The sequence below is a fragment of the Yoonia sp. SS1-5 genome (genome assembly GCF_038443705.2).
In the GTDB taxonomy this organism is placed as follows: Bacteria; Pseudomonadota; Alphaproteobacteria; order Rhodobacterales; family Rhodobacteraceae; genus Yoonia; species Yoonia rhodophyticola.
On record NZ_CP151767.2, the window covers coordinates 1,086,083 to 1,143,753 of the forward strand.

General features: G+C 58.1%; 50 protein-coding genes and 1 tRNA gene (2 of these 51 running past the window's edge). 20 read left to right on the forward strand and 31 right to left on the reverse strand.

From position 1 onward, the window contains the following. Positions 1-137 carry the 3' end of an AEC family transporter gene (locus AABB31_RS06995; protein ID WP_342075198.1) on the forward strand. 793 nt of this gene lie to the left of the window's left edge, so only the last 137 of its 930 coding nucleotides appear in the window; its start codon lies beyond the left edge, outside the window; it ends in the stop codon at positions 135-137. Here the strand turns inward: AABB31_RS06995 and AABB31_RS07000 are convergent, their stop codons facing one another. The 8 genes from AABB31_RS07000 to AABB31_RS07035 form a co-directional block, all read right to left on the reverse strand. Beyond that, positions 138-1,262, reverse strand: a complete 1,125-nt coding sequence (locus AABB31_RS07000) for a M56 family metallopeptidase (protein ID WP_342075197.1) — start codon at positions 1,260-1,262, stop codon at positions 138-140. It lies immediately after the preceding gene. Beyond that, positions 1,252-1,650: a BlaI/MecI/CopY family transcriptional regulator gene (locus AABB31_RS07005; protein WP_342075196.1), complete on the reverse strand. Its 399-nt coding sequence runs from the start codon at positions 1,648-1,650 to the stop codon at positions 1,252-1,254. Before AABB31_RS07005 ends, AABB31_RS07000 begins: the two co-directional genes overlap by 11 nt. Positions 1,651-1,778: 128 nt before the next feature. Then, positions 1,779-2,057 carry a DUF2160 domain-containing protein gene (locus tag AABB31_RS07010; RefSeq protein ID WP_342075195.1) on the reverse strand — a complete coding sequence of 93 codons (279 nt, stop codon included), beginning with the start codon at positions 2,055-2,057 and terminating at the stop codon, positions 1,779-1,781. Position 2,058: 1 nt separating this feature from the next. After that, on the reverse strand, positions 2,059-2,856 hold the full coding sequence (locus AABB31_RS07015) for a carbohydrate ABC transporter permease (RefSeq protein WP_342075194.1): 798 nt from the start codon (positions 2,854-2,856) through the stop codon (positions 2,059-2,061). Continuing rightward, complete coding sequence (locus tag AABB31_RS07020; RefSeq protein ID WP_373635566.1) at positions 2,853-3,716, reverse strand: carbohydrate ABC transporter permease; 864 nt, start codon at positions 3,714-3,716, stop codon at positions 2,853-2,855. Before AABB31_RS07020 ends, AABB31_RS07015 begins: the two co-directional genes overlap by 4 nt. Before the next feature lie 82 nt (positions 3,717-3,798). Further along, on the reverse strand, positions 3,799-4,872 hold the full coding sequence (locus AABB31_RS07025; RefSeq protein WP_342075193.1) for an ABC transporter ATP-binding protein: 1,074 nt from the start codon (positions 4,870-4,872) through the stop codon (positions 3,799-3,801). Beyond that, positions 4,872-5,945, reverse strand: coding sequence for an ABC transporter ATP-binding protein (locus tag AABB31_RS07030; protein ID WP_342075192.1), 1,074 nt, complete (start codon positions 5,943-5,945; stop codon positions 4,872-4,874). The genes AABB31_RS07025 and AABB31_RS07030 overlap by 1 nt, the downstream gene beginning before the upstream one ends. 98 nt (positions 5,946-6,043) lie before the next feature. Then, positions 6,044-7,780: an ABC transporter substrate-binding protein gene (locus tag AABB31_RS07035; protein ID WP_373635567.1), complete on the reverse strand. Its 1,737-nt coding sequence runs from the start codon at positions 7,778-7,780 to the stop codon at positions 6,044-6,046. A gap of 411 nt (positions 7,781-8,191) precedes the next feature. Here AABB31_RS07035 and AABB31_RS07040 point away from each other — a divergent pair, with 411 nt between their 5' ends. Next, on the forward strand, positions 8,192-9,427 hold the full coding sequence (locus AABB31_RS07040; RefSeq protein WP_373635568.1) for a urate hydroxylase PuuD: 1,236 nt from the start codon (positions 8,192-8,194) through the stop codon (positions 9,425-9,427). A gap of 12 nt (positions 9,428-9,439) precedes the next feature. Here the strand turns inward: AABB31_RS07040 and AABB31_RS07045 are convergent, their stop codons facing one another. Continuing rightward, positions 9,440-9,889 (reverse strand): Lrp/AsnC family transcriptional regulator, encoded by a 450-nt coding sequence (locus AABB31_RS07045; protein ID WP_373635569.1) that lies wholly within the window; start codon positions 9,887-9,889, stop codon positions 9,440-9,442. A gap of 75 nt (positions 9,890-9,964) precedes the next feature. Between AABB31_RS07045 and AABB31_RS07050 the strand changes: the two genes are divergently transcribed. Further along, positions 9,965-10,570: a LysE family translocator gene (locus AABB31_RS07050; RefSeq protein ID WP_342078809.1), complete on the forward strand. Its 606-nt coding sequence runs from the start codon at positions 9,965-9,967 to the stop codon at positions 10,568-10,570. A 100-nt stretch (positions 10,571-10,670) separates the two neighbouring features. Here AABB31_RS07050 and AABB31_RS07055 read toward each other — a convergent pair whose 3' ends face one another. Then, positions 10,671-13,061 carry a UvrD-helicase domain-containing protein gene (locus AABB31_RS07055; protein WP_342078877.1) on the reverse strand — a complete coding sequence of 797 codons (2,391 nt, stop codon included), beginning with the start codon at positions 13,059-13,061 and terminating at the stop codon, positions 10,671-10,673. A gap of 140 nt (positions 13,062-13,201) precedes the next feature. On the opposite strand from AABB31_RS07055, the gene AABB31_RS07060 reads away from it, so the two are divergent. The 4 genes from AABB31_RS07060 to AABB31_RS07075 all read left to right on the forward strand — a co-directional run bounded on the left by AABB31_RS07060 (position 13,202) and on the right by AABB31_RS07075 (position 18,964). After that, positions 13,202-14,335 (forward strand): alpha-hydroxy acid oxidase, encoded by a 1,134-nt coding sequence (locus AABB31_RS07060; protein WP_342078808.1) that lies wholly within the window; start codon positions 13,202-13,204, stop codon positions 14,333-14,335. 79 nt (positions 14,336-14,414) lie between these two features. Next, a complete protein-coding gene (locus AABB31_RS07065) occupies positions 14,415-15,041 on the forward strand; it encodes a hypothetical protein (RefSeq protein WP_373635570.1) in 627 nt (208 codons plus the stop codon). A 93-nt stretch (positions 15,042-15,134) separates the two neighbouring features. Continuing rightward, the gene (locus tag AABB31_RS07070; RefSeq protein ID WP_373635571.1) at positions 15,135-18,578 is read left to right on the forward strand and encodes a pyruvate carboxylase; all 3,444 of its coding nucleotides are present in this window, start codon (positions 15,135-15,137) and stop codon (positions 18,576-18,578) included. Then, positions 18,575-18,964 carry an MAPEG family protein gene (locus AABB31_RS07075; RefSeq protein ID WP_342078806.1) on the forward strand — a complete coding sequence of 130 codons (390 nt, stop codon included), beginning with the start codon at positions 18,575-18,577 and terminating at the stop codon, positions 18,962-18,964. Before AABB31_RS07070 ends, AABB31_RS07075 begins: the two co-directional genes overlap by 4 nt. A 6-nt stretch (positions 18,965-18,970) precedes the next feature. On the opposite strand, the gene AABB31_RS07080 is transcribed toward AABB31_RS07075, so the two are convergent. Both AABB31_RS07080 and AABB31_RS07085 read right to left on the reverse strand, forming a co-directional pair. Further along, complete coding sequence (locus AABB31_RS07080; RefSeq protein ID WP_373635572.1) at positions 18,971-19,738, reverse strand: hypothetical protein; 768 nt, start codon at positions 19,736-19,738, stop codon at positions 18,971-18,973. 27 nt (positions 19,739-19,765) lie between these two features. Then, positions 19,766-26,665, reverse strand: coding sequence for a LamG-like jellyroll fold domain-containing protein (locus AABB31_RS07085; protein WP_373635573.1), 6,900 nt, complete (start codon positions 26,663-26,665; stop codon positions 19,766-19,768). Between the two features lie 389 nt (positions 26,666-27,054). Between AABB31_RS07085 and AABB31_RS07090 the strand changes: the two genes are divergently transcribed. From AABB31_RS07090 to mdoH, 8 genes are all read left to right on the forward strand, one after another. Next, positions 27,055-27,129: transfer RNA gene (locus AABB31_RS07090), tRNA-Gly, on the forward strand. Positions 27,130-27,280: 151 nt separating this feature from the next. Continuing rightward, positions 27,281-27,748 carry a DUF302 domain-containing protein gene (locus tag AABB31_RS07095; protein WP_342078801.1) on the forward strand — a complete coding sequence of 156 codons (468 nt, stop codon included), beginning with the start codon at positions 27,281-27,283 and terminating at the stop codon, positions 27,746-27,748. A gap of 21 nt (positions 27,749-27,769) precedes the next feature. After that, positions 27,770-29,383, forward strand: a complete 1,614-nt coding sequence (locus AABB31_RS07100) for a thiamine pyrophosphate-binding protein (protein ID WP_342078800.1) — start codon at positions 27,770-27,772, stop codon at positions 29,381-29,383. After that, positions 29,370-30,560 carry a CaiB/BaiF CoA-transferase family protein gene (locus AABB31_RS07105; RefSeq protein ID WP_342078876.1) on the forward strand — a complete coding sequence of 397 codons (1,191 nt, stop codon included), beginning with the start codon at positions 29,370-29,372 and terminating at the stop codon, positions 30,558-30,560. Before AABB31_RS07100 ends, AABB31_RS07105 begins: the two co-directional genes overlap by 14 nt. A gap of 119 nt (positions 30,561-30,679) precedes the next feature. Further along, entirely contained in the window at positions 30,680-32,053 is a 1,374-nt protein-coding gene (locus AABB31_RS07110) for a tetratricopeptide repeat protein (protein ID WP_342078799.1), read from the forward strand. A 33-nt stretch (positions 32,054-32,086) separates the two neighbouring features. Then, positions 32,087-33,286, forward strand: a complete 1,200-nt coding sequence (locus tag AABB31_RS07115) for an OpgC domain-containing protein (RefSeq protein WP_342078798.1) — start codon at positions 32,087-32,089, stop codon at positions 33,284-33,286. After that, the gene (locus tag AABB31_RS07120) at positions 33,283-34,785 is read left to right on the forward strand and encodes a glucan biosynthesis protein G (protein ID WP_342078797.1); all 1,503 of its coding nucleotides are present in this window, start codon (positions 33,283-33,285) and stop codon (positions 34,783-34,785) included. The genes AABB31_RS07115 and AABB31_RS07120 overlap by 4 nt, the downstream gene beginning before the upstream one ends. Next, positions 34,782-36,650, forward strand: a complete 1,869-nt coding sequence (mdoH, locus tag AABB31_RS07125; protein ID WP_342078796.1) for a glucans biosynthesis glucosyltransferase MdoH — start codon at positions 34,782-34,784, stop codon at positions 36,648-36,650. Before AABB31_RS07120 ends, mdoH begins: the two co-directional genes overlap by 4 nt. A gap of 32 nt (positions 36,651-36,682) precedes the next feature. Here mdoH and AABB31_RS07130 read toward each other — a convergent pair whose 3' ends face one another. The 6 genes from AABB31_RS07130 to AABB31_RS07155 all read right to left on the reverse strand — a co-directional run bounded on the left by AABB31_RS07130 (position 36,683) and on the right by AABB31_RS07155 (position 40,892). Further along, a complete protein-coding gene (locus tag AABB31_RS07130) occupies positions 36,683-37,507 on the reverse strand; it encodes a PHB depolymerase family esterase (protein ID WP_373635574.1) in 825 nt (274 codons plus the stop codon). 1 nt (position 37,508) lies between these two features. Continuing rightward, positions 37,509-37,973 carry a rhodanese-like domain-containing protein gene (locus tag AABB31_RS07135; protein WP_342078794.1) on the reverse strand — a complete coding sequence of 155 codons (465 nt, stop codon included), beginning with the start codon at positions 37,971-37,973 and terminating at the stop codon, positions 37,509-37,511. After that, positions 37,973-38,530 (reverse strand): SCO family protein, encoded by a 558-nt coding sequence (locus AABB31_RS07140; protein ID WP_342078793.1) that lies wholly within the window; start codon positions 38,528-38,530, stop codon positions 37,973-37,975. The genes AABB31_RS07135 and AABB31_RS07140 overlap by 1 nt, the downstream gene beginning before the upstream one ends. After that, entirely contained in the window at positions 38,527-39,096 is a 570-nt protein-coding gene (locus AABB31_RS07145; protein WP_342078792.1) for a hypothetical protein, read from the reverse strand. The genes AABB31_RS07140 and AABB31_RS07145 overlap by 4 nt, the downstream gene beginning before the upstream one ends. After that, positions 39,093-39,548, reverse strand: coding sequence for a hypothetical protein (locus tag AABB31_RS07150; protein WP_342078791.1), 456 nt, complete (start codon positions 39,546-39,548; stop codon positions 39,093-39,095). Before AABB31_RS07150 ends, AABB31_RS07145 begins: the two co-directional genes overlap by 4 nt. Before the next feature lie 144 nt (positions 39,549-39,692). After that, positions 39,693-40,892, reverse strand: a complete 1,200-nt coding sequence (locus AABB31_RS07155) for an ROK family protein (protein WP_373635791.1) — start codon at positions 40,890-40,892, stop codon at positions 39,693-39,695. A gap of 181 nt (positions 40,893-41,073) precedes the next feature. Between AABB31_RS07155 and AABB31_RS07160 the strand changes: the two genes are divergently transcribed. From AABB31_RS07160 to AABB31_RS07180, 5 genes are all read left to right on the forward strand, one after another. Continuing rightward, a complete protein-coding gene (locus AABB31_RS07160; RefSeq protein ID WP_342078789.1) occupies positions 41,074-42,093 on the forward strand; it encodes a sugar ABC transporter substrate-binding protein in 1,020 nt (339 codons plus the stop codon). Between the two features lie 130 nt (positions 42,094-42,223). Then, complete coding sequence (locus AABB31_RS07165; protein ID WP_342078788.1) at positions 42,224-43,294, forward strand: ABC transporter permease; 1,071 nt, start codon at positions 42,224-42,226, stop codon at positions 43,292-43,294. Then, the gene (locus AABB31_RS07170; RefSeq protein WP_342078787.1) at positions 43,294-44,064 is read left to right on the forward strand and encodes an ATP-binding cassette domain-containing protein; all 771 of its coding nucleotides are present in this window, start codon (positions 43,294-43,296) and stop codon (positions 44,062-44,064) included. The genes AABB31_RS07165 and AABB31_RS07170 overlap by 1 nt, the downstream gene beginning before the upstream one ends. Positions 44,065-44,115: 51 nt before the next feature. Further along, on the forward strand, positions 44,116-44,376 hold the full coding sequence (locus tag AABB31_RS07175; RefSeq protein WP_342078786.1) for a transposase domain-containing protein: 261 nt from the start codon (positions 44,116-44,118) through the stop codon (positions 44,374-44,376). Next, a complete protein-coding gene (locus AABB31_RS07180; protein ID WP_342078785.1) occupies positions 44,373-44,897 on the forward strand; it encodes a GrpB family protein in 525 nt (174 codons plus the stop codon). Before AABB31_RS07175 ends, AABB31_RS07180 begins: the two co-directional genes overlap by 4 nt. A 108-nt stretch (positions 44,898-45,005) precedes the next feature. Here AABB31_RS07180 and AABB31_RS07185 read toward each other — a convergent pair whose 3' ends face one another. From AABB31_RS07185 to AABB31_RS07245, 13 genes are all read right to left on the reverse strand, one after another. Beyond that, positions 45,006-45,659 (reverse strand): hypothetical protein, encoded by a 654-nt coding sequence (locus AABB31_RS07185; protein ID WP_373635575.1) that lies wholly within the window; start codon positions 45,657-45,659, stop codon positions 45,006-45,008. Between the two features lie 9 nt (positions 45,660-45,668). Further along, positions 45,669-46,634 (reverse strand): hypothetical protein, encoded by a 966-nt coding sequence (locus tag AABB31_RS07190; RefSeq protein WP_342078783.1) that lies wholly within the window; start codon positions 46,632-46,634, stop codon positions 45,669-45,671. Then, positions 46,627-47,025 (reverse strand): PAAR domain-containing protein, encoded by a 399-nt coding sequence (locus AABB31_RS07195; protein WP_373635576.1) that lies wholly within the window; start codon positions 47,023-47,025, stop codon positions 46,627-46,629. Before AABB31_RS07195 ends, AABB31_RS07190 begins: the two co-directional genes overlap by 8 nt. A gap of 25 nt (positions 47,026-47,050) precedes the next feature. Further along, the gene (locus AABB31_RS07200) at positions 47,051-47,908 is read right to left on the reverse strand and encodes a hypothetical protein (RefSeq protein WP_342078781.1); all 858 of its coding nucleotides are present in this window, start codon (positions 47,906-47,908) and stop codon (positions 47,051-47,053) included. Beyond that, positions 47,905-48,513: a hypothetical protein gene (locus AABB31_RS07205; protein WP_342078780.1), complete on the reverse strand. Its 609-nt coding sequence runs from the start codon at positions 48,511-48,513 to the stop codon at positions 47,905-47,907. The genes AABB31_RS07200 and AABB31_RS07205 overlap by 4 nt, the downstream gene beginning before the upstream one ends. Positions 48,514-48,515: 2 nt before the next feature. Next, entirely contained in the window at positions 48,516-50,609 is a 2,094-nt protein-coding gene (locus tag AABB31_RS07210) for a type VI secretion system tip protein TssI/VgrG (RefSeq protein WP_342078779.1), read from the reverse strand. A 786-nt stretch (positions 50,610-51,395) separates the two neighbouring features. After that, positions 51,396-52,070: a hypothetical protein gene (locus tag AABB31_RS07215; protein ID WP_342078778.1), complete on the reverse strand. Its 675-nt coding sequence runs from the start codon at positions 52,068-52,070 to the stop codon at positions 51,396-51,398. A gap of 74 nt (positions 52,071-52,144) precedes the next feature. Beyond that, a complete protein-coding gene (locus AABB31_RS07220) occupies positions 52,145-53,110 on the reverse strand; it encodes an ATP-binding protein (RefSeq protein ID WP_342078777.1) in 966 nt (321 codons plus the stop codon). Further along, a complete protein-coding gene (locus AABB31_RS07225; RefSeq protein WP_342078776.1) occupies positions 53,107-53,922 on the reverse strand; it encodes a Mu transposase C-terminal domain-containing protein in 816 nt (271 codons plus the stop codon). The genes AABB31_RS07220 and AABB31_RS07225 overlap by 4 nt, the downstream gene beginning before the upstream one ends. Positions 53,923-53,957: 35 nt before the next feature. Further along, the gene (locus tag AABB31_RS07230) at positions 53,958-55,040 is read right to left on the reverse strand and encodes an IS481 family transposase (protein WP_342074941.1); all 1,083 of its coding nucleotides are present in this window, start codon (positions 55,038-55,040) and stop codon (positions 53,958-53,960) included. Positions 55,041-55,126: 86 nt separating this feature from the next. After that, a complete protein-coding gene (locus tag AABB31_RS07235) occupies positions 55,127-56,680 on the reverse strand; it encodes a relaxase/mobilization nuclease domain-containing protein (protein WP_342078775.1) in 1,554 nt (517 codons plus the stop codon). Continuing rightward, on the reverse strand, positions 56,674-57,147 hold the full coding sequence (gene mobC / locus AABB31_RS07240) for a plasmid mobilization relaxosome protein MobC (RefSeq protein ID WP_342078774.1): 474 nt from the start codon (positions 57,145-57,147) through the stop codon (positions 56,674-56,676). The genes AABB31_RS07235 and mobC overlap by 7 nt, the downstream gene beginning before the upstream one ends. Beyond that, positions 57,144-57,671, reverse strand: partial view of a hypothetical protein gene (locus tag AABB31_RS07245; RefSeq protein WP_342078773.1) — the 3' portion only. Its footprint extends 327 nt past the window's final position; 528 of the gene's 855 nt are visible here — the last part of the coding sequence; its start codon lies off the right edge, out of view; the stop codon is at positions 57,144-57,146. Before AABB31_RS07245 ends, mobC begins: the two co-directional genes overlap by 4 nt.

Below are 57,671 nucleotides of genomic sequence, written 5' to 3' on the forward strand. Positions count from 1 at the left end.
CGATGGCCCCGGGCATCAATGCCTATGTCTTTGCAAACCTCTATGGCAAGGCCAAGCGGGTGGCCGCCTCATCTGTCCTGATGGGGACCGGCCTGTCGATCCTGACCGTGTGGTGCTGGCTGGCGATCCTGCCCTGATCAGTTGATGATCGTGCGGCTGTTCAGACGTTCCAGATTGACAATGGTGGACAGCATCAGGCGGTCATGGCTCCAGTCATTGACGGGGCGCAGTGCAAGGGTCGTGCTGACCACCAGGGCCGCGACCAGAACGGTCAAGCCCGTGGCCAGATATCGGCTGCCCCGAATGGCCTTTCGGTCCAGGATAGACAGGATGCGCTGTTTGAGAAACGGGGCCGACTGACTGGCCTTGGCCCGGTGATCGAGATGAACAAACGGCACTGTGGGTGCGATCACCTGTGTGCAACCGGCCGTTCCCAGCCCGGTCTTGCAGACCCGCAGCAGGCATTCGCAATAGTCGCGCACGCCCAGTATCCGGCGGCCGAGGATTTGCTGATCGCAGGCCAGTTCCCGCATCCGCTCGACCTCGCGTTTGCAAAAGACAAATGCCGGGTTCCAGAAGAAAATGGGCCGCAGCAGCTCCATCCCGATTTCCCATCCAAGATCGCGCTGGCGGACATGCTGTATCTCATGCGTGACGGCAATGCGCACATCGTCAGCATGGGCCAACAGGACGGTGGGCAACACAATATAGAACCGTCGGAACCCGCGCGTTGAAAACGGAACCCGCGTTTCCTCGGTAAAGCGGACATCCACGCGCCCGACCCGGCGCAACACATAGCTGCGGTGGATCATCTGACGGATTTGCCAGATGTTGCGCAGATTGCGCAGGGCCACAAGGACACCGCCGATCGCAAGCATCGCGACAATGATCTGGGAAAACAGGCTGGACAGGGTCGCAAAGTCCCGCACGACCTCGGACCGGATAGTCAGCAGATGTTCGAATTTCGTGGGCGCCATGGCGATATTGCCGTGCAGATACTGGGCGACAAGGAAATCCGAAAAGCTTAATCCGGATGGGGCGGCCAGATATCCGTTGCGCTGAAAGCTTTCAAAGCCAAACACGATCAATGGCGCCAGCATGACCATCGCGATCACCGTATAAAGAAGCTGAAGCTGCGTCAGAAACGCAATCCGCCACGGTGAACGGGTGATCAGTTTTCGCAGGCAAAACCACATGGCAGCAGCCGCAAGCAGAACGATATTGACGTCGATATAGGCGTTGAGCAGTTTTTCAGCGATCATTCTCGGTTAATCTCCTGTCCAGAAGCGCCCGTATCTCTTCCAGAGCTTCCTCGGACATCCCCTGATCATCAACCAGACGCGCCACCATAGAGGCAGGCGTTCCATCAAACAGCTTGTCTGATAGATCCCGCAGCGTGCGCGCCTGATAGGCGTCTTTGGCAAGCGCGGGCTTGTAGATAAAGGTCTTGCCTTGCTTGTGGCTGGCAACAAACCCTTTCTGTTCCATGATCCGCAGGATCGTCGCAGCGGAGGTGTAGGCAAGATCCCGTTCCGGTGCCAGGCGCGCCAGTACGTCGCGCACGCTGCCGGTTCCCAAGGCCCAAAGCTCAGTCATGAACTCAAGCTCCACCTCGGTGAGAAACTCACTTTTCTTTTTCTTCTGCCGCATTGCTGGTCCTGTCATTGTCCGAGTTACTCCCTCCCCGCGGATATCAAATACGAAAACCTTCGTATTTCAAAACGGAATCTGCGGTCAGAGGGCCTTTTGGACAGGCGCACCGACCGAAGATACCGTGCTCAAACCTTTAAAAAACAGAATATTCCCCAGCAAATACTGATGCCAAGCGGCGCCCAAAGCGGCATGCCAAAGAAAAACAGCCAGGCCAGAAAGATATAGGCCGTACCCAGCAGCGACAGAAACAGCCTGTCCCCGCGTGTGGTTGTCAGCCCCAGAACGCCCCGCCGTTCCGACGTACCCGGATACCGTATTTCGATGAAGGTGATGATGCCCATCGCCGTAAACAACCCGATAAAGAACAGCCCCGTGGGCCATGTCCATGCCATCCAACCAAACATATCAGACCCTCCCCAGGGCAAAGCCCTTGGCGATATAGTTGCGTACAAAATAGATCACGATAGCACCGGGAATGATGGTCAGCGTGCCCGCAGCGGCCAGCAATCCCAACTCGTAACCCGCCGAGGACGCGGTTTTCGTCATTGTTGCCGCGATCGGTTTCGCCTCAACGGCGGTCAATGTCTTGGCAAGCAACAGCTCGACCCAGGAGAACATGAAGCAAAAGAATGCAGCCACACCCACCCCTGCCTTGATTGACGGCAGGAAGATCGTCACGAAAAATCGCGGGAAGGAATAGCCATCGACATAGGCTGTCTCATCCAGCTCTTTGGGGACCCCGCTCATGAACCCCTCAAGGATCCAGACGGCCAGCGGAATGTTGAACAGGCAATGGGCAAGGGCCACTGCAAGATGGGTGTCGAACAGCCCGACCGCTGAATACAGCTGAAAGAAGGGCAATGCGAAAACCGCCGCAGGTGCCATCCGGTTCGTGAGCAGCCAGAAGAACAAGGTCTTGTCGCCCAGAAACCTGTAGCGGCTGAACGCATAGGCCGCAGGCAGTGCGACGCAGATCGAAATCACCGTGTTCAGCGACACGTAGATGATCGAATTGATGTAGCCCCAATACCATGTCGGATCGGTGAAAATGGTCACGTAATTTTCGACCGTAAAGGTCTGGGGGAACAGCGAGAACCCGGCAAGGATTTCGTTTGTTGTCTTAAAGCTCATCGCGACCAGCCAATAGATCGGCAGCAGCAGGAAGAGGATATAGACAATGGGGATCAGGCTCCGCTTTCTCATTTCGCGTCATCCTTTGTCATCAATGTGTAGAACAGCCAGCTGACCAGCAATGTGATCGCAAAGTAGATCAGGGACATTGCCGCCGCCGGCCCAAGGTCAAACTGTCCAAGTGCGATTTTCACCAGATCAATGGACAGCAATGTTGTTGAATTGCCCGGTCCGCCGCCCGTCAGCACGAAAGGTTCCGTGTAGATGTTAAAGCTGTCCATGAACCGCAGCAGGATTGCGATGGTCATGACCTGTTTCATCTTGGGCAGCTGGATGTAGCGGAACACCTTTAGCGGGGATGCCCCATCAATCTTCGCGGCCTGATAATAGGCATCCGGGATCGACACCAACCCTGCATAGGACAGCAGCACCACAAGCGAGGTCCAGTGCCAGACATCCATCGTGATAATCGTGGCCCAGGCCGCAAAGGGGCTTTGGGTCATGTCATAGGGGATGCCCAATGTGTTGTTCATCAGATAGCCCAGCAGGCCAATATCGGGCAGCGCAAAGATATTCCACATCGCCCCCACCACATTCCACGGGATCAGCATGGGCAGCGCCATCAACACCAGACAGACTGGCACCCATGGGCCGCTGCGCGGCATCGACAGCGCGATGATGATCCCCAACGGAATCTCGATAGCCAGAATGATCGCCGTGAACAGGAACTGCCGGCCAAGGGCCGCATGGAACCTTTCGGAATTCAGCAACTCTTCGAACCAGCGCAGCCCTTCAAAGAAGAAGACGTTGTTACCAAAGGTCTCTTGCACCGAATAATTGACCACTGTCATCATCGGGATCAGGGCGTTGAATGCGACCAGCAACAAGACCGGCAGGACAAAGAACCACGCCTTTTGATTTGGGGTTTTCATGACTTGCTTTCCTTTGCCTGCCGCGGATTTGATACAAAACCCATTGCGGCGGTCTTTTGCGGGGCTGTGATCACCGGGGCAATCATCCCGCGGCCTCAGTTGCCAACCAGCCATCCCGATAGAGCCGGGTCTGGTCCTGCTGGAATTGCAGATGAATGGCAGCCCCCTGTGCGGGCGGCGGGTCCTCGGTGACGGCCTTGACGGATGTGTCGCCAATCATCGCCTCGACCACGCTGTGCCGGCCCACATCCGACACCTTGCGCACCGTCGCCTGCAGCCCGGTATTGCCGATGCGCACAAATTCGGGGCGGATCCCGATCTGGGTCAGTTGCCCCTGCCCGGTGACCGCACCTTCCAACGGCACATGTTGACCAGCCAGATACGCGCCGCCATCGCGCAATTCGGCGGGCAGGACATTCATGCCGGGCGAGCCGATGAAATGCCCCACAAAGGTGTGCGCAGGTCGGGCGAACAAGTCGACCGGGGTGCCGATTTGCACAATCTCGCCGTCCTGCATGACCACAACCTGATCGGCAAATGTCAGTGCCTCGGTCTGGTCATGGGTGACATAGATCATCGTGGCCCGGACTTTCTGGTGCAGTTCTTTCAGCTTGGAACGCAGCTTCCACTTCAAATGCGGGTCAATCACGGTCAGCGGTTCATCAAACATCACAACATTGACATCGTCGCGCACCAGCCCGCGCCCCATCGAGATTTTCTGCTTGTTGTCGGGCGACAATCCGGCGGCGCGGGTGCCCAGCATATCGGTGACTTCCAGCATCTCGGCGATGTCGGATACGCGCGCCTTGACCGTCGTTTCCGGCACGCCGCGATTGCGCAGCGGAAAGGCCAGATTGTCAAAAACGCTCATCGTGTCGTAGATCACCGGGAACTGGAACACCTGTGCGATGTTGCGCTGATCGGGCGGCAGGCCGGTCACATCCTTGTCGTCAAACAGGATCTGCCCCTCCGACGGGGTCAGCAGACCGGAGATGATGTTCAACAAGGTCGATTTTCCGCAGCCCGAGGGGCCAAGCAACGCATAGGCCCCGCCATCGGACCAATCCAGATCAATCTCTTTGAGCGCATAATCGGCCGGGCCTGCGGGGTTGGGCAAATAGCTGTGACGCAGCTTGGACAGGGTGATCTTGGCCATCAGGCAGCCCCTTTTGCAACGGTCGCGCCATCTGGCGCAAAATAGAAACAGGCATCGGGGTCCAGATAGAACGGGTGATCCTCGCCAACCTGGTAGGGATGCACACCATGGGACAAAGATACCCAGTCATCCTCTTTCAGCCGGAAATGCGCGCTGCTTTCAGAGCCGGACAATTCGGTCACCAGCACCTCACCCGACAGGGGAACGGTATTGGCGGCGGTTGCTACGGGCGTGACGTGATGCGGCCTGACCGCCACCACATATGGCCCGTCCGCCAGCCCGGCGGCGGGGCCTGATGCATTCCACGAAATCGCCCCCATGCTGATCACATCGCCCGCCTTATGCACATTGGCGGTGTTGATCGGTGGATCAGAAAAGACCGACGCCGCCATCAGCGAGGCAGGGGTACGATAAATGTCGGCCGTGCGGCCGAACTGGACCACATGTCCGTCATCCATCAGGCCGGTATAGCCGCCCAGCAGCAATGCCTCTTCCGGCTCTGATGTGGCATAGACCACGACGGCGCCACGCCCTGCAAAAAGTTCCGGCAACTGCTCGCGCAGTTCCTCGCGCAGCTTGTAGTCCAGATTGGCCAGCGGTTCGTCAAGAAACACCGCCCGGCTTTCCTTGGCAATGGCGCGGGCCAGTGCGGTACGCTGCTGCTGGCCGCCTGACAGCTCATGCGGGCGCCGGTTCAGCATCGGGCGTAGCTGCAGAATATCCGCGGCCTCTTCGACCCTGCCCTGAATTTCGGATTTTGCCATGCCTGCAACCTTCAAAGGGGAGGCAATGTTATCAAAGACCGTAAAATGCGGATAATTGACAAAAAACTGATGCACCAGGCTGATATTACGCTTTTGGGTGCTCAGGGCGCTGACATCCTGCCCATCCATGATGATCTGCCCATCGGCAATCGGATCAAGCCCGGCCATCATCTTGATCAGCGAGGTCTTTCCGGCGCCGGTTTGTCCCAACAGCACGTTGAAATGGCCGGTCTCGAGCGTCAGTGTCGTCGGTTTGATATGCACCTGGCCATCAACGACCTTGGTGATGTTGTTTACTTGGAGTGTCATTGCGGGCCTTGCCGGTCATGCGGGATTTGCGACCGGAGCCTGTTGAAGGCTCCGGTCTTGGTCGGCGCGATGGACTGCACCAACAGGGAGAGCGGCGCTTATTCCGTCGCCCAGCGGGCGACCAGCTCGTCATAGTTGACGGTCTCGCCTTGCGGTTTCTCGTTCTCCAGCGGTGGCTTGGCCCCACCATTGGCAAACCAGTATTCCGCGCTTTGCTCTTCGTTCAGACGCGGACCACAACCCCCATAGACATTTGCGGCCTCGTCAGCGGCCTGCATCCGGGACATGGTGATATCCATCTCCTCGGCCAGACGGTCCATGGCTTCTTGCGGTGTAAACGCGCCGGAATTCACGTCACCGATCTGCTGCCACCAGATCTGGGCCAGCTTCGGATAGTCAGGCACGTTGATGCCGGTCGGCGACCATGCCACGCGGTCGGGCGAGCGATAGAATTCGACCAGACCACCCAGTTTGGGTGCGCGTTCGCTGAACGATTCGTGATTGACGGTGCTGTCACGAATGAATGTCAGACCCACATGGGATTTCTTGACGTCCACGGTCTTGGACACCACGAATTGCGCATAAAGCCACGCGGCCTGGGCGCGATCCAGCGGGGTTGATTTCAGGATCGTCCAGGATCCCACATCCTGATAGCCAACCTTCTGGCCCTCGGTCCAGTATGGACCATGCGGGCTGGGCGCCATCCGCCACAGCGGATTGCCTTCGGCATCCACAGTGTTGTTCCCGGCAGATTGCGGGGCAACCATGTCAGCCGTAAAGGCAGTGTACCAGAAGATCTGCTGGGCCACGTTCCCTTGCGCCAGCGCAGGCAAAGACTGGTAGAAGTCAAAGCTTGCCGCACCAGGAGGGGCGTATTTCCGCAACCATTCATCCCATTTGCGGATCGCATAGACCGCTGCAGGGCCATTGGCCGCGCCGCCGCGTGTGACGGATGCACCAACGGGGTTGCAGGTTCCTGCTTCCATCCGGATGCCCCATTCGTCAATCGGAACACCGTTCGGCTCGCCCACGGATCCGGCACCGGCCATCGACAGCCACGCATCCGTCATGCGCCAGCCAAGATCAGGGGCCCGCTTGCCGTAATCCATGTGCCCATAAATGCGCACGCCGTCGATTTCCTGCACGTCTTCGCTGAAGAACTCGGCGATATCCTCGTAGGCCGACCAGTTGACTGGTACGCCAAGGTCATACCCGTATTTTTCCTTGAACGCGGTCTTGTTGGCCTCGTCATCGAACCAGTCCTTGCGGAACCAGTAAAGGTTCGCAAATTGCTGGTCAGGCATCTGGTAGAGATCGCCATCAGGACCGGTGGTAAACTGGATCCCCATGAAGTCAGCAAGATCGAGGCCCGGATTTGTGACCGCCGCACCATCGCCCGCCATGAAATCGGTCAGATTGACCGCAAGCTGCAGGCGCGAGTGGGTTCCGATCAGGTCGCTGTCATTGACATAAGCGTCATAGAGGTTGCGGCCCGTCTGCATCTGGGTCTGCACCGCCTGTACGACTTCGCCCTCGCCCAGAATCTGGTGGTTCACCTTGATCCCGGTGATTTCCTCGAAGGCTTTGGTCAGCACTTCGGATTCATATGAATGTGTCGGAATGCCTTCGGACAGGACATTGATTTCCATCCCGGCATAAGGCTGTGCGGCCTCGATGAACCAGTTCATTTCCGCCAGTTGTTCGTCTTTCGACAATGTTGATGGCTGGAATTCTTGATCAATCCACCGCTGTGCAGCGGCTTCGTCAGCCAAAGCGGTATTGGACCCCGCAAGCAGTGCTGTCACAGCTGCTGCGGAGAGCAGATACTTACGCATCTTGTCTCCTCCCTTGAGATTATTTGAGCCGGTTTTCGCCGACGCCTTAGCATCATCGCGAACTGGCAAACTTGTCAAACTAAAAATTTAGTAGTTAGACAGATAAGCGCTATCATATTGATATAGATGTATATTTTTTATACCTCGCCCCGCAATGAATTCGGCGTGGGCGCGCATCAGGCAGATTCGATGCGCCCCTCCAATGCCGGATTGCACAGCGAATTGCCCACTATTCAGCCGGTTTTTGCCAACGCATCATCCCGTCTAAAATTGCGCCAGCCTGCGCGGCCAAGGGACGCCACAGATTGATCCGCGCCCCCATTTGCCGATGCCGCTTGGCATCCCCGCCCAATGTCGGAACAATGCGTCGCAGCGGCGACCTGCGATGACCGCGATTCTGAGGAGACGGGCATGTATGACCTCGCGATATTATGGGACTGGATCGCGTTCAGTGTCCGGTGGCTTCATGTCATCACGGCCATGGCCTGGATCGGTGCCTCGTTCTTTTTCATCGCCTTGGATCTGGGGCTGCGCAAAGCGCCTGACATGCCTGCCGGTGTGCATGGCGAGGAATGGCAGGTCCATGGGGGCGGGTTTTATCACATCCAGAAATACCTTGTGGCGCCGGAAAACATGCCCGAACACCTGATCTGGCATAAGTGGCAAAGCTACATCACTTGGGTGTCCGGGGCTGCGTTACTGATGATCGTCTACTGGGTGGGGGGCGAGCTTTTCCTGCTTGACCCGACCAAGGTTGACCTTGCCCTTTGGCAGGGCATCCTGATTTCCGGCGGGTCACTGACAATCGGCTGGCTGGCCTATGATTTTCTGTGCAAATCGAAACTTGGCAATCAGCCAACCACGCTGATGATCTTGCTGTTCGTTATTCTTGTCGTGATGTCATGGGGTTACAACCAGATCTTCACTGGCCGGGCCGCCCTGCTGCATCTGGGGGCTTTCACGGCCACGATCATGACCGCAAATGTGTTCTTCCAGATCATGCCCAACCAGCGGATTGTGGTTGCCGATCTCAAGGCCGGGCGGGTGCCGGATGCGAAATACGGAAAGATTGCCAAACTCCGGTCCACCCACAACAATTACCTGACGCTGCCGGTTGTGTTCCTGATGCTTAGCAATCACTATCCGTTGGCCTTCGGCACCGAATACGCGTGGATCATTGCAAGCCTGATTTTCCTGACCGGCGTGACGATCCGGCACTATTTCAACGCGTTGCATGCCACCGGCAGCGGGCCCCATTGGACCTGGGGGGTGACCGTCTTGCTGATGATTATCATCGCCTGGCTGTCAACGATCCGCGATGGCGAGACATGGCAAGAGGCCGAAGCCCGCCCGCTCACCCCGACCGAGGAAAGGTTTGTTGCGGTTGCCAGCTTCGATGATGCCTATGACGCCGTGATCGGAAATTGTTCGATGTGCCATGCCCGCGAACCGGTCTGGGGCAACATGCAATGGGCGCCAAAAGGCGTCTATCTGGAAACCCCCGGTGACGTGGCCCGGAATGCCAGCCAGATCTATCTTCAGGCCGGGGTCAGCCACGCCATGCCGCCGCCAAACGCCGTCCAGATGGATCCGGCGGCACGCGCAAATATCATCGCCTGGGTCCGCGAGGCCCGCGCGGGTCACTAGGGGCAGGCCCCATCAGCCGCGCACATCCTTGGGTGATCCCATCACCATATAGCTGGTGATGGATCGCACATGCGGCACGGTCCCCAGCGTGTCGGTATGGAAAGCCTTGTAAGCTGGCAGGTCAGCAACCTCGACCCGCAACATATATTCAAACGCGCCCGCAACATTGTGGCATTCGGTTACCTCATCAGCACGCTGCATCGCCCGTTCAAACCCTGTTTGGGCGGCCTTGGTATGCTCGGCCAATCCGACGGCAACATACACCACATAGGCGCGGCCTGTCTGGGCAGGGTCCAGCCGGGCGCGGTAGCCCTTGATCACGCCGCTGCGTTCAAGTTCCTGCACCCGGCGCAGACAGGCAGAGGGGGACAGGCCGACCTGCTCTGCCAGTTGCAGGTTTGTTATCCGCCCATCAGCCGACAGAATGCGCAATATATGATCGTCTATTTTGTCATTTGTCATCATATGTTGTGAACTTTCGGCCCTTGCGCAGAACTCAGCAATTTCATTGTGCTGAACGTCGTATATCATTGCGCAATGAATGTTGAAATCCTCATCGCCCTTATGGGCTTTGCTTTTGCCAGTTCCATCACGCCGGGGCCCAACAACCTGATGCTGATGGCCTCCGGGGCGAATTACGGGCTCTGGCGGACAGTGCCGCATATGCTGGGGATCTCAATCGGTCATGCATTCATGGTGACGATGGTCGGCGTCGCCCTGCTCCGGGTTTTCGAGGCCTACCCCATCCTGAACACGGTGCTGAAAGTGCCAAGTGCGGCCTACATGCTGTGGCTCGCCTGGAAGATCGCCAACGCCCTGCCACCAGAGGCAAAGGAAGTGACAGGCAAGCCGTTTACCTTTCTGCAGGCAGCCGCCTTTCAATGGGTAAACCCCAAAGCGTGGTTCATGGCGATCACCGCGATCAGTGCTTATGCGCCACAGGATATGGGGGTCTGGGCCGGGTCCATGATCGTGGCAGGCATCTTTGCCGCCACAAACCTGCCATCCGTGTCCGTATGGGCCTGCCTGGGGGTTCAGGTGCGCAGGTTACTGGGAACGACCACGCGTTTGCGCGTCTTCAACGTGACAATGGCCATCCTGCTGGTGGTGTCGCTCTATCCGCTATTGACCCATAGCGGCTAGATAGCGCCAACCTGTCCCGGTATCATGCCACGTCGCAGTCGGGCGCGATCCGGATCAACGCATGTCTGTGATTGGCGGCATAACTCTTCGCGGCCCGGTCCTAGAACGGCACATCATCTGCGTGGCTCGCGCTCACCACAAATTTCGCAACCACATGTTTTGATCCGGCCTTGTCGAATTCAATCTGCAGCTTGTCGCCTTCAATTGCGATCACCTCGCCATAGCCGAATTTCTGATGAAAAACCCGGTCGCCTTCGGTAAAGGCGCTGACCGCATCAAGGTCAATCGTCATATTGCGGGCTTCGGACGGCATTGACATGCCGCGTTGGGCACCGCGCGCCTGCAACCGCTTCCAACCCGGCGAATTATAGACATCCGCGCGATGGGCCTTTTCGTGCAGGTCTGACGCCATCATACCTTGCGCTGCTGGTGACGCGCTGGCCGACATGCCCGCCGCCCCGTAGCCGCCACCGTAAAGGCCGGGCGGCGTCAGCACCTCAACATGGTCAGCAGGCAATTCATCAATGAACCGCGACGGCATGGCCGACTGCCACTGCCCGTAGACGCGCCGGTTGGCCGCGAAAGAGATCGTGCAGATTTCCTCGGCCCGGGTGATGCCCACATAAGCCAATCGGCGCTCTTCCTCGAGGCCCTTAAGCCCGCTTTCGTCCATCGAGCGTTGCGAAGGAAACAACCCATCCTCCCAACCGGGCAGAAACACGGCCGGAAATTCAAGCCCCTTGGCCGCGTGCAGCGTCATGATGCTGACCTTTTCGCCCGCGTCTTCTGTTTCATTATCCATGATCAGGCTGACATGTTCGAGGAACCCTTGCAGGTTCTCGAAGTTTTCCAGCGCTTTGACGAGTTCCTTGAGGTTTTCAAGCCGCCCCGGTGCCTCGGGTGTTTTGTCGTTTTGCCAGAACCCGGTATAGCCGCTCTCATCCAGGATCATTTCGGCCAGCTCCACATGCGTGTCGGCCTCGGCCCGGACTTGGCCGTGCCACCGGTCAATCGCATCCACCAGAATAGTCAGCTCTTTCAGGCCCTTCCCGCCCAGCAATTTTCCCTGACAACAAAGCCGCGCGCCTTCGACCAAAGACACACCATTGCTGCGCGCGGTGCGTTGAATGGTCTGGACCGCCTTGTCGCCCAGGCCCCGTTTGGGGGTATTGACGATCCGCTCGAACGCCAAATCATCCTCGGGGCTGACGGCAAGGCGGAAATAGGCCATGGCATCCCGGATCTCCATCCGTTCATAAAACCGCGGGCCGCCGATGACGCGATAGGGCAAGCCAATCGTCAGAAACCTATCTTCGAAAGCGCGCATCTGGTGCGAGGCGCGCACGAGGATCGCCATGTTGTCAAGGCTGACCGGATCAAGGCCGCGGGTGCCGCGTTGCATCGCCTCCACTTCCTCCCCGATCCAGCGGGCCTCTTCCTCACCATCCCAATGGCCGATCAGGCGGACCTTTTCGCCCTCCTCACGCGATGTAAACAGGGTCTTGCCCAACCGCCCCTTATTTGCCGCGATCACGCCAGAGGCGGCAGCAAGGATATGCGGGGTAGAGCGATAATTTTCCTCCAACCGCACCACATGAGCGCCCGGAAAATCCTTTTCAAAGCGCAGGATATTGCCCACCTCGGCTCCGCGCCAGCCATAGATCGACTGGTCATCATCACCCACACAGCAGATGTTTTTATGCCCGCCCGCAAGAAGGCGCAGCCACATGTATTGGGCGACATTGGTATCCTGATATTCGTCCACAAGGATATAACGGAACCAGCGCTGATATTGCTGCAACACGTCGTCGTGGGTCTGGAAGATCGTCACCATATGCAACAGGATATCGCCAAAATCGACGGCGTTCAGATCGCGTAACCGGGCCTGATAGGCGGCGTAAAGGTCCACCCCCTTGTGATCAAATGCACCGCTATCAGCGACCGGCACTTTGTCAGGCGTGTAGGCCTTGTTCTTCCAGCCATCAATGATGCCTGACAACATCCGGGCCGGCCAACGCTTGTCGTCAATGCCGGCCGCCGCAATCAGTTGCTTCATCAACCTGATCTGATCATCGGTATCCAGAATGGTAAAATTCGACTTCAGGTTCACCAGTTCCGCATGACGGCGCAAAAGCTTGGCGCAGACGGAATGGAACGTGCCAAGCCACGGCATGCCCTCAACCGCCTCACCCATATGGCCGCCGATGCGCGATTTCATCTCGCGAGCGGCTTTGTTGGTGAACGTGACAGCAAGTATCTCATGCGGGCGGGCGGTGCCCTTGGCCAGAAGATGGGCAATTCGGGTGGTCAACGCCTTTGTCTTGCCCGTCCCGGCGCCGGCCAGCATCAAGACCGGGCCTTGCAGCGTCTCAACAGCTTCGCGCTGTGCGGGGTTCAACCCGTCAAGATAGGTTGGCGCGCGCTGCGCCATTGCCTGCTGGCTCAGCGGCACAGCGGCTTCAAACGCATCATCTTCCGAAAATCCATTCATCATTCAATCATAGCGTTTCGGATCAAAAGAGGAAAGAGTTGTTCCACTTTCGTTCCTTCGTTTCTCATCTCGCATCAAATACTCCCGCCGGAGGCGTCCGGACGCTTGCCAAAAGCGACAACCAAGCCATAGTGCGCTGGATGAGCCTGCACACACGATACCCCGCCATTTCAGACCTCAAAGCACGCGCCCGGCGACGAATTCCACATTTTGTCTGGGAATATCTCGACAGCGCAACGGGGGTCGAGGCCACACAGGCGCGCAATCGCAGCGCACTGGATCAAGTGCTGTTTCACCCCTCGATCCTGCATGGGGAATTTGAACCGGATTTGCGGACCACGTTGCTGGGGCATGGGCATCCGGTGCCATTCGGGATCGCGCCGGTTGGCATGTCCGGGCTGATCTGGCCGGGCGCAGAACAGATGCTTGCGCGCATCGGCGCGCGCGAGGACATTCCCTACACCCTCTCAACCGTCGCCACGCAACTGCCCGAAGATGTCGGCCCCCTGACCGGCCAGCACGGATGGTTTCAGCTTTACCCGCCGCGCGATCCGACCATTCGGGACGATATCCTGAAACGGGCGCGTAATGCAGGGTTTCGAACAATCGTGATGACGGTGGATGTTCCCGTCGCCTCGCGCAGGGAAAGACAGACCCGCAGCGGGCTGACCAACCCACCGCGGATCACACCGCGCCTTGCCTTGCAGGTCGCGCGTTGCCCGACATGGCTGAACGGCATTCGCAAAACCGGTATGCCCCGGATGAAACTGATGGACAGCTATTCGAAAAATCGGTCGGCACTGCCCTCGAACCAGCATATTGGCTACTTGCTGCGGACCTCTCCCGATTGGGATTATTTCAAATCGCTGCGCGATGCCTGGGAGGGCAAATTGATTGTCAAAGGCGTGGGCCGGGCAGATGACGCGGCCCGCCTGTCAGACGCCGGGGCGGATGCGATCTGGGTCAGCAATCATGCAGGCCGGCAATTTGACGGCGGCCCTGCGACAATTTCGATCCTGCCAGAGATCAGGGCCGCCACAAAGCTGCCAATCATCTTTGACAGTGGCATTGAAGGGGGTCTCGACATCATCCGCGCGCTGGCGCTTGGCGCGGATTTTGTCATGCTGGGGCGCGCATTCCACTACGGGCTGGGGGCATTGGGCGCACCTGGGGCCGCGCATGTGGTTGATATTCTGCGCCAGGACATGATCAGCAACATGGGTCAGCTGGGCGTCAAATCCATCCCTGACCTTGCCAGTTTGTCTAAAATTTGAATGCCGAATTTAGGGCTTCTTTAAGAATCCATCCGCAATAATGGCAAAAAAAAGGCGGCCTGAGCAGATGGAGACTGACATGTTTGGAAATACGGATCATCAAAGCTTGTATCAAACGCTAGAGGCGTTTGCTGTCCCGATGTTTGCGGCAGAGCGGCCCTGCCCCACTGACCCGTTTCGCATGATCTGCATCAACAGCGCCTACACGGATCAGTCAGGCCTGACCAATGACATCGTGCGGGCGCAGCGAACATCAGATTTCCTGCATCCCGAAGACGCCGCCGCTGTGGAACAACGATATTGCGAATGCGTCCATAACCGCACGGCCACCAACTATGCCGCGACCTTGGTGTTCAATGATATTCGCACCCAATGGAATACCACCCTGCAACCGGTTTTTTTGCCCGACGGGACTGAACGGATTATCGGAACTGCTTTCGCGATCGACCGGCTGTGCGAGACGCTGGGGATGGACGATGCGGCCTATTTTGCTGCAAGTGCCCAAATGCAGATGGGCAAGCTGCGACACTTTATCGACATGCTCGAACAACGCGCCGACCTGCCTGCAGATATGCGCGATGCGGCCTTTGTTGTGGGCAACCTGACGCGTAGCATTGACGCGATACTGGGGGATCTGCGCGCACGCACAAAACCCCATCAGAACGCGTTTGGGCTGGAAGGGTTCGCCGAAGCCGTCAGCGCCTGAAAAAGGCGCATCCATCCAACAAATCCATAGCCCCCATGGACGCCCCGAAAGACTTCGCTTAAAGCTGTTGCTGCAACTGCGAAGGAACGGGACATGGCCGAATTTAACAAAATCCTGATTGCCAACCGGGGCGAGATTGCGATCCGCATCATGCGCGCCGCCAACGAGATGGGCAAGAAAACCGTGGCCGTCTTTGCAGAAGAGGATAAGCTGGGCCTGCACCGTTTCAAGGCTGATGAAGCCTACCGGATTGGCGAGGGCATGGGCCCGGTCGCAGCCTATCTCAGCATTGATGAGATTATCCGCGTCGCCAAAATGGCGGGCGCCGATGCGATCCACCCGGGCTACGGCCTGTTGTCGGAAAACCCCGACTTTGTAGATGCTTGTGCGGCAAACGGGATCACGTTCATTGGCCCCAAAGCCAAGACAATGCGCGAATTGGGTGACAAGGCCAGCGCGCGAAAGGTCGCTATGGCCGCCGACGTGCCAGTGATCCCGGCCACCGAGGTTCTTGGCGACGATATGGCCGCGATCAAGAAAGAAGCCGCAGAAATCGGCTATCCGCTGATGCTCAAGGCATCCTGGGGCGGTGGCGGCCGGGGCATGCGTCCGATCATGTCAGAGGACGAGCTGGAAGAGAAAGTCCGCGAAGGCCGCCGCGAGGCCGAAGCCGCCTTTGGCAATGGTGAGGGTTATCTGGAAAAGATGATCATGCGCGCCCGCCATGTCGAGGTGCAGATCTTGGGCGACAGCCAGGGCAACATCTATCACTTGTGGGAACGCGACTGTTCGGTCCAGCGGCGCAACCAGAAGGTCGTTGAACGCGCCCCTGCCCCCTATCTGTCGGGGACACAGCGCGAACAGCTCTGCAATCTTGGCAAGAAAATCTGCCAACATGTCAATTACGAATGCGCCGGCACCGTTGAATTCCTGATGGATATGGATAGCGGCGAATTCTACTTTATCGAGGTCAATCCACGGGTTCAGGTGGAACACACCGTGACCGAAGAAGTGACAGGCATTGATATCGTCCGTGCGCAAATTCTGATCGCCGAAGGTAAATCACTGATGGAGGCCACAGGCTGCGCCTCGCAATATGATGTGAAACTTGATTGTCACGCGATCCAGTGCCGCGTCACAACCGAAGATCCGCAGAACAATTTTATCCCTGATTATGGCCGCATCCAGACATATCGGTCGGCCACGGGTCCAGGCATTCGTCTTGATGGCGGCACGGCTTATTCCGGTGCTGTCATTACCCGCTACTATGACAGCTTGCTGGAAAAGGTGACCGCCCGCGCCCCGACGCCCGAAATGGCCATTGCCCGGATGGACCGGGCCTTGCGCGAATTTCGTATTCGCGGTGTCTCCACCAATATCGCTTTTGTGGAAAACCTGCTGAAGCATCCAACGTTTTTGAACAACGAATACCACACCAAGTTCATTGACGAGACGCCCGAGCTCTTTGATTTCCAGAAACGGCGCGACCGGGCCACCAAAATTTTGACCTATGTCGCGGATATTACCGTGAATGGGCATCCCGAAACAGCGGGGCGTGCGCTGCCCGCAGCAGATGCCAAGCCACCGCGCCCCCCGTTGAAGCCGACCACTGATGTCACGCCGGGTACGCGCAATATTCTTGACGAGTTCGGGCCAGAGGCTGTTGCCGACTGGATGCGGGATCAGCAACAGCTTTTGATTACTGACACCACGATGCGCGACGGGCACCAGTCCCTTCTTGCCACGCGGATGCGGTCTATCGACATGATCAACGCCGCCCCTGCATATGCCCAAAAGATGAACCAGCTTTTCAGTGTGGAATGCTGGGGCGGGGCGACGTTTGATGTGGCCTATCGGTTCCTGCAGGAATGTCCGTGGCAACGCCTGCGCGATATCCGCGCCGTCATGCCGAATATCATGACGCAGATGCTGTTGCGCGCATCTAACGGTGTTGGTTACACAAATTACCCCGACAACGTGGTGCAAAGCTTTGTGGCGCAAGCCGCCCGGTCTGGCGTCGACGTGTTCCGCGTGTTCGACAGCCTGAACTGGGTCGAAAACATGCGCGTGGCGATGGATGCCGTCATCAAGGCCGAAAAGGTCTGCGAAGGCACAATTTGCTACACCGGCGATATGCTTGACCCGAACCGGTCCAAATATGACCTGAAATACTATGTGGGCATGGCCAAGGAACTTGAGGCGGCAGGCGCACACGTGCTGGGCCTGAAGGATATGGCGGGCCTGCTCAAGCCTGCAGCCGCAACAGCATTGATCAGGGCGCTGAAGGAAGAAACGAACCTGCCAATCCACTTCCACACCCATGATACATCCGGGGCCGCCATTGCGACGGTTCTGGCGGCTGCTGATGCGGGTGTCGATTGTGTTGATGCGGCGATGGACGCGCTATCAGGGAACACGTCGCAACCAACGCTTGGCTCGATTGTTGAGGCGCTGCGCGGGAATGCCCGCGACACCGGCCTTGATATTGCGGCGATCCGCGAGATCAGCAACTATTTCGAGCAGGTCCGCGCCCATTATGCAGCCTTCGAAAGCGGCCTGCAGGCACCCGCGTCCGAGGTGTATCTGCACGAGATGCCCGGCGGCCAGTTTACCAACCTCAAGGCACAGGCCCGGTCCCTGGGCCTGGAAGAGCGGTGGCACGAGGTCGCCCAGACCTATGCGGATGTGAACGATATGTTTGGTGACATCGTCAAGGTGACCCCATCGTCGAAAGTGGTCGGTGATATGGCGCTGATGATGGTCAGCCAGAACCTGACCCGCGCCGATGTCGAAAACCCCGATACCGACGTGGTATTTCCGGACAGCGTGGTCGACATGATGAAAGGCAGCCTTGGGCAGCCACCCGGTGGTTGGCCAAAGGCGATCCAGAAAAAGATCCTGAAAGGCGAAAAGCCCAGCACGGACCGGCCCGGCAAACAGCTGCCCGCTGTTGATCTGGAAAAGACCCGCGCCGATCTGTCCACCCAGTTGGAAAATATGGAGATCGACGACGAGGATCTGAACGGATATCTGATGTATCCCAAGGTCTTCCTCGATTACATGGGCCGCCACCGGACCTATGGCCCGGTCCGTACCCTGCCCACCCGGACATTCTTTTACGGGATGGAGCCCGGCGAAGAGATCGTGGCCGAGATTGACCCCGGCAAGATACTCGAAATCCGGCTGCAGGCTGTGGCCGACATGAATGAAGACGGTGAGGTAAAGGTCTTTTTTGAACTTAACGGGCAACCGCGGACCATCCGTGTGCTGAACCGTCTGGCGGCGGCCGAGAAAATCTCGCGCCCCAAGGCCGAAGATGGCAATGCCAACCATATTGGTGCGCCCATGCCCGGTGTCGTCGCCACGGTTGCGGCAGCCGTCGGCAAAAAGGTCAAGGCGGGCGATCTGCTGTTGACCATTGAGGCGATGAAAATGGAAACCGGCCTGCATGCGGAAAGGGATGCCGTCATCAAGGCGGTCCATGTTCAGGCAGGCGGTCAGATCGACGCCAAGGACCTGCTTGTTGAACTGGAATGACGCTGACGATTTCCCCGGTCTATGCGGCCATTCTGGTCGCATGGTTTCTGGTCTTGTCGGTGCGCGTGATTACCTATCGGCGCGCCAACCGCATCGCCTATGGGGATGACGGCAATAAATGGTTCATTGCGCGGATCCGCGCGCAGGCCAATTTCGCGGAATATGCGCCGGTCGGAATCATCCTGCTGGCCCTGATCGACCTGCAAGGCGTGCCCGCAATCTGGCTGCATCTGTGTGGTGTGACCCTGACGCTTGGGCGTCTGTTGCACGGGCTTGGCCTGTCCTTTTTGCCGCGCCAGCTGAACCTGCGCGTGGCTGGCATGGCCCTGACGCTGGTGGCTCTTGCCCTGGGGGCCGCGATAAACCTCATCGCGGCCATCTTCTAACGCGTTTTAGTCGGCCATAAACAAACCGAAAAGAATGTCGCCACCCGCAGTCTCGGCGGTAAGCGCGCCACCGACCTCGTCGGCCGTGTCCAATACCGGGTCATAGCCAAACGTCGCCCCGACAAAAGTATGACTGTCGGGAACAAAGCGCGCACCACCGGCATTTTCGGTTGTGATCGTGCCACCGCTGAATGTGTTCCCGCTGACGCTGGCATCAACGATCCGGATCTCATTCACCGCGGTTGATCCGGCACCGGCAAAGGTGGCATCGACCGTTCCGCTTCCACCACCAAAATCAACGTCAATATCGGCCGTCCAGTTATTCAGCTGCACAGGCGCCGCAGCACCATTTGCAAGCAGGCGCGCCTCGAACTCGCCAGTGTAATTAGCCGTTCCCGTCTCGACCGCGGAAACACCAAAAATGCCCGATGTTTGGCTGTCGACCTGAATATCGCGGATAAAGGCGTAACTGCCCCGGCTAAAGCTGAACGCGGTCACGTCGCCAAGTGATGTCGCAGGTACCGTCGCGCCCGCGGCAATTTCTTGTGCCGCATGATCGACCGTTCCCGACACAAGCTGTGTGTCATCGCCCGCATCGGTCAGCAAGGCTCCCGAAAGGGTGCTTGTGGCCGCACTTGTATCAGCCAATGTCAGCAGCATCGGGTCCACCGGGCCGCCCGGCCCGCCTGCACCACCGCCGCTGCCCCCGCCGCCACCGCAGGCCGCAAGCAAGCATGCCGCTGATGCGACGCAGATCATTTTTTGTCGTGTCATTACCCGTTCTTCCCTGGTCCCAAGCCGTTAGGCGAAAATGAAATCTGCCTCTGACAGGCTGTTCAGATCAACGCCGTAAAGCAGCACGCTGGTGCCCTCTGCCGAGAATAGCGCACCATTTGCCGTCTGCGTGACAGCGCCGCTGCTCAACACCGCACCTTCGGTCACGGTGGTGAAACCGGACAAGGCGATGACATCCTCGCCCGCCACAAAATCAGCGCCGGTCGGCGTGACATCAAAGCCGGTCGCGGCGTCAAAATTGACCAATGCCAGCTCAAACGCGGCGATGACATCATCACCGCGATTGACCCCAAAGCGGAAGATATCAGCCCCCCCGCCCCCTTGCAGCATATCGTCGCCCGCGCCACCAATCAGCGTGTCATCACCGCTAAAGATCGCGCCGGCAATATCACCAACAATCACGTCATTGCCCGACCCGCCAACCAGCACGTCGCCCCGGATACCGCCAACCAAAAGGTCGTGACCCGCACCGCCGTCAATCTCATTCTCGCCCGACAGCGCGATGAAAAGGTCCGTGCCTGCGCTACCGGTTGTCTGTCCGCCCTCATTGCCCAGCGCGCCGGCCTGGAACATATCGTCAATCGGATCAGTGTCGGGCGCGTCCGGTTCAACCGGCGGCGGCGTTGTGTCCACCGGATCAGCAGGTTCGCCAGACGGGCGCACATCGCGATCCGCGCCGGTCAGCCCGGCGATTTCCCCAAATGTGAGCGCCCGGTCATAGACCTGAAAATCGTCGATTGTGCCGTCAAACACGCTGTTGACGTGGTCAGGGTTGGACGGGCTGCGATATCCGTTGCTGCCGCCCACAACGATATCATTGCCGTTGTTAAGCCAGGACACCGTGATGTCCTTGTTGCTTTCGACCTGTTCGCCATCAATGAAGGCGGCAAGCCCGTCTTCGCCGAAAGTCAGGGCGATGTCATAATCCACACCGGCCTGCAGCACGCCTTCATCCGCGATGCGCACATAGTGGTTCTTGTCCGTTGTCTGCATCCGCACATAAAGCGCGCCTTCGTAGAAATACATCGACGTATGGCCACCTTCGCCAAAGTCGCGCGCATCCTTGGCAAACAAGGTTGCGGATCCTTCGATTGGGATCCGGTTGGCATTGAACGAGAACGCAACTGTCGCCGCCCGCAACGCCTGTTCCTTGTCATGCCGGATATTGATGTACCCGGTGTCGCCATTCGCCGTGACTGGGCCATCGGCGGCCACAACAATGTCAGCGGCAAAATCAGCAGGCTCGCGATAGGCATGCGCGTCCGAATAAAGCGCACCCTCGTCAAGCTCGGCCTCGAGTATCCGGTTCATCCACTCGGCAATATTGTCGAGCGATTCATTCCAGCGACCATCCCGGTCACGGATCGCATCATTATAGATGACCCCATAGCCGATATTGTAGATCGCGTCGGCAACCGTGTTCACGCCGTTTTCGCCAAAGAGCGGGCTTGTCGATTGCCAAATCTCGGCCAATTCAAAGCCGGTGCGCGTTGTCTTGGTCTCAATCCCGTTCAGCGCGTCCATCTCTGCGGCACGGTTTTCAGCGATCCACGCATCCAGTGTCTTGATGTCATGGCGGTCCAGCATGCCGTCATTGGCGATACCGGTGGCCTGGATCCCCTCTAACAAGATCTTGTTCATGCCGTCCGCCGATGCCGCAGCAGTCGAAATATCGGTGGCCGTTGATCGCGACAGCAGCCCTTCATCCGTCGCCACCATTTCCACAATCGCGTCCAGCCCTGTGCCGGTTGTGCCTTTGTCGAACAGATCAGAGTTAGGGTTGTAGAAACGCCCGGCCGCAAGATCATCGCGCAGCAATTCGTCCAGCCAGAATGCGACATCCGACAGCGAGGCATTGCCATTTCCGTCTTCGTTGATCAACCGGCCATTCTTGTGCCCAAAGCCCAGGTGATACAGCCCGTCTGCAATCGTGTTGACAGCATCCTCGCCATAAAGTTGGGTTTGACCGCCGTCGCCCTGCACCAGGTGAAACCCGGTCTCGACATTGTCTTCGTCATCCCCATGCGCGCGAATCCAGACAGGCGCATGATTGGCCTTGATGAAATCGGCCAATGTGGCCACGTCGCTTGCCGTGATCCGGCCGTCATTTCCGATACCGGTCGCCTTGATCGACTGCACAATGATCTTGTTCATCACATCGGCCGCTTCGGCGCCTTCATTGATCTCGCCCAGCGAGATGCGGTTGTTCAGCCCGGGATCCGTGCCAATCAGATCAACCAGATCGTCAAGACCCGTGCCCGTGGTTCCGGCAACAATCGGGTTCACATCAGGATTTGCCAGATCGGCCATATCCGCCGCCAGAAGCTGGTTCAGCCAATGGGCTACAGATTCGGTGGACGCATTGCTGTCACCGTCTTCGTTGATCAGCCGCCCATGGCCGTTATAGCCAAAGCCTAGATGATAGAGCCCATCGGCGATGGTATTGACCGCGTTATTGCCAAAGAGCTGGGTGATCGCCCCGTCATTCTGCACCAGATGGAAACCGGTTTCGGTATTCTTCTCATCATCCCCGTGCGCGGTCAGCCACGCCTGATAATGATTGGCCCGAATATCATCGGCCATCGCCATCACATCCGCAGCCGTGAAGGCCCCGTCATTGGCGAGCCCCAGCTTTTTGATGGTCTCGATGATGATTACATTCATCGCATCGGCCGCCGCTGCCCCGTCCTGCTGTTCGCTATCGGGAATGCGGCGCCCAAGCTCCGGATCGGTTTGAATGATGTCGACCAGTGCATCCAGCCCAGTGCCGGTGCTGCCGACAACCGGTGCAACTGCGTCGGGGTTTTTCAGATCATCGCCTACTAGATCATTCGCAAGCAGATCGTTCAGCCAGTAGGCCACGGATTCAACACGCTCGTTTCGGTTGCCGTCTTCGTTGATCAGACGATCACCGTCATAGCCGAAACCAAGGTGGTAGATCGCGTCAGCCACCGTGTTGATGCCGTTGCGCCCGTATGCGTCGCGCACAGCGCCGTCATTTTGCACCAGATGGAAGGCCGTCTCGACCCCGTCTTCATCATCGCCATGATGCCGCAACCATTCCGCACGGCGGTTATCCTCAATCCAGGTGGCAAGGCTATAGACATCGCCTGCATCAATCACACCGTCATTTGCGGCACCCGTGGCCTTGATCCCCTCAAGGATAATGGCATTCATCGCGGCGGCAGCGGCACTGCCGGCCGTGATCTCATCGGCATCAATCCGGTTGCGCAGACCGGTATCCGTCTCAATCCAGTCCAGGATCGTATCCAGACCTGTCCCACTGCGGGTCGCCGCCGTGATGGGATCGGCTGTTTCTGCCAGGGGTCCGGCCACATCATCCCCGCGCGGCCCATCCGGCACGGCGGTAGGCGCCAACCCGGCAGGTTCATCGCGCGCAAATCCCTCATCAATCGACAGTGGCGTGACAGCCTCGGCCAGATCGGCCACATTTTCAACGATGCCATAAAACACCGTCATTGAGGGGATCTGGGTGATATCACTCTGTTCGACCCGGTCGCCATAGACGGTGATCGTCCCCACCCGGTCTTGATCATGCGCACCGCCATTTCCCTGAGACGATTTGTAGGAAATGATGCTTTCATCCGTCCCGTCGCCGTCAATATCGCGATATTCGATCCCATCAAATGTCAGGGTGTGGCCTGCAACCTCGATCCGGTCGCCTTCGGCCTTGCTGTAATCGGTGATGACGTCATCGCCGATCGTATCAACCCAATGATCATGCAGCAGATTGTTTTCGCCCGCCACGCCGCGCCAATTGATCGACCCGTCATCCCGCACATGTTTGAGGATGATGTTTTCCTTGGCGTTGATCACCCACTGGAACCGGAACGTGTCCGCCCCCGCCCCGCCGGTCAACACATCATTGGCCGCAATCGGCTGATCGGGATAGATCGTCAGCGTCACCGGATCAACCGATCCGTCATCGTCGCGGACCCGCCCGTTAGACCCATAGATCAACTGGCCGATGACCGGTTCGCGCCCGTCTGCCGTGCTCAGCAGAATATCGTCGCCATGCCCGCCAAACAGATTGTCCTGGCCATGACCGCCATCAATGATGTCGTCGCCGTCACCGCCATCCACGTGATCGGATCCATAGCCGCCTGCAACCACGTCGTTGCCAGCACCGGCCAACATGACATCCCGGCCAAGGCCACCATACATGGCGTCATGGCCATCCGTACCGGCCATATCGTTATTTGCTGCAGTCCCATTGGTGCTGCTGCCACCGGAAAGCCCCGCAACCTGGCCCTGTTCAAGCACGCGGTCATAGACGGTGAACCCGGTGATATCGCCCTGAAAATGCGCGTTGATATCAGTCTCGCCGCCGGCCTTCTGGTTGCCGTTATTCGCCCCGACAATCAGGTCAGAGGAATTGGCAGACCAGTCAAAGTCAAAATCTGTCCGATGCCCAACCCGAATACCATCCATCCACGCGGCAAATGTCCCATCGCCGAACGAGATCGCGACATCATGGGCCTGACCCGGCGCGATGTCTTCGGCCAGTTTGATATAGTGATCTTTGCCTGCGGTGGACGCCTTGAGGTAGAGATCGCCGTCATGCAGATAGACCCGCAGATCGCCGTCATTTGACCCTGCCCCGTCCTTGGAGAACAAGACCTGATGCCCGCTATCGGGCTGTTCGCTGACAAAGCTGAATGCAATTGTGCCGGTATCCAGATGCAGGGCCGGGCGATCTTCGATCACCTTGTAATTGTCGTCATCGGTCACGTTCACGGCACCCGGCTGCGCCACGATGTCACCCGCAAACATGTCCGGGTCGACCGCAACCTGATCGGCATTGGCAAAAGTGCCTGCAGCCAGATCATCCGCCAAGAGCGTATTCAGCCAGCCCGCTGCCGATTCAAGGGACCCCATCCAATTGTCGTTCTGATCCCGGATACCGCCATGCTTGTCACCAAAGCCAAGGCTGTAGATCGCCAGCGACAGCTGATTGATTGCATTCGCCCCGCCCAATTGCACGGTACCGCCATCCCAGACCAGCCCAAGCACGCCTTCATCGGCATCACGGTCGCCGCGCAACGCGGCCCAGCTATCCAACGCGTTCTGATTGATCCAGGCCCCGATGACCGAAACATCAACAGCCGTCAGCGACCCGTCATTTGCCACACCGGTGGATGTGATTGCATCAACCAGAATGGCGTTCATCTGGTCAACGTCTTCTGCGATCTCGGCCAGTTCTGCCGCATTGTGCCGCCCGGTCAGCCCATCATCAGATGTCAGGGCTTGGGTGATCTGATCCAGCGCGGTGCCGGTTGTCCCCTGCGGATAAAGGTCGATTGCGGCATTGGCCAGCGTGCCGGCAGCCAGATCGTCAGCCAGAATATCCTGCAGCCAGAACGCCACCTGGGTCAGGGTCGCGTTGGCGTTCCCGTCTTCATTGGTCAGCCGACCCTTGTTGTAGCCAAAACCAAGGTGGTAAAGCCCGTCGGCCACCGTATTGATCGCGTTGTCCCCATGCGCGCGGGCTGTGGCACCATCATTCTGCACCAGATGAAAACCGGTTTCGACGCCAGCCTCATCATCCCCATGCGCGATGATCCACGCCTCCAGATGGTTGGCGGCGATCCAATCGGACAGAACCTTGATATCCGCTTCGGTGAATTTGCCGTTATTGGCGATGCCCGTCGCTTTGATCCCGTCGACGATGATCACGTTCATCTGGTCGGCGGCGGCTGCGCCATCCTTGATCTCTTTCTCGGGCAGGCGCCGGTTCAGCTCTGCCTCTTGCCCGATCAGGGTCACCAACCGGTCAAGCCCTGTGCCGGTGGTGCCGACAACAGATGCCCCATTGCCGCTGACCAGCGACCCATTGGCCAGATCGGCGGCCAGCAATTCATTCAGCCAGTAGGTGACATCTTCGACACGCTCGTTGCGGTCGCCATCCTCGTTGATCAAGCGGTCGCCGCTATAGCCAAATCCAAGATGATAGATCGCATCCGCAATCGTGTTCACCCCTGCCCGGCCAAATGCCCGGGTCTCACCACCGTCATTCTGAACAAGATGAAACGCGGTTTCCTCGTTATTCTCGTCATCACCATGCGCGGCCAGCCACGGGTTCAACCGGTTGGCACTGATCCAGTCGGCAAGGTCATAGATTTCCGAAGGGTCCAGTGTGCCGTCATCAGCCAGACCAAGGGCGGTGATCCCCTCGATGATGATTGCGTTCATCTGGTCCGCGCTGGCGGCACCTTCGGCAATATCCGCCGCAGGGATACGCCGTTCCAGCCCCGGATCATCATTAATCATATCAACCAGTTGATCCAGACCGGTGCCGGTGGTTCCCGGCACCGTCGCCACAACATCCGGGTTCGCCAAACTGCCAGCGGCCAGATCGTCGGTCAGCAGGCTGTTCAGCCAGAATGCCACATCATCGACCTGGGCATTTGCGTTACCGTCTTCGTTGATCAATCGGCCATTATTGTAACCAAAGCCGAGGTGATAAATCCCGTCTGCAACCTGATCCAGGGTCCGATCCCCGAACAGATGCAGGCTTCCGCCATCATTCTGGATCTTGTGAAAGCCGGTTTCGACATCGTCTTCGTCATCCCCGTGGGCCGTGATCCACGCCGCACGCTGATTTGCAATGATCCAATCAGCGATTGCATAAACATCATCGGCGGTAATTGATCCGTCATTCGCGGCACCGGTCGCACGGATCGCATCCACGACAATCGCGTTCATCTGTGCCGCAGCGCGGGCGCCGTCAATAATCTCTGCTGCGTCTATTCGCTGGTTCAGCCCCGGATCAACCAGCGCAGTTTCGACAAGCAAATCCAGCCCGGTGCCGGTTTTTGGGATATCTGCAGTGACGGTATCAAGGCGCAGCGCACCGATGGCGGGATCAAAAAAAGGCTTGTTCACAGCTTAGACCTATCTGCTTTTCCTGCAGCGATCCCAATGCTTAAGCCAAAGCGGCCAAACGGGGACCCCGCATCAATTTTCGTTCTCTCGCGCAGCCCCCGCAACGCATGCATAAGTTGCCGTCGGGTCGGGTCTGGCGCAATTTCTTTTTCAAATGTCGGCGAAAACACACCCATCCGAGCAGCCATCCGCCGACCCTCTACCTAGACGCGAAACAATGCACACTTATGCGCCCTTAGTTTTGGTTATCCAGAAACAGTTTCGGAGTTATTGATCCAACCATGCCTGTTTTTTGTTCAACGCAAGGTGGCGCGAAAAAAGAAACAACAGGTCGATTTTGGTCTTGAAGTGCGCGCAGAACCTTTATAGATGACGCGACACTAACGGATGCGGGCGTAGCTCAGGGGTAGAGCATAACCTTGCCAAGGTTAGGGTCGTGAGTTCGAATCTCATCGCCCGCTCCAGATAGCCAACTTACCCGGTTGGTCGCGGTAAGGGTCTCCTTCGGGGGCCCTTCGTCGTTTTGGGTCCATCCATCGCCACACATGCATTTGAAAACCTGCAACATTGTTTTGCTCTATGGATATCGCGGATGCTGCGAGATGGAATTGGTATATGCGGTTTTTGTTTTTGACGATCCTGCTCGCCTTTGGCGTGGCGGTTGCGGCGCAATCGGTTGCGCCACGTGATGGCTGGGTTGTGACCCCAACCGCGAAACCGTTTGATGTTTTACTGGATGACCTGAAATCAGCCGTTCGCGCCGATGGCTTCGCCGTAGTCACCCAGGCTGGCCCAACAGGTGCTGCCCGGAACCGCGGTATTGAAATTCCTGAAAACAGGGTGGTGGGCGTGTTCAATAATATCTATGCCGTCCGTATTCTGGAGGCATCAGTGCCGGCCATGATCGAAGCCCCGATCCGGTTTTATCTGACCGAAGAAGCCGACGGCACCGCGACACTATCTTACAAGCGCCCAAGCTTTGTCTTTGCCCCCTACACACTGGACGCGACGCCCGACCTGATGATAGCAGCCGCAGAACTCGACACGGCCTTTGCGGCCATTGCCGATGCGGCGACAAACTGATCCGATCCATAAGGAACCATGATGCAAAAGACCCTTCGTGCGGCCGACATTCTGGCCCAACGCCTGTATCAGGCTGGCTGCCGCTTTGCCTTTGGCATGCCCGGCGGTGAAGTGCTGACCTTGATTGATGCGCTTGAAAAGGCCGGCATCCGCTTTGTGCTGACCAAACACGAGAATGCAGCCGGTTTCATGGCCGAAGGTGTGCATCACATCGACGGCGCGCCCGCCATTCTGGTCGCAACGGTCGGGCCGGGGGCGATGAACGGCGTCAATGTCATTGCCAATGCCGAACAGGACCGCGTGCCGCTGATCGTGCTGACCGGCTGTGTCGATGCCGCAGAGGCACAGACATACACCCATCAGGTGCTGGACCACCGCAAGGTTTTCGAACCCATCACCAAGGCCACATTTACCCTTGATGCTGCGGCAGCCGGCGTCATCGCCGATAAGGCCGTTGGCATTGCAACTGAAGGCCGGTCCGGACCGGTTCATATTGATGTGCCGATTGCCGTGGCCGAGGCACCAGCTGTCCCGCTGCAAAGGGGCCGTGTTCACGCCAGTCCCGTCGCCCCGTCCGGGCCCGACCTTGAAACCGCCCGCGACTGGTTGGGCAAGGCTGAACGGCCGGTGATTGTCGCTGGCCTTGATGTGCTCAAAGACGGGGCGAGTGCCGCCCTGTCCGAGTTTGCCCAGACATTCAACATCCCCGTCATCACGACATACAAAGCCAAGGGGATTATCCCCGAGGATCATCCGCTTGCCCTTGGTGGCGCAGGGCTGTCACCGCTTGCAGACAAGCACCTGGTGCCGTTTCTTGCGGCAGCCGACCTGATCCTGCTTATCGGATACGACCCGATCGAGATGCGAACCGGCTGGCAGAACCCATGGGATCCCGCAAAAACCAATGTCATCGACATTCATGCCGCCCCGAACCACCACTACATGCATCAAACCAGCCTGAGTTTCATTGCCGATACCGGCGCCGCGTTGCAAAGCCTGTCGGACAGCGTGGCACCACGCCCGACTTGGGTCGATGGTGAGGTGGCTGCCCTGAAATCGGCGCTGAACGCGGCGTTCCCATCGGATGAACCATGGGGACCCGGCGCAGTCATTGCGGAATGTCGGGACATCATGCCTGCTAATGCAATCGCCACGGTTGATAGCGGGGCGCATCGTATCCTTCTGTCGCAGATGTGGCAGTGTCCGGCGCCGCGCCTTTTGCTGCAATCATCGGGGCTTTGCACGATGGGTTGTGCTGTGCCGCTGGCGATGGGGGCCAAGATTGCCGCACCTGACAGGCCGGTGGTCAGCTTTTCGGGCGATGCGGGGCTGCTGATGGTTGCGGGTGAATTAGCAACGGCGGCAGAGCTGGGCCAGAACACGATCTTTGTGGTTTTCGTCGACGCCTCGCTTGCGCTGATCGAACTCAAGCAGCGCCAGCGTCAGATGCAAAACACCGCCGTGGACTTTGATCAGCACGACTATGCCGCGATTGCCACTGCGTTTGGCGGAACGGGCGTCACCGTCCGTGATCGGGTCGGGCTGCGCAAGGCCATGCAGGACGGGCTAGCATCTGACCGCTTCACGCTGATTGCGGCAGAGATTGACCGTAAATCCTATGATGGGCGGATCTGATATGGGTCCGCTTGACGGTCTGCGCATTCTTGACCTCAGCCGTATTCTGGCCGGACCAACCTGCACCCAGCTTCTTGGTGATCTGGGCGCCGAAGTCATCAAGATCGAAAATCCCAATGGGGGCGATGATACGCGCAGCTGGGGGCCGCCATTTGTGACAGATGCGGACGGGGCGCCAACCGATCTGTCATCCTATTTTCTATGTGCGAACCGCAACAAACTGTCTGTGGCCGTTGATATCGCCACCACCGCGGGGCAAGAAACGATCCGGGCCATCGCGGCCCAATCGGATGTGGTGATCGAGAATTTCAAACCCGGCGGGCTTGCAAAATACGGGCTGGACGCAAAGACCCTGCTCGGGGATGACCCGGCGCTGATTTACTGCTCGATCTCGGGCTACGGACAAACCGGGCCGAACGCGCATAAACCGGGCTATGACCTGATGGCGCAGGGCTATGGCGGGATCATGTCATTGACCGGCGCCCCTGATGGGGAACCGATGAAAACCGGCGTTGGCATCGCGGATGTGATGTGCGGCATGTACGCGACCGTGGGGATCCTGGCCGCCTTGCGGCACCGTGATCAAACCGGTGAAGGGCAACATATCGACCTGTCGCTGGTTGATAGTCAGGTTGCGTGGCTCATCAATGAAGGCACCGGATATCTGACCACCGGCAAACCACCGATCCGGCGCGGCAACGGGCATCCGAACATCGCCCCCTATCAGGTCTTTGGCACATATGATGGGCATGTCATTATCGCGGTCGGCAATGATGGGCAGTTTCGCCGTTTCTGCGATTTTCTGGACCTTGGCGATCTGCCGGATGATGACCGGTTTGCAACCAATGCCGCACGCCTGAACAACCGCACAGCACTTGTCGCGGCACTGACCCCTGCACTTGGCGCGCGTACAACCGACGCGATCATTGCCGGGCTGGAAGGGTGCGGCGTGCCGGTCGGACCGGTGCAGACGCTTGATCAGGTTTTCGCCTCTGATCAGGTTGCAGCCCGCGAAATGCAGATCAGCATGGGGGCGAACGATTCCAGTCAGCCGGATGTCAGATTGATCGGCAATCCGCTTAAATTCTCGGCAACGCCGGTCACATATCGCCATGCACCGCCGCGTCTTGGGCAGGATACTGCCGAGGTTTTGCGCCGCCTGGCTGTAAAACGTTGAAAAACAGCAATAAATAAAGCTGAAACACTTATGACAGGTTCGTCAATCACGGGTCTGTGTGGTGTATCGGTCAGTTTTGACTGATACCCCTTTGGCAGGATCTAGGAGCGTATTCACAAATGATGCAAGATTTATTCGGGCAGGACACCACACTCGCCACCCCTCAGGCGCTGGAGAGCTGGAACAATACCCAACGCGCGTTTCTTGCGCATGGGGCAAGCACACCGACACATCTTGGTGCAACGTTGGAGGCCGAGCCTGATTTTGCCCTTGGGCATATCGCCAAGGCGATGTTCTACATCCTTTTGGGGCGCAAGGAACTTCTGGCAACAGCGACCGAGGCCTACGAGGCCGCAGAAGCGACCAACCGCGCCCAACCCATCAGCAAGCGCGAGATGTATTTTCTGCAAGCCCTGCGCGACTGGATGAAAGGGCAACCCAAGGCTGCATTGCGCCATTTCGAGGCTGCGCTGGCCGACAACCCAACCGATACGCTTGCGATGAAGCTGGATCATGCTGTCCGCTTTGTTCTGGGCGATGCGGTCGGGATGCGCCGGATGATCGAGGCGGTCCTGCCCGCCTATGACAACAAGCATCCGGGCTATGGATACCTGCTGGGCTGCCACGCCTTCGCGATGGAAGAAACCGGTGAATACAAGCGTGCCCAGATCGCTGGCCGCGAGGCATTGCTGCTGGCGCCTGATGACGCTTGGGGCCTGCACGCTGTTGCCCACGTACATGACATGACCGCAGATGCGGCAGGCGGGATAAAGTGGCTGACCGGCCGCGAGGAAGCCTGGGCGCATTGCAACAATTTCCGCTACCACGTGTGGTGGCACAAGGCGTTGATGCATCTGGACATGGGTGAGCGTGAAGTTGTGCTTGATCTTTATGATCAGCAGATCCGTCAGGACAAGACGGATGATTACCGCGATATCTCGAACGCGACCTCGCTGCTCAGCCGGTTGGAGCTGGACGGCGTTGATGTGGGTGACCGCTGGGAAGAACTGGCCGACCTGTCCGCAAACCGCACCGAAGACGGATGCCTGATTTTTGCGGACCTGCACTATCTGCTGGCCCTTGTCGGCGGCCAGCGCGAGGATGCGATCGCAACGATGATGGGACGCCTGCATCGCGATGCCAAGGAAGGCAAATCGGATATGCAAAAGGCGATGGCGAACCCCGGCCTCGCTGCCGCCGCCGGTCTGGAAGCGTTTGGCGAGTCCAATTTCGAGGGGGCCTTTATCAACCTGGCCCGCGCAAATGCCGATATGCATCTGGCAGGCGGCAGCCACGCGCAACGTGATGTGTTCGAGCGGCTGACAATTGACAGCGGCATCCGCGCCGGTTTCCTCGATCAGGCAGAGGCAATTCTTGCCAAGCGGACAGCACAGCGCAGCGGACGTATTGACGGCTACGCTGCAGCGCGGCAAAAGCTGATTGCAGATGGGCGACGCGCAACAGAGCGTGCGGCCAACTGGGCGGCATCCTAAGCCGCGCCCCGATAGGTTGAAAAGACTGCCGCAATGACCGCCACAACTGCGCCCCAAACGCAAACAATCCGTGATCCGCGATTGGATTTCTATCGCGGGATGGCGATGTTCATTATTCTGATGGCCCATACGCCCGGCAACTGGTGGAACCAGTGGATACCGGCCCGTTTCGGCCTGTCGGACGCAGCCGAGATATTTGTGTTCTGTTCAGGCATGGCCTCGGCGGTGGCATTCGGGCGAACCTATCAGCGCCGGGGCTGGTTGCTGGGCACCTCGCGTATCGCGTTCCGGGTCTGGCAGATCTACTGGGCACATATCGCGACATTCCTGCTGACAGCCATGGTTCTGGCTGCAATCGACACATATGGCGGCTTTGAAAAATCCTACATTGCCGGGCTGAACCTCGGCCGGTTTTTCAATGATACCGCCACGCAGCTTGTCGGCCTTTTTACGCTGACTTATGTGCCGAATTTCTTCGACATTCTGCCGATGTACATGATGATCCTGATCATGGTTCCCATCGTCATGGCTTTGGCCAAGATCAACTTGTGGTTGGTCGCGGGATTTGTCGGCATGTCATGGTTTCTGGCGCAGGGCGCCTTGCTTGAATGGCTTGGTATCGGGTGGCTGCAAATCAGCCTTCCGGCAGAGCCGTGGTCGGAACGCGCATGGTTCTTCAATCCCTTTGCATGGCAATTGGTCTTTTTCGCCGGCTTTGCACTGATGAGCGGCTGGATCCCGGCGCCGCCGATCAACGCGGTCATGATCGCACTGGTTGGTGCGGTGCTTGTTGGCGGATTCATGGTATCCAGCGTTGCAATCCGCGAGCTGGGCTTTGACTGGGTCAATGGCTGGCGGGCCGAAAACCGCGGATGGATATCAAAAACCAATGGCGGCATTCTGCGCTACATCCACTTCCTGGCCGTCGCCTACCTTGGCTGGGCAATTGCGGGGCCGCAGGGGCGCAATATCGTCGCCACCGGCACATCACTGCTTGCTGGTCTCTGGCGCGGGATCGTGGCACTGATCACCAAAGTTGGGCAGCAATCCCTTGCGGTCTTCCTGACAACTGTGGTCCTGTCCCGCATTCTGGGATTCATTTTTGATCAAACCGGGAACGCCCCGCTGCCAACTGCGTTGGTCAACATGTTCGGGTTCGCCCTGATCATCCTGACGGCTTATGGCGCGGCCTGGTTCAAGGGCCAACCCTGGAGAGGACCTGCAAAAGCATGATCGACCGTCGTACTTTCATGGCACTTCTCGCCGCAGCCAGCGCGCCCGGCATCGCACGGGCGCAGGCCGCCCAGCCCTTTAGCCGCGATTGGCTGATCGGACTTGCGCAGGAAAAGGCGCAAAGCGAATATGTGGCGCGCCCCATGGTCCCAGAGGCATGGCGCAAACTGTCATATGACGAGTTCCAGCATATCTGGTTCAATGCCAATAACGCGATCTGGAACGATACTGACAAACCTCTCAAGGTCGATCTGTTTAATGCAGGCCTCTATGTGGAACGGGCAACGACGATCCATCTTGTCGAGGATGGGCAGGCCACGACGCTGCCCTTTGATATGTCGCTGTTCGACACCACAGACGACTTTCCCGATCTGCCGGTTGACGAGACCATGGGCTATTCTGGGCTGCGTCTGCGGGCCGAGCTGAATACCAAGGATATCTTCGAAGAATTCGCCGTCTTTCAAGGCGCCAGCTATTTCCGCGCCATCGGCAACGGCCAGACCTACGGGTTGTCAGCCCGTGGACTGGCGCTGCGCACCGGCGATCCGGCGGGCGAAGAATTCCCCGATTTCACTGATTTCTGGATCGAGGCGCCTGCCCCGGATGCCGACAGCTTTGTGGTTCACGCATTGCTGGACAGCCCATCGGTCACCGGGGCCTATCAGTTCACGATCTCGCATGGCGACACCACGAGGATGATCGTGGCTGCAACCCTGTTCCCGCGCGTGGACCTGATGCATCTGGGTCTTGGCACGCTGACATCTATGTTCCTCTTTGATGAAACAAACAGGAACCGGTTTGATGATTTCCGGCCCGCCGTGCATGACAGCGAAGGCCTGATGATCGTCAATGGCAATGGCGAACGTATCTGGCGCCCGCTGGCGAACCCCAAGACCGTGCAAATCAGCGCATTTGTCGATGACGGCCCGCAAGGGTTTGGCCTGATGCAGCGTGATCGCGACCCCGAAAACTTCGCCGATCTTGAGGCGCATTACGAGGCGCGCCCCTCGCTATGGATCACGCCCGATGGAAACTGGGGTGACGGCTGGGTCGAGCTGGTCGAAATCCCGGCGGACAAAGAAATCTACGACAATATCGTTGCGTATTGGCGACCACGCGCACCGATGGTCACTGGCGAGCGCTATGATATCGGCTACCGCATGGATTGGGGGAATACCCCTGACGGGCTATCCGACGTCGCCCATGTGACCAATACCCGCATCGGCAAGGGTTTTGATCAGATCAAGACCGTGTTTGCGATTGATTTCGCCCCGCATCCGGCCCTGGGTGAAGGCCCCTATGATGACCTGACGGTGATCCTGCGCGGCTCAAATGGCGAGGTCTCGCCCGCGGTGCTGCAATACAATCCCGGCACAGGCGGTTTACGCATGAATTTCAGCATCTTGCCGGGCGATGCGCAACTGATCGAACTGCGCGCGCAACTGTTGCGTGACCGTGTCCCCCTTACCGAAGTCTGGTTGTATAGATGGACGGCATGACCCCTCCTGCCATGATGCCGCCAGAGGTCCCGCTGGCCCGGCCCATCCAGGTGCTGAACAAGCCGCACCGGGACGAAACCGCGCCCGGCGGGATGGATCTTGCCGCGACACGCTGGTGGCGCCTGTTCGCCTTTGCACCGGCGATTGTCATTACCGGACTGGTCGTCAGCATGATCGCGGACTGGTTTGCAATGGCCGGTCTCTACCCGCTTGAGATCGCGATCATCGGACTGATCACAGTGACATTCTTCTGGATCGCCCTGTCGGTCTCGACCACGCTTGTGGGGGTCAGCAGCCTGTTTCTGGGCGTGTCACGCAGGGCTGCCATCGACGCACCCGCCGTCCAGAATGTCGCCTTGCTGGTGCCTGTCTATAACGAAGTCCCCGCAGATGTTTTCGGCAATGCTGCCGCGATGATGAAGGCCCTGTCAAAACAGGATAGTGCGCATCGTTTCTCGCTGTTTATCCTGTCTGACACCCGTGATGATGCGGTTGCCGCACAAGAAGAACAGGCGTTCTTCAACCTCAAAACCCGCCTGCCTGCCAATGCGCTGGTCCACTACCGCCGCCGCGCCGACAACACCGACCGCAAGGTCGGCAATCTGGCCGATTGGGTTGAACGCTGGGGCGGCGGCTATGATGCAATGCTGGTGCTGGACGCCGACAGCCTGATGAGCGGCGAAGCGATTGTGGCTTTGACCGACGCGCTTGCCGTGGATCCGGCCGCGGGGCTTATCCAGTCTTTCCCGACCATCTTTGGCGCCCGGACAGTCTTTGCCCGGGTGCAGCAGTTTTCCAACCGGATTTACGGCGCACCGCTGGCCGAGGGGTTGAGCCGCTGGACCGACCAGGAGGGGAACTACTGGGGGCATAACGCGATTATCCGCACCCGCGCCTTTGCATCATGTGCCGGCCTGCCGCGCATGCGCAACGGCCGCGGCGAGCTGATACTGAGCCATGATTTCGTCGAGGCCGGGTTGCTGCGCCGTGCCGGCTGGGCCGTCCGTTTTCTGCCGCGCGTGCAGGGCAGCTATGAAGAAGTCCCCGCCACCCTGATTGACTATGTGTTGCGGGACCGGCGCTGGTGTCAGGGTAACCTGCAGCATCTGAGCCTTTTGTCGTCGCGCGGGTTCCACGCCATGTCACGCTTTCATCTGATCAGCGGGGCCATGGGCTACCTGATGTCCCCGGCCTGGTTCACATTGCTGATCATCTGGGCGCTTGTGGGCAATGGCGAGCAGGACAACGTGGTCAGCTACTTCAGCGGTTACAACGCGCAGGTCAACTGGCCGACCATGTCCACCGGAAACAGCCTTTTGATCCTGACATTCATGTATGCGATGCTGCTGGCGCCCAAAGTGCTGGGCGCCGCCGTGATCCAGAAAGCCGGGCTGCGCCTGCGTGATCTGGGCGGGTTCCGGCAGTTTCTGACATCCGTCACGCTAGAGGTCGCGCTGTCCATCGCCTATGCGCCGGTTCTGATGGTGCAACAGACCAAGGCCGTTACCGCCAAGATCATCGGCGTGAAAGAGCATTGGTCACCGCAGAACCGCCAGGGCGGTCACTATTCCCTCGGTGTCATGATCAAGTTCCACGCCATCGAAACCGTGCTGGGAATTGGCGCCCTGTTGGGCATGTCCCAAGGGCTGGTCACCTTGTGGCTGTTGCCTATCGCGCTTAGCCTTGCCTTTGCAGTTCCGCTTTCTGCGTTAAGTGGCGTTGATCTGTCCAAGCGCCGCTGGGCATCGCGCCACATGGGAACGCCCGAGGTGATCAACGCGCCCCCGATCATCCGCCGCGCCATGGCAGAGCGGCGCTATGCCGCCCGGGCGCTGGAAGCTGCAGGGCGCATCCCGGCCGAATAAGACCTTCTGCAAAAAAACCTGCATCAGGTAGATCAGCGCGGTAGAGCTTCGAACCAATCCAGCGTCATCGCCGCCCAGCCGCGCGGAATGCCATGCGCACCCGGATGCAGTGCAAATTCCAATGCAGTGCCGGGGGCGCAATCCTCCCAGATGCGGCGCCAGTAATTATCGGTCATCACAAAGCTGTCCGGGCGTAGTTGGGCGCAGTCATTCTCGGCCCGCCAGACCTGCATGGCCTGCCAGACGTCACCCTGATAAATGCGCCCACCACCCAATGGCCGCCCCTCCAAAGGGACGGTCTGGTCGCGCCAGCCATGGGTGTGCAGCAGGCGCACGGGCCCCGCACAATCGGTAGGTTCCGGCTTCCAGAAACTGCCACCGACGGGCGCATAGGCGGCAAAGGCGTCAGGGTCGGCGCAGGCCAGATAGCTTGTCATGGACCCACCCACCGAAAAACCGGCAAGGATCATCCGCGCCCGATCCAGCCCGAACCGTTCGGCGGCATCATCGGCGACGGCATTCAAAAACGCGACCTCGTCGCGGTTTTGCGGGCGGTCGGGGTGAAAATACCAGCCCGTCCCAAATCGGCCCGGCCGGTCCAACCCGTCAGCCCCGATAAACGCGTATCCGCGGGACAGCAGTTGATTGGTCATGCCGGTGTTGCGCAGCGCCCCCGCCCCGCTGCCGCCAGCACCATGCAACCAGATCAGCGCAGGTGGCGAGGCTTCAGCATTGTCGGGCAAGGCGATGTGATAGGTCCCTTCGGGAATTTCGCAGGCATCTGACGCGTCAGCGCATCCCGCATGGACCGCAGTCCCGATGAACCCAAGGGTAAAACCCAGCGCCAGTCGCAACATCCTAAGGATCCCTGTTCAGCGGCAGATCCCGCGCGAGCCAGCCCGGCCCGGCGGCCGAGCCCAACATCCCCTCGGGGACATCAATGATATTTGTAAATCCGGCCTCAGCCAGCCGATTTGCCGTCCGGGCGGAACGCACGCCTCGCGCGCAGATCAATGCAATCGGTGCGGCCCGATCCCCATTTGTCAGCCCGTCCAGCACGGTCACGAAATCATCGCGACGAAGATCAACGCGGTGTGCGCCCTGCCCGCTGCCGGTCCGTGCCCATTCATCGGGCCTGCGAATGTCGATCAGGGTAATCTGGCCAGCCAGGGCCTGGGCATGCGCATCAGGTGCTGAAAGTTGCACGCCATCCACGTCTTCGGTGATCAGGGTATAGAGAAGATTGGGGTTGGCCATCGCGACAACAGCCGCAGCACCGCCAAGACCAACCCCGCCCAATATGGCGCGCCGCGACAGCCGCATCACTCGGCCAATGCCACCAGATAGGGGGTGATGATCTCAATCGCCTGATCCACATCCATCACCGGCGGCACAAGGGTCAGGACCGCGCCTTGCGGATCAAGCAGGTAGATAAAGCTGCCATGGGCGAAAATCTCCTGCCCTGCAGGATCCGTGAACACGACCTCCTTTTCAACCGAGAACGCGTCGTAAGCGACCTGAAGCGCCTCTTCGGTGCCGGTCAGCCCGATGAAGTCGTCATGATACTGGGTCAGCGGCGGGCCGATATTTTCGACCGTGTCGCGCTTGGGGTCCACAGTAATCATGACCGGGCTGACATCGGCCAGATGCGCAATGTCATCTGCGATATCGGCCATCATCGGCAGGGTGGCGGAACAAATCTGCTCGCAATTGGCGTATCCGAAAAACAGCAGCTGCGCACGGCCATTCGGGTCGGCCTGAGTGCGCAACTTGCCATATTGATCCGTCAGCGCATAGTTGCCGCCAACATTGAATGGAAAGCCCTGCGACACGGCAGGGCTGGCCAGGCACGCGGCCCCGATAAGCAATGCGCGCATCATTCGAACAACAGGTCCTTGATCTCTTCGTCCTGCTCTAGACCAAGACCGAAATACCCCTCTTCGGCGATTTCGGCCAGAACACGCGGATCGCGTCGGAACCAGGGGCCTTTGCCATCCGCCTCGGGGTGGTTTTCGGCCCAGACTTTGGTCCAGCTGTTTGCCTTGACCCATTCCTCGCTTTCAAGGGGGCGAATGCGCTGTATCAGATAGACATTCTTGGCACCGACATAGTCATCCTCCAACAGCAGGCCATCAACCTCGACCTCTTGCGCGCAATAGGGCAGCAATTCCTGCGCGGCCCCTGTAAAGGCGGCTTGCGAATTCTTGTTGGGGAAGACCAGAACGTCATCAACGCTGCGCACAAGGCCAAGCTGGCGGCTGCCATCACCGCAATTGTCCGGGCAATCGCCAGTTAGCTCGCACAGGATGTCAACGACGGTTGCCTCGAACTTTGCGGGTTGTTCTGCGTAAAGGTTCCAGCTTTTGGCCTCGGATCCTTCGGAAAAATCCTGTGCCACGACAGGAGCGGCTGCCAGACAGCCAAGCAATGCAATGATCTGTTTCATCTCTCTGCCTTTGGAATAGCGAATGGGGGAACGGTGCCATAAGCATCATGGCTTAGCGCCTGAATATCGAGATCGCTGACCACCTCTTCGACCACCAGATATTTCAGGCCGTCACGCTCATAAAGCAGCCCATCGGCCTCGATCGTGTGGCTTGCAAGGCGCAGTTGCGTGTCACCGCCGGCACTATCTGCACTGTCTTCAATCTTGAGGACCATATAAACGGTGCCATCCTCAGCCAGCAGACCAACCGGGATGCCACCAGCCGAACACCAAAGCGCGCATGTATGATGTGCGGTGCCGATGACCGCATCAGGCCCACCCATGACACCGGAAAAATAACACCACGTGTCGATGATTTCGCCCTTCACGCTGATCCGCTCGCCCGTGGCGGCCTGAACCGGTCCGGTGGCTAATCCAAGCGCTGCAACCAGCACTGCAAGATGTCGTTTCACGGCAATCTCCCCAAGTTATTGATATGTCTCGACCTGAGCATAGCGCATGCCGTCGCGCAACTCACTTTCCTTTGATTGCGCCGGTTCAGGTTTACCGCCTGGGTTGTGCTGCACAGCAGGTTCACCGGGCCCAGGGTCAGAACCCTAGGCGACGGCCAGTCCTGCATTGGTGTTCAGCAGGAATTGCGCAAAAATCGGCCCGCAGGCCGCCCCGATTGCACGGGCATTCCCGCCAACGGCGCCTGCAACGATGGCAGGCGCGATCAGGCCGCGCATATCCTGATTGCCAATATAGCGGTTCACCCTTGCGACCAGTTCGTCACGGATTTCGGCGGGAAAGGCACCGTCAATCAGCACTGCCTCGAAATCAATGACGGAACAGGTGGACAGGCTGGCCTTGGCCAATTCCTGTGCGGTCTGCCCAAGCCAGGGTTCCACGTAGCGGGCAATGCCCGTCCAATCCTGCGGACTGCGCCAGATCAGGGCGGGGTCAATGTCCACCTCGGTCAATCGGGCCTCAAGCGTGTGTAGTGAGGCCATGTCGACCAATTGCTTGGTCTCGCCATTGGGGCCGATGCTGCGCAGCGATCCCAGCGCGCCGGCATTGCCGCGCCGCCCCTCAAAAACCGAATGGTTCAAGACGATGCCGCCGCCCACAAAGGCCCCGACAAAGAAGTAGGCATAGTCGCGAAACGCCCGCCCGCGCCCGTAGATATGTTCGGCCCTGCAGGCTGCAGTGGCATCATTGACCAAAGACACAGGCAATGCAGAAAAGCGGGCGATTTCCTGCGGAATGTGGATGTCCAGCCAAGGCCGGAAAACATCATTGCCGGGCCCACCCTGCGCCGGTCCGTTCCACATCTCGAACGGGGCGGCAACGCCGATGCCGCAAATGCGTTTGGCCGCATCAGTGGGCAAGGCACCGGTAATTTCCGCGATGCCCGCCGCCAGAAAATCGAATACCGTTTCAGGGTGCGGTTGATCGTAACGCAGGCGCCTTTGGGTCCGGACAGTGCCGGTAAAGTCCATCAGCAGCAGGTCAGCCGACCGGCGCCCCAGTTTCAAACCGAAAGACAAGACACCATCCGGCGACAAACCCATGGGGACAGACGGCTTGCCGACCTTGCCGCGCACGGGATCGCCGCGCATCAACAGGCCTTCTGCCTCGAGCCGTTTCAGAATCGCAGAGACCGTCGGTGGGGATAGCGATGTCAGTTTCGCCAGGTCGCTGCCTGGCATATCGCCATGCCGCTGCAACAACGACAATAACAGGCGTTCATTGTGGTTTCGCACACCTTTTTGGCTCAGCCCGGCGCTGATCGATCTGACGACGGATTGTTCCATGCCGGTCTTCATAAACCGCTCCTCCATTGGAGGAAATACACCATTTCTATTAATAAAGAAAGTTAACTAATTAATTGACACCCTCAAGAGAATCGCGTTGTGTAAGTGTATTCATCGCGCCACTGGCGGGATGTGGGGGTGGGGTAAGCCCCCGAAATCATAGCGTTTCTGGGAGGAAATTATGAAAAAACTACTTATTGGCACAGCCTTGGTAACGATGACGACAGCAGGGTCTGCGATGGCTGACGCACATGGGACATCAGCGTGTCTGATCACCAAGACTGACACCAACCCCTTCTTCGTCAAAATGCGCGAGGGCGCCCAGGCCAAAGCCGAAGAACTGGGCATCTCACTGAATGCCTATGCCGGTCAGATCGACGGTGACAACGAATCCCAAGTTGCCGCAATCGAGACCTGCATCGCCAATGGTGCGTCCGGTATTTTGCTGACGGCATCCGACACCGCGGCCATTGTCCCCTCCGTCGAGCAGGCGCGCGAGGCTGGCCTATTGGTCATCGCACTTGATACACCATTGTCCCCCATCGACGCGGCTGACGCCACATTCGCGACAGACAACTTTCTGGCCGGCGAATTGATTGGCCAATGGGCGGCGGCAACACTGGGTGACGACGCCGCCAATGCCAAGATCGCGATGCTGGACCTTGCGATCAGCCAGCCGACGGTTGGTGTTCTGCGCGATCAGGGTTTCCTGACCGGCTTTGGCATCGACACAGTCGACGTGAACAAATGGGGCGATGAAACCGACGAGCGGATCATCTGCAACGAGGTCACAGCCGGCAACGAGGAAGGCGGCCGCACAGCGATGGAAAACTGCCTTGCCGTCGATCCCGAAATCAACGTGGTCTATACGATCAACGAACCTGCGGCAGCCGGCGCCTACGAGGCCCTGTCCGCGATCGGCCGTCAGGATGACGTGCTGATCGTGTCGGTTGATGGCGGGTGCCCAGGCGTGCAGAACGTGGCCGACGGTGTGATTGGTGCCACATCACAGCAATATCCGCTGCTGATGGCCTCGCTGGGGATCGAGGCGATTGCCCAATATGCCGAGGACGGGACACTGCCCGCCAATACCGAAGGCAAGGATTTCCTTGATACCGGTGTCGCACTTGTCACCGACAAGGCCGCTGATGGCGTGGAAAGCATTTCGGTTGCCGAAGGCACCGACCTTTGCTGGGGTTGATCCGCACCGGGTTGGTCTGCGTGACCAACTGACCTGATGCAATCCGGGGCGGGCCATGTGTCTGCCCCGGATCACGACGCACTTGGTTAAGCTAAAAGCAATTGGCAAAGTGATTTGGGGGAAAGCCAGCATGGCCGATAACGGCAGTTACGAAGAGGTCGTTCAGACACGCACACCCGAAGACGTGGCGCATTTCGATGACGAAAAACACGGGATCATGGGTCGGATACAACATGCGCTGCATGTGAACCCAGCCCTTGTGCCATTAATCATTCTGGTTTTTGCCATTTCCCTGTTTGGGCTACTTCTGGGGCAGCGGTTCTTTTCAGCCAGCACGCTGACCCTGATCCTGCAGCAGGTGCAGATCGTTGGCGTTCTTGCCGCCGCACAGACGCTGGTGATCCTGACTGCGGGCATCGACTTGTCAGTCGGCGCTATTGCGGTGCTCAGCTCGGTGATCATGGGGCAGTTCACCTTCCGCTACGGTGTACCACCAACGATCAGCATTGGCATCGGCATGGCCTTCGGGATGGGCATCGGCGCGATCAGTGGCTATCTGGTCAGCCGGGTCAAAATCCCGCCTTTCATCGTGACGCTTGGGGTCTGGCAGATCGTGCTGGCGGCCAATTACCTGTATTCCCGCAATGAAACGATCCGGTCCTCTGACATCCGCGAGAATGCAGCAGCCCTTCAATTCCTGGGCAACAAGATCCAGATCGGCGGGGCCAATTTTACCTATGGCGTGATCCTGATGATCCTTCTTGTGGTTGTGCTGGCCTATGCGCTGCGATCCACCGCCTGGGGGCGGCACGTCTATGCGGTCGGCGACGACCCGGAAGCCGCACAGCTTGCAGGTGTGAACGTCCATCGCACCTTGATGAGCGTCTACATGATGACGGGCCTGATCTGCGCGATTGCAGGCTGGGTCATGATCGGGCGGTTTTCGTCCGTTTCCCCGTCTGCCTCGACCGGGGTGGTCGGGAATATTCAATCCATCACTGCGGTGGTGATCGGGGGTATCTCGCTTTTTGGCGGCCGCGGGTCGATCTATGGCGCCTTCTTCGGGGCCATGATTGTTGGTGTCTTCGAAATGGGGCTGCGGATGGCGGGGGCCGACCCGCAATGGACTTTCCTGCTGATCGGCATGTTGATCATCGCAGCCGTTGGTGCGGATCAGTGGATCAGAAAGGTATCTGCGTAATGGAACCCATTCTATCAGGCAAAAATCTGGTCAAGCGCTACGGCCGTGTAACGGCGCTGGATCATTGCGACTTTGAGCTTTATCCCGGCGAAATTCTTGCGGTGATCGGCGACAACGGCGCGGGAAAATCTTCGCTGATCAAGGCCCTGTCCGGTGCGGTCATACCTGACGCGGGCGAGGTCTATCTTGACGGGCAGCAGGTCAATTTCCGGTCACCTATCGACGCCCGGGCTGCGGGCATCGAAACGGTGTACCAGACGCTTGCCATGTCCCCTGCCCTGTCGATTGCCGACAACATGTTCATGGGGCGCGAATTGCGCAAAGACGGGATCATGGGTCGGTATTTTGGCAAGCTGGACAAGAAGCGGATGCAGGATTTCGCCCGTGACAAGCTGTCGGAACTTGGGTTGATGACGATCCAGAACATCAATCAGGCGGTTGAGACCTTGTCCGGCGGCCAGCGTCAGGGTGTGGCCGTGGCCCGGGCTGCCGCATTTGGGTCAAAGGTCATTATCCTTGACGAACCAACGGCCGCGCTGGGGGTCAAGGAATCCCGTCGCGTGTTGGAACTGATCCTTGATGTGCGCTCTCGCGGGATCCCGATCATCCTGATCAGCCACAATATGCCCCATGTCTTCGAGGTCGCCGACCGGATCCATGTACATCGGCTTGGCAAAAGGCTTTGTGTGATTGACCCAAAGGATTTCACGATGTCAGATGCCGTGGCTTTCATGACCGGCGCCAAGGAACCGCCCGTACTGGCCCATTGATTTGCGAATTGTCGGCATTTTTTACGGTACGGCGCAGAGCAGGCTATCGAGATGATCAAGGAACAGTCACGCGGCGTGCAAATGGCTGAGGTTTGCCGCAAGCTTGCCCTTGGGCGCAAAAACTACCGCGTCGTCGGATCACCTGACGGTGGCCGCGCCGGTGCTGCGGCATACGCCCTGATTGAGACCGCCGAACTGAACGGCGTTGATCCGTATACCTGGCGCGCCGATACCATGGCCCGCATTCCTGATGACAAGATCACGGGCGTGAACGACTTCCTGCCCTGGGTAAGCGGAAAGGTCATCCAGTGACTGCTGAACGTCCCGCACTTGGCCTGCGGCAGGCGTCTTTGTCTTTGACTGAATACGACCCCAGATGGGCTGCCTTGTTTGCGAAAGAGGCCGCATTGATCGCCCAAGCTCTGCCAGATGTGCCATTTGATATCGACCATATCGGCAGCACCTCAGTACCCGGTCTGGCGGCAAAACCTATTTTGGACATTGCCATGCGCTCAACCCAGGGAGAGCAGATTGCGACCGCCCTTACGAAGATGGGTTACATCGACAGAGGCATTCGAAGCGGGCGGCTGTTTATCCGGCTGAGCGATGGCAACATCAGAACCCACAATCTGCATCTGTACCATCCCGACGATGCAGACTGCCGCGACCAAATCGCCTTCCGTGACGCGCTACGAGGCGACCCAAAACTCCGGGATCAGTACGCATACCTGAAACAGACACTCGTTGAAGAGCTCGGCGACCAAGGCCGGGGGCTGTATGCAGGGCGAAAGACCGCGTTCGTAAGAGCCGTCATCGACGCCCAGAAGAACTAAGGGCGGTCAGACCCGACGCTTACGTTGCTCCACACGCCATATTCGAAGTTCGGCGGGCAGTCTCAGGCCGGACAGCCATTTGAAAAACTGTATTGAAGCTGCCAAATTTCAATCAATCAATGTGAATATGCGACCAGCCTGGTCCAATTGATGGGTCTGTCGCGCGCGCCGCCGTTCCGTCGCGATCTTGTCCATATCCTCGGGAAGTATTGCTGCCAGAAACGCAAAATCAACGTTCGGCACGGGATAGGTATGCCCGTCATATCGTTCATCAAACGCTGTGTCGGGCACGCGGTAATTCGTACGTCCGGGCGAAAACAACGTCCCCATGTTTTCGTCGGATTCAAGAAACTGCATTGATTTGACCCCGCGGTAATAGTTGCCGCAGGCGTCAATATAGGTGTCCGACAACATGACACGATGGACACGGTCGGCCAATTGGCATGGGATTGGGCGACCGCTTTCTTCAGCCCGCGAGATGACACGATCAATAAGGGACTGTGCCCGGGGCCGGCCACCCGGCCGATCATCGCGAATTTGCGACAGAATGCATTCGTCGTCGCGACCATCAAGTTCCCTTCGGTCGAACTCTGCCCGGTCATAGACATGATAGGTTTTCAACGATTGCGACGGATGGGTCGGATACAAATTGTCATCCTGAGAGCATTGGAATGGCCTGATCGTCAACGCCTCTAACGGCAACCCAATGGGGTAGTGGTTGCGAAAGTCGCGCAGGGCGGTGGTATCAATGTCCTGTGGCACGTTGCGGTCCTATTTGTCCCAACCCGCACCGTATCTGGCGATGTTGCGCTTTCGGTTTGTCGCGTCGATCCGCGGCATTTCAATGTTGAACAGGGCACGTGCCGGGTGCTGGTCGGCATCACATCGGAAATTGGGGCTATCAGAAAGCCCCTCTTGGCCCAAAATCAAGAAACTATAAGCAAAGGAACTAAAGGGCGTGTCATCCCAATACCCACAGCGGCGCGCCATATCCAGCAGCGCAGTTTCAACGGTCGGCACTAATGGCTGGCGCAGAAATTCTGCCTCTTGCTTTGCAAGTTGTCTGACGCATAGCCTGCGCTGAAACGTCTCGAAGGCAGCTACGAATTCCGGCGTCAGCTCTGGAAAATTGGTGTAGCTTTCTGTCGCTTCTGCCACATCCGTCAAGGCGCATGAATGTACAACCCAATCAGCCGATGCGATATCGGAAGGCGGCGCCTGTTGAAGGTCAACGGGCACGACCAATTCCTGATGCAACGCATCGGGAACGCGGGGCGTGAGTATCTGCGCAGTCAGCGCCTCTGCGGTGCGATCAAACCGGAATACGGTTTCCTGATAACCGCGGGCAATGATGTGATCACCTGGCGTCATCAGATGGGCAGCCAGACCGGGGTCTGCGTGCATCAGGAAGAAGGTCATGATCATTGGAATGGCAAGTTGATATGACCCTAATTTCCCAGTTGCCGGGTGAAAATAATACTGGCGGGTTCCCAGCCGGTCGGCAAACGCGCGCGCATCCATATGCGTGTTGACAAGCAGCGCATGACCGTCAAACACCAGCTGCCTGATGCTGTCAGCATCATCTTGATCCACGGGGACTGACACCGTGGTATCAACGTCACCAACTTTTGCATGATCACCAAAGCGGGCAAGGGTCGTGATGCTTTGCTGCCCCGCATCATCCATCATGCTGAGATCTGCAACAACAAACACTTGCTGGGTGGGCCGATCAGTCATTTCGGCCCGCTTTGAGATCACATTCGCCATCGCCCAAGACAGAAAAACCGGGCACGCCCATGGCGCCAAGGGGAATAGATGGGCGTATCTTACCGATGAATACATTCGGCGACCCCGCCGACGCAGCCCCACCACAGTCGATCGGGTCACCAATGCGGCCAGCCTGCTTGCCATTGATAAGAACAGTTGCGCTGCCTGACGCCAATGCGCGGGGATGTGGGGGGGCTGGACAGGTTGCACAGGCATGGGGCGCGTACGCGTCGCCCTGGCGGACCGCAGGGATCCCATTCACAAAAACATCTTGTGACCCGGCTGTGGCTGGTGTCGGTGGGAAATGGCACCCATGCCCGGTGCCAATATCGCCTACGCGGGTTGCAGGCTTACCAGTCATTTCAAACCTTTCTCAACAGACCACATCATGGCATCGAGCTCGCGCTGCGACCAGGCGCAAAAATCGGAAGATTATCGCCCAGATAGCGTCGCCCCCAACCGCCGCGCGCATCACGTTTCGTATGCATACTGTTCCAGGCAGAGCGGTCCGTCGGATTTTCGCCGGTTTCTTGCCGAACATCTATCGGCCCGCCCGTCACCTCGGCATAGTCAAGCGACACAAAGCAGGTCAGGTCGGACCCAAGTTTGTCGGACGCAAACGCCACTTCTCCGATACCGTTGGCCATCGCAATGCGCCGGTTTCCACGTAGCTGCGCCAAGGCCGACCCGACCCGGCGATGGGTCGCCAACATCAAGGGCGCCGTCGTGCTATCAAGCAAGAACGCCTCGGCATTTGGAAATCCGTCTCCGGTCATCCGAAAGGCAAAGGACATCTCATCATCATCCCGGTCAATTGTCAGGTGCAACGAGCACGTGACATCCAGACCCGGTACCACATGCTCCCACACCGCTTCTCGGGCCGTTTCTGAATCGCCCAGCGGCATTGCAAAATTCTGACCCGTATAGGAAAGCATCAATTGCGCGGATTGATCGCCATCTTCGATATAGGGGTCCACTTGTCCACTAAGATTTGCTGTAGGCTTGGTGCCCGGCTGACTGTAATCCTGATGCAGAATACCGGTCAGTCCGCTGCTGGGATCTGAATCGATCTTTTCAAGGACCACAGCGGGATTGTTCAGCCCGATGCGGACAATTGCATAAATCCTGGCAGTATCACCAGAATCGTGACTGAAGCCGCGGTCATCACCATGATACCCAAGACCTGAGATCCCGAAATTTGCCTGCGGGTGAAAAGAGCGCACGAAAAGACGAATAAAGCTCATGGTTCAAGCCGATCTACGCGGGCGTCGCACACCTGAACGGCGGCGAATTCGATGCATCCATAGCGCTCTGCTAAAAAACCCATATTCAACTCGGCGCGGGCTGCCCGGCTTTGTGAGGTCGTCCACTCTCCGGCGTCGATATGATGGGTAAGGACCGTGTCATAGGCCTCTGTTTCGCCGGTGACCGGATGGACGCCAGTGCCCGAACCGACGCCAATGCGGTCCGTTTTGATATTATGCGGATTGACGTCTGCGTTCCGGGTCCGAAATCGGTAGGTATAGGAAGCACCGGCCGGATATTGAAACGTCACGATTGTCTTTTGTGATCTGACATCAGCACCCAGCACGATCTGGTCAGGACCTGTCGGGGTGACACGGTCTTGGGCAATGTTGGGTCGATCTTCGGGCACCACAAACGCATCTGCTGGAACTTCTTGCGGCAAAATAAGAACAACCCCGCCGTCCACAGCGATTTTTCCCCCAAGGTAAAGGGTCAGGTCCACGTTCATCTGTGCAGTTCCTTTTTCAGTGTTTGCAAAGCCCATAACTGTCACCCCGACAATCACGAGGACGGCAAACGCCGAAATGATTGTGCGCCGCAACATGTCTAATTCAACTCAATCCGACCGGATTCCATCGTGATCCTGTCTGACTGACTGACATTTAATGTCTTGCCATTAAAGGTAATTGTTCCATCTGATTTCATTGTCAGCACGGCAGCGCCACACCGTATCTTGATCTCTTCATGGGCATCAATGACTTTGCGGCGACCAACAACTTCTTTCGAATTTCCGCCAACAGACACCTTCAGGTTCGTTGAAACATTGGAGGTTTTTGATTGGCCGACACGTTCCATCGCCGCACCTTCGACATCAAGCGAGTAGGCTGAATCAGCATCAAGCCGGATCGTCCCTAGGGCAGAGATCGAAAAATTGCCCTTGCCAGCGGCAATCGACTCAGAATTCAGGGCGTATGCTGCGGGGCGCAAACCATAGGGGTCCTTGCGCTCGTCCCCATTAATGGCGCTGCCACCGGAACCGGTTCCAACATTGATGGCATAATTCGCGCCGATATTGGCCACCCAGGATTTTTCGGTTTCGGCGAGTTGGTGGCCACCGATGGAAATGATGCAGTTATCGTCAATACGGGTGGTCGCATGCTGATCGACCTTGGTGGTCATGTCGCGGCTGGCGCGCAAGAACAGCTCTTCACGCCCATTCTGATCTTCAAAACTAAGCTCATTGAAAGCCGTCAGATCACCACCCTGATGCGTATCGCTTCGGAACACGCTTTTCGTCTTATGCTCGGGCAGCGGGTAAGGTGTCTCGTTCTTTCCATTATAAACGCAGCCTGTCACCAGCGGCTTATCTGGGTCGCCCTCCAGGAATTCGACAACAACTTCCATGCCGATGCGCGGGATCACCATGCCGCCCCATCCTTTGGACGCCCAGTTTTGCGATACGCGGCAGCGCATTGAATAGGCTTTTTCAAGGTCCCAGTGGAAATGCACCAGAATGCGGCCGTATTCATCGCAGTCGATCTCGCCTGCGCCGACCACAACGGCGGTTTGCGGGCCGTGAACCACGGGGACCTGCGTTTTGCGTTCTGGCGCAAGCGGAGCAGTCACCGGCATCAGGACGTATGCGCCGGAATAGGCATGGCCGTCGCTTGTCGTATCACCCGATCCGTAGGCATCGGACAGATAAGAGTGACTGGCCGACAGACAAAGGTAGTCAGCCCCCTTTACCCCGTTCACCTGATCACCGGTCAGTGTGAGCTTCATTCCCGCCCCAAGCGACGTACAATCACCCACGGCGCGATGGCGGGCATCCTGACCCCGCTCTTGCAGGATGCGCAAACCAACTACATCCTTGCCAAGGCCTTGTTCGTGGTAATCACCCGGATAGTCATAGCTCTCGGTCTGCCCCTGCGCATAAGCGGCATCACCGGCGCGCTCGACCTCCATCGCGGCGGTCGGTTTCTTAAAGTTGTAGTCCGTCAGCCGGATCGCACCCGTCGTCATGCGCCGTTCCGGGTGCCATTCCCAAAAGTGCTCTTTATTGGCTTGGCGGGCACCTTCGACAGGTTTGTATTCGCGTGAACCACCTGGAATGATCGGATGCGCATCAACGGTATCGGTCAGAACCAGCGTGTGTGATCCAACTTTATGGGCAAAATGGTAGTTGATGCCGAACCGCTCCATCAGACGGGTCGCAAAGGCCAGGTCGCTTTCGCGGTATTGGACGGTGTATTCAAGTTCGGGACAGGATCCCGACAGGGCCACGTCTAACGCCGGATCACCCAAACCACCGTATGGCGCCAGCAGTTCTTCGAGAATCTGCACGACGGTCTTGTTGTGAAAAATGCGCTGATTGCGGCGCTGGCCGGCCACCCAAAGCCATGGTCGCAAGGTCAGCGTATATTTGTTGCCATTCTCGCCGACGCCTGCCCACTTGGCTTCGGTCACCAGCCCGTCATAAATCCGCGTCCCGTTATTCTGACTTTCGATTTCGACAGACGCGTGTGTCCCGATCAGACCGTCAAAGTCGATGTTGGGTTCGGTCGACAGCGCCTCGACACGGTATTCGAACAGATCATTCATGTGATCCACGCCGTCAAAGCGCAGCAGGACAAGCGTATCCTTGCCAAGAACCGTGGTCAGCTTTCCGAGGCGCTTATCCTGCGTAAAAATCGCGTTCATTTCTGCGGTCCTTGTGAAGTTGAAGGCTTCTATTCAACATCACGACACTAACCATTCCAAGAGCTAGATCAATCACTGGTTGAGGTTTGAAGACTGTAACCCGTCTCGGCGTTTGAGACAGGCAGCATTGTATTGCTAAAGGAGTGTCCTTTGCTCATGGCAATCTTTGAAACGATACGAGGTGAGGACGAAGATTGGGCCGAATGGATCGCTGACAGACCTATTCACGAGATCAAGCGTCAGAGGCGACGGAAGTTTTCTGCTGGTGAGAGGATCCGGATTGTTTTGCACGGGCCAGGTGGCGAGAATTCGACGTCTAAGCTTTGTGGCCGTGAGGGGATTGCGGAAAGCCCGTATGATAACTGGTCGAAGGATTTTATGGAGGCCGGGAAGAACCGTTTGGCTGGTGACACAGCGCGGACCGGATACTTACCAAGCTGGGCATCCCGCCCACCACATTCCATCGCTGGTATGATCCAGATCTACAGCGTGTTGAGGCGGGTCCACAGGATCAGTCTCCTAAGCCAAAGCATGTCTGGAACCCTGTACCAGACCAAGTTAAGCGCAAGGTCGTCGACTTCCCCTTGCAAGAGGCGGAACCGTCAGTGCGAGAACCGGCCGTGACGTTTACAGACCAAGAACGATACTTTGCGTCAGTGTTCACAGTATATCGTACGCTCAGTGCTCATGATCTGATCACCAGCTAGGCCTTCAACGTCCTCCAGGCGGCGAACGGTTTCAAAGACAAACGACTGGCATCAATCAGCCTTGGCAAACGGATTTTACCTATATCAAGGTCTCGGCGCCGGTCTGGACCGATTCCACCGTCGCCCCCGTCTCAATATCGGGTTCGGCGGTGAGTTCGAGCGCCGCGATCCGGGCAAGATCGCTTCGGTAAACAATGATGAAACCGTTCTTGCACCCGCGCGCCCCGGTTTCGAGGAGTACGCCTTCCCTCAGAAAGCCTCCGATTGTTCGCTTGATGGTGGTCTCCCTCAGCTCGATGTGCCGCTGGATCATTCCCTTAGAACACTGGATGCCAGAACCGTCATCGCTTTCCGTGGCGGCTAAGAACATGGAGATCTGCGTAGGCCTCGCGCTTCCGAACTCGCGTTCCGCGCTTATGTTCGCGACCCGCCAGCTCATCGGAAGGCCCCAAGCTGCGCAAGGACGTGCAAATTTTGTAGGCTTTGTAGCAGAACTCCGCTGTTTCAGCAGAATTCGGCCCGAAAGCTCGCGGGACTTTCTGGACGCGTCTGCACAAAGCCCTGTAAATAAGCCATATTTTTCAGTGCCAGCGAAACCAGAAGCACGCGCAAAAAGAACAAAGCCTGATTCTCGTGACCCGAAAAAATCGCGTGTTTTCAGATCGATATCTGATTCGAAAAAACGCGAAGAACCAATAGTCTGCGCAAGAAACCAATAGCGCGCGCAAAACTTTTTCAAACTTTTTTGACCCATCTGATCAGATGGGAAACGCGAAAAAGCCCGCGTCAGAAACGCGGGCTCTAATGGCACCAAAGTGTTTTCTTGGTCTACCCTGTCAGAGCTTCCACAAAAGGGTGATCTTTTCGGTATATCGTTTCGAATCTGGAATGGGTGAATGGTGTAGCCGCGGAGTTCGTTTGTGTCTTGGATACCCAGGCATCAATGAAGTGATCTACATGCAGTGTGCCTGTGTTTCGGACCCGCGCCATGCCGATGGCGCCAATGGTCAGCTTGATAATCAGTCCCCATCGAAAGGCACCAGCGGCGACGAGGCGATGATAGAAGTCTTCGGTCGAAATCTTGTCATCTAGCTCAAGTCTGGAGGTTAACGCGTAGCTGCTGACGATCTCATGGACCGTATCAAAATCGTCAGGCAGTGAGATGTCGTTGAACTTAATACGGTTAATCAACCGATACAGCTGGGGCTCCTCCCGCAGATACCCATCGAGCTCTGGAACACCTGAGAAGATAAGGATAAGCGGCCAATCGTGCGACTTCATGAGGGTTTTGAAAGAGTCGAGAATGGCGAGACGGTCAGTGTCATTCTTTTTGCGGAAGATGTGCTGGGCCTCGTCATAGTGAATACCCACCACACCGGCGAGCTTTGCCTCTGTCACAACCCGCTCCCAGATCTCCACCTGCGTGAGGCGCGCCTTACCGTCTAGTGGAAAGCCGATGGCCCACATGGAGTTTCGGCCCAAATCTTTCCAGCCCTGCGTTCCTGTGAGAATGCATTCGGCAAACCGGGCGGGCTGTCCCGTCGGTAGCGGGATATTACTGGCGTTGAACCGCTTCAAAAGCTCCTCGATCTCCTTGGTCTTCCCACTGCCGGATTGCCCAGTTACTAGGATACTTTCGGTCTCAAATCGTGACCCGCTTTCGAGGCAGCCAAGGTGATGGCTGAAAACACGGGCGAACTCGTTCTTGAGGCGCTCAGCTCTTTCAAGCGGAAAAACGCGGTCGACGGTGCCTGACGCTGTGTCGCGGATAGCGGGGATGACGAATTCATTCATAGTTTGCTCTTTTTTATAGGTTTGAATTTGTGGGGCGCTCCTTTGGACCTTTCAGCTGACGTTGCCTTCGCTTGGCTTGTGTCGATAGGGCTTGCTGAAGGCAGCTCTTTTGGCCCCAGGGCAGTGGGATCGATTTCTTGCGCGATGTGAGTTTCCACAGTCTGGGCTGATCCCTGAGGGTCACGATGCATGATGTTTCCAGGGGCCGTAGACGGACCTGTACGAGACATTGGAATATACTCGACATTCGCGATCTGATCAGCTTGCCTTCGAAGCTCATCAATCTTTGTGTATGACGAAGGCAGGTTTGAGTCAGGAAAAAAGCCAGATTCTCTGACGCGGCGTGCGCGTGCCTTTCGCAGATGTTCATCATGCAAGGCACGCTTCTCAGGATTGTCCTCAATAGCGGAGCGCATATCAGCAATTGCTTCTTCAAGCGTCAGGTCGGCGAAGGTGGTCATCCTCAGATCTGCAGTGATCACGTCGGCGTTTTCTTGGTTTTGAATGCTTACAGACCGGAGATCATCCGGGTTTAACAATACGGTGACCTCTTTCGGCGCACCTGCTGCAAATTTTTGCAGCGCCGTCGAGTTGTAGGGAATATTGAAGATCTTCACGCCTTCCGATGTCGTCGTGGCGGTCGTCTTCTCGCCCAGATGAAGACGGAGCATCTCAGCTTCAGGGGCTTCAATACCTCCATAAGCTTCAATCATTTCATCAAGTTTCTGCCGCGGCGTAGCCCCGTACATACCAGTACCTCGATGAGGGCTGTGAGGATATTCATCAATCCAAAAGCGTGTAATGGTGCCCATAAGTGTAAAACTTCAGACTTGATCTGACGGACATCTCAGCTTGCGACGCTGAGAACGGGTTGCGCACTGTCCGATTGGTCGTGCGTTTTGATCGTCTTCTCGACAGCGATGTGTAGCGTTTCGCGGAAGGTCTGCATAGGTGTTTTGCCATAGCAGTGACGTCCCGAATGTGGCCGCTGTTCGTTGTACTTTGCCAGCCACGCATCCAGATCGGCCTGCAACTCTTCGACTGACCGATACAGTTTCTTGCGGAATGCGATGTCGTAGAACTCATCCTTGATGGTGCGATGGAACCGCTCGCAGATGCCGTTTGTTTGCGGAGAATTGGCCTTGGTTCGGGTGTGGTCCACGTCCTCGACGGCCAGATAAAGCTGGTAGGCGTGGTTCTCGACCTTGCCACAGTATTCCGTGCCCCGGTCTGTCAGGACGCGCAGCAGGCTGATCTCATGCTCTGCAAAGAACGGGATCACGCGGTCGTTCAGCAAGTCGGCCGCGGTGATTGCCGTCTTTTCAGTGTAGAGCTTGCAGATCGCCACGCGGGCATAGGTATCGACAAAGGTCTGTTGATAAATGCGTCCGACGCCCTTCATTGTGCCCACATAATAGGTGTCCTGGCTGCCCAGATAGCCAGGGTGGTGGCTCTCGATCTCGCCATGGGCTTCTTTCTTGGCCTTGGCTTTTTCCAGCGCGGCCAACTGATCCTCGGTGAGCAAGATACCCTCTTGGGCGGCACGGGCCTCCAGGGCCTTGAGGCGCTTTTTCATGGTTTCCAGATCATTACGCAGCCAGATCGACCGGACGCCCGACGATGACACCATGATGCCTTTCTGCTGCAGCTCCCACGACGCCCGTTTCTGACCCAGAGCCGGGTTGTCGATGGCCAGTTCGATGACCGCCTTCTCGACATGTTCTGGCACGCGGTTTTTCATCACCGGCTTGCGGCGGCTGAGATCCATCAGGGCTTCTTCGCCACCCTGATCGTAAAGTTCTCTGAACCGGTAAAAGCTGTCCCGCGAATAACCCATCACTTTGCAGGCCTGCGACACGCTTCCGAGCTGTTTGGCCAGTTCCAACAGCCCCAGCTTCGGCTTGATGATCTTCTCTTGAATACTTGTCATTGATCGACACTCCTTGATTGCGCTCCAGAAGAGCAGAAATGTCAGATCAAGTCGTGTGTTTTACAAGTAAGGTCGGTCAGTCGACTCTAATGCCGCAACCCCCGCTCCGCATGCGCCTCCTGGCTGTCTAGCTGTCCCTCAACCTCTCGGCGGCTGCTTTCGCTAAGGTCAAGCTCTGCTGCAAGCTCGCGTCCAGCGTCTTGTAGCTCGCCTCTTCGTTCAGCAATCCGCTCAAGGCCTTCATGGATGCGGCTTGTGAACGAATGAGCAAGGTCACGCAGTCCTTTAAGCCAGACAGCTCCCTCTCGATCCTGCCGGTCGAGCGTGTCTCCAAGGCGGTCAAGTCTTTCGCGGAGGCCTCGAAGGCCGTCACCAACCGCTCGACGCAGGCGAGCAAGTCGCGTTCCAAGGCTGTCAGTTGGGTCATCTAATCCTCCTCGATCCGAATGCAGGTCACGTGTCTCTCGCCCATCGTGCAGGTGCGCAGCCGTGTCTTCGATGGGTCCAGGATCAACCAGGTCCCCTCGGGCCGTTCGATCCGTGTCAGGCCCAGTTCCGTCAGCTCCGAGCGCGCCAGATGCACCGTCCAGAAAAAGCTCGCGACCATCATCAAGGCGATCCCCGTCAGCACCATCGCCGCGATCAGCCAAGGCGAGATCGTCAGCCAAAGGCGGACCGATCTCAGCCGCGTCTCGAACATGCTCGCTGTCTCGGTCTGAAAGCGGCGCGTATCGCTCGCGATGGTATGCTGCGCGGCGCCCACAATGTTCTTCAAATCGATCCTGAAGCTCTTGAGCTGGGACGAGATCAAGGCGACGTGTTCCGCCCGGATCGTGTCGAGCTCCGCGTTCAGTTTCTCGCTCAGCCGGGTCGGCTTGCCAGTCTTCATGGAAAATCTCTCCTTTCAGTCGCCAGCGTTCGCCGGTCACTGGATCGCGGGCGGTGATGTAGGCCTTGCCGGTGCGCGGCAGGTCGAAGCCTGCGTCGGTGAGCGCCTCCGCCATGGACGCGCGATCCTTGATCAGGCCCATATCGATCTGGTCCTGTATCCAGGCGTGCAGCTCGTCTCGGCCTTGGGCGCGGGTCGGGGCTTCGACGGTGTCGCGCACCTCCTGAGCGCGCTCCACATCCATCGGATCGGCCCAGCCATGACGCTGGTTCATCATGTCCCGCAGGCTGTCATAGGCGTCCTGGTATCCGGGCGGCGCGATGTTCAGGCTCTTGCCTGTCGTCAGCTCCAGGCGCGGGATGCAGAAGTGAAGCTCGACCCGGCCTTCGTGGCGATGGCGGGCCCAGAGCACCTCATATTGCTCAGGGTCCAGCCCCGCGAAGGCCAGACGCTCGAACCCGTCCATGACCTCGGCCTGTTGGTCCTCGGTCGGGTCGTCGCTGTCGGCAAAGCTGATCACGCCCGCGCGGTAGGTCCATTGGTGGCGGCTGGCGTCGATCAGGGCTTCGGTGCGCTCGGGGTTGCCGCGCAGGACCTCAGGCAGAGGGTCGCGTGTGACGGTCTTGGCCTGGCCGTCAGCGTCGCGGATCAGGTCACGATTGCCGTCATAGGCCAGCACGCGTTCGGCCACGAGGTACCCGACCGGCCCCGCGCCCGCGCCTTTGCCATTGGGGAAGAACTTGATCAGCACCGCCGCGCCTCATCAAGGAGCGCGGCGAGCTGGCGTTCGATCACCACAAGGCGGCGGGCGACTGTCAGCGCGTCGAGGTCGGTGCGTCCGACCTTCATGGCGTGGTTCAGCCAGCGGGCGATCTGGTTGAGGTTGCCGCCGATGCGCCCGACCGCCAACACAAGCGCCGGATCGACGCGGGGGACGGGCTTGCGGCGGCGGGCTTCGGTGAGGCCAAGCGCCTCGCGTAGCAATGTCGAGGCAGGCAGGCCAGCGGCCTCGGCCTTCGCGCGCAGATCGGCCTTCTCGGACGCGGTACAGCGGAAGACGAAGGTCTCGGTCAGCGGCTTTTTGGCGGGGGCTTTGCCCGCGCCGGTGGGGTTCGAATGGGAGGCTTGCCGCCCCTCGCAAGGTCCCGTGTCATCGGCGCAGCCGTATGACATGGGTCGCCTTGCTGTTTGCTCTTCGGTCGGATCATTGGTGCTCATGATCTGAGGCCCGCCGCCTGGATTTGCGCCTGCGTCACAAGCTCTGCAGCCAAGAGCGCGTCGACTTGGCCAGGTGTGATGTGGCGGCAAAGAGGATGCTTGTCAGTCACCCAATTCGCCAAGCCTGCCAGCATCTCGGCCTCCTTCGCCTTCGAGGCTTCTCGGCTTTTGGCGATGTCCTCGACGAAGGTCCCCCATCGCCCGGACTTGAACCAGTTGTCAGAGAAACAGACCTTTGACCGGGTGAAGCCAGCGCTCTGCGTCGCGTAGGCCTTCACGGCTTCGGTCAGGTCTTTGGTGCTGACGCCTTCGTCCAGCGCCGCCCTGATACGCCCAAGACACTCAGCCTTCCCGCGCATACGGTCGGGTGGATAGGCAGACAATACCTTTTTGGCTTCTTCATCCGCCGCCACCACGCGCTCGCGCGTAGGAGGTTTATGGGTGGTTTTAGGATGGTTTGGGGGCCGTGGTGGCCCCGGTACCCCGGCCACTGTGGCCCCCGTTCCGGGTCCAGTCCGGACGGG

Bases quoted from the DNA above. Each gene is read 5' to 3' on its own strand.
- AABB31_RS07000 (WP_342075197.1), bottom strand. From the start codon at position 1,262: ATGATCGCTGAAAAACTGCTCAACGCCTATATCGACGTCAATATCGTT.
- AABB31_RS07005 (WP_342075196.1), bottom strand. From the start codon at position 1,650: ATGCGGCAGAAGAAAAAGAAAAGTGAGTTTCTCACCGAGGTGGAGCTT.
- AABB31_RS07010 (WP_342075195.1), bottom strand. From the start codon at position 2,057: ATGTTTGGTTGGATGGCATGGACATGGCCCACGGGGCTGTTCTTTATC.
- AABB31_RS07015 (WP_342075194.1), bottom strand. From the start codon at position 2,856: ATGAGAAAGCGGAGCCTGATCCCCATTGTCTATATCCTCTTCCTGCTG.
- AABB31_RS07020 (WP_373635566.1), bottom strand. From the start codon at position 3,716: ATGAAAACCCCAAATCAAAAGGCGTGGTTCTTTGTCCTGCCGGTCTTG.
- AABB31_RS07025 (WP_342075193.1), bottom strand. From the start codon at position 4,872: ATGGCCAAGATCACCCTGTCCAAGCTGCGTCACAGCTATTTGCCCAAC.
- AABB31_RS07030 (WP_342075192.1), bottom strand. From the start codon at position 5,945: ATGACACTCCAAGTAAACAACATCACCAAGGTCGTTGATGGCCAGGTG.
- AABB31_RS07035 (WP_373635567.1), bottom strand. From the start codon at position 7,780: ATGCGTAAGTATCTGCTCTCCGCAGCAGCTGTGACAGCACTGCTTGCG.
- AABB31_RS07040 (WP_373635568.1), top strand. From the start codon at position 8,192: ATGTATGACCTCGCGATATTATGGGACTGGATCGCGTTCAGTGTCCGG.
- AABB31_RS07045 (WP_373635569.1), bottom strand. From the start codon at position 9,889: ATGACAAATGACAAAATAGACGATCATATATTGCGCATTCTGTCGGCT.
- AABB31_RS07050 (WP_342078809.1), top strand. From the start codon at position 9,965: ATGAATGTTGAAATCCTCATCGCCCTTATGGGCTTTGCTTTTGCCAGT.
- AABB31_RS07055 (WP_342078877.1), bottom strand. From the start codon at position 13,061: ATGAATGGATTTTCGGAAGATGATGCGTTTGAAGCCGCTGTGCCGCTG.
- AABB31_RS07060 (WP_342078808.1), top strand. From the start codon at position 13,202: ATGAGCCTGCACACACGATACCCCGCCATTTCAGACCTCAAAGCACGC.
- AABB31_RS07065 (WP_373635570.1), top strand. From the start codon at position 14,415: ATGTTTGGAAATACGGATCATCAAAGCTTGTATCAAACGCTAGAGGCG.
- AABB31_RS07070 (WP_373635571.1), top strand. From the start codon at position 15,135: ATGGCCGAATTTAACAAAATCCTGATTGCCAACCGGGGCGAGATTGCG.
- AABB31_RS07075 (WP_342078806.1), top strand. From the start codon at position 18,575: ATGACGCTGACGATTTCCCCGGTCTATGCGGCCATTCTGGTCGCATGG.
- AABB31_RS07080 (WP_373635572.1), bottom strand. From the start codon at position 19,738: ATGACACGACAAAAAATGATCTGCGTCGCATCAGCGGCATGCTTGCTT.
- AABB31_RS07095 (WP_342078801.1), top strand. From the start codon at position 27,281: ATGCGGTTTTTGTTTTTGACGATCCTGCTCGCCTTTGGCGTGGCGGTT.
- AABB31_RS07100 (WP_342078800.1), top strand. From the start codon at position 27,770: ATGCAAAAGACCCTTCGTGCGGCCGACATTCTGGCCCAACGCCTGTAT.
- AABB31_RS07105 (WP_342078876.1), top strand. From the start codon at position 29,370: ATGGGCGGATCTGATATGGGTCCGCTTGACGGTCTGCGCATTCTTGAC.
- AABB31_RS07110 (WP_342078799.1), top strand. From the start codon at position 30,680: ATGATGCAAGATTTATTCGGGCAGGACACCACACTCGCCACCCCTCAG.
- AABB31_RS07115 (WP_342078798.1), top strand. From the start codon at position 32,087: ATGACCGCCACAACTGCGCCCCAAACGCAAACAATCCGTGATCCGCGA.
- AABB31_RS07120 (WP_342078797.1), top strand. From the start codon at position 33,283: ATGATCGACCGTCGTACTTTCATGGCACTTCTCGCCGCAGCCAGCGCG.
- mdoH (WP_342078796.1), top strand. From the start codon at position 34,782: ATGACCCCTCCTGCCATGATGCCGCCAGAGGTCCCGCTGGCCCGGCCC.
- AABB31_RS07130 (WP_373635574.1), bottom strand. From the start codon at position 37,507: ATGTTGCGACTGGCGCTGGGTTTTACCCTTGGGTTCATCGGGACTGCG.
- AABB31_RS07135 (WP_342078794.1), bottom strand. From the start codon at position 37,973: ATGCGGCTGTCGCGGCGCGCCATATTGGGCGGGGTTGGTCTTGGCGGT.
- AABB31_RS07140 (WP_342078793.1), bottom strand. From the start codon at position 38,530: ATGATGCGCGCATTGCTTATCGGGGCCGCGTGCCTGGCCAGCCCTGCC.
- AABB31_RS07145 (WP_342078792.1), bottom strand. From the start codon at position 39,096: ATGAAACAGATCATTGCATTGCTTGGCTGTCTGGCAGCCGCTCCTGTC.
- AABB31_RS07155 (WP_373635791.1), bottom strand. From the start codon at position 40,892: ATGGAACAATCCGTCGTCAGATCGATCAGCGCCGGGCTGAGCCAAAAA.
- AABB31_RS07160 (WP_342078789.1), top strand. From the start codon at position 41,074: ATGAAAAAACTACTTATTGGCACAGCCTTGGTAACGATGACGACAGCA.
- AABB31_RS07165 (WP_342078788.1), top strand. From the start codon at position 42,224: ATGGCCGATAACGGCAGTTACGAAGAGGTCGTTCAGACACGCACACCC.
- AABB31_RS07170 (WP_342078787.1), top strand. From the start codon at position 43,294: ATGGAACCCATTCTATCAGGCAAAAATCTGGTCAAGCGCTACGGCCGT.
- AABB31_RS07175 (WP_342078786.1), top strand. From the start codon at position 44,116: ATGATCAAGGAACAGTCACGCGGCGTGCAAATGGCTGAGGTTTGCCGC.
- AABB31_RS07190 (WP_342078783.1), bottom strand. From the start codon at position 46,634: ATGACTGATCGGCCCACCCAGCAAGTGTTTGTTGTTGCAGATCTCAGC.
- AABB31_RS07195 (WP_373635576.1), bottom strand. From the start codon at position 47,025: ATGACTGGTAAGCCTGCAACCCGCGTAGGCGATATTGGCACCGGGCAT.
- AABB31_RS07200 (WP_342078781.1), bottom strand. From the start codon at position 47,908: ATGAGCTTTATTCGTCTTTTCGTGCGCTCTTTTCACCCGCAGGCAAAT.
- AABB31_RS07205 (WP_342078780.1), bottom strand. From the start codon at position 48,513: ATGTTGCGGCGCACAATCATTTCGGCGTTTGCCGTCCTCGTGATTGTC.
- AABB31_RS07210 (WP_342078779.1), bottom strand. From the start codon at position 50,609: ATGAACGCGATTTTTACGCAGGATAAGCGCCTCGGAAAGCTGACCACG.
- AABB31_RS07215 (WP_342078778.1), bottom strand. From the start codon at position 52,070: ATGGGTCAAAAAAGTTTGAAAAAGTTTTGCGCGCGCTATTGGTTTCTT.
- AABB31_RS07220 (WP_342078777.1), bottom strand. From the start codon at position 53,110: ATGAATGAATTCGTCATCCCCGCTATCCGCGACACAGCGTCAGGCACC.
- AABB31_RS07225 (WP_342078776.1), bottom strand. From the start codon at position 53,922: ATGGGCACCATTACACGCTTTTGGATTGATGAATATCCTCACAGCCCT.
- AABB31_RS07230 (WP_342074941.1), bottom strand. From the start codon at position 55,040: ATGACAAGTATTCAAGAGAAGATCATCAAGCCGAAGCTGGGGCTGTTG.
- mobC (WP_342078774.1), bottom strand. From the start codon at position 57,147: ATGAGCACCAATGATCCGACCGAAGAGCAAACAGCAAGGCGACCCATG.